This window comes from Peribacillus saganii (genome assembly GCF_003429095.1).
Lineage (GTDB): Bacteria > Bacillota > Bacilli > Bacillales > DSM-1321 > Peribacillus > Peribacillus saganii.
In genome coordinates, this window is the sequence record NZ_QVTE01000016.1 from 1 (window position 1) to 57,671 (window position 57,671).

The window sequence follows — 57,671 nt, forward strand, 5'->3', positions numbered from 1 at the left end:
TGATCAAATCGTATAAAAATGGCTCAAATTTAAATTATCAAAAACATTTAAGATCATTTTATATTCAATATTAATATCCTTAGTGAAGAAGGTAATTAACCCACCTCGCCTAAATTTGCCTTTCTTATGTTGTTCTTCATTTGCCAATGTAAGTCCCTGCTGGCTCGGAGCAATATTGTATCTTGAGGACACCTCTTCTGAAAATTTTAAAGCCGAATTGTTGCTGTAGTTCATTAATATCCGCTGCTAATGAAAACCTTCCATACTACTACAACCACCTCATATTCCTCATAAAATAATTCTTATAAACATTTACCTATCTGTTCCGAGTGAAACTCTCACGGCAACTATTGCTTACATAGCTCAATGAAAAAGTGTTTGGAGCGTTGTTAGTAGGTTCAACTGAAAAGCCCTATTGCGTACCAAAGAAATATATATGCGGAGTATTGTCTTGCGAAGAGTTTACTTAGTCTGCAAGTTGGGTAAAAGCCAATGTTAGAATTCTTTTTTTGCTTTATGATTTATATGAGAACTTACATAGACTCAAATTGTAGTTGCAGTCGTATTTAACATGTTGTCAGAAAGGAAACGGCATATGCGGCAAAAAAGTACTTAGAGGAGTATACATATTCTTAGTTTTATGCTCAGTTTATTTACTTATCAGGATTTTCTGGTATAAGAAAGGCTATATTCCCTTTCCTATATTGGATAAGATACATTAGATTGATGCGAAGAAAAAAATGCATACCTATCTCATTGAAGAAGGGTACAAAGAGAGTGAAATTGTTGCTGTCAATGTAGATTAGGATTGTAGAACAAGCCTGAAAATTAATAAAAGAAGATTCTTCCAAAATTTCTTTATACGATGCGTAGGCGATAACTAAAGGAGATGTTATCATGGAAAGAGAAAAAAACAGAGTTTAATATTTAGGAGTGATAGCATGTTCTTCAAGTATGGAGCAAACAGCAAATCAGTGAACACCGCTTATTTCGTAACTTTTGTATTCTGGGGAGTAGTCCTTTTCATCAATGCTATCTGCGAAACTTATAACAGGGAGTTTATTTCAAATTCATGGGTTATCCTTATTTCGGGACTAGCGATTTTCTTTATCACTGAATTTATAACTAACAAAAAAACTCAGGCTAACAAATAGCCTGAGACCCTCTAATTATCTCCTTGCAGAGCAAGACCAGTTATGGGTTGCGCCTATTCTTATATCTTTCAAAATAACGCCTTTACTATATCTATTGCAGGCATTCAGAACCGCCCAACCCAATGCCGGCACTGCGATAATCAACGCAGTCGCAAGAGTAGGACTTTTTCCAAACTTTTTTGCAATTGCTACAGCCAATCCCCAACCTGCACCATGTACACCAATTAACTTACCAATATCTTTAACTTGTTGATTTGTTAGTTTATAGGTTTTCACACGAATTGAAGCTGCCATAACTACATTTGATTTTGCTTGGTTGGTAGGTATGTTATTGATAGCATTGTAGTAAGTATGAAGCACACTCATTGTCTGTACAGCATCGAGTTTACCGTTTTTACTTGCTTCGGCATATATATAATAGAATTTCTTGGCTTCACTGCTAAGTTTATTAATATCTTTTTGCTTGTTCTTAGACAGGTTATCCATATTTAAGTTACTGCGATCCAATTCCTTGACGACATCGAATACTTCCTTCATATTAGCAACCTGTTCCTTACTAACTTGTACGGTTGGAGCATTGGTTCTTGTTGAAGCGAATGATGCAGATGGTGAAACACAGCTAAGAAGAGTAACCGCTGAGACGACACTGACGATTCCTTTTTTAAGATTCATACTACCAATCCTTTCTAGTAATGTATTGAACAGTTTTCATTATAGCTAGATTAGAATTGGTATAATAGCAATAACTGACAAAAATGGGAAAAATAATTCAAATCTCTTATTATAAAAATAGGGAAAATAGGAGGAATTCCTCACTCTAACGTGAAACAAGGTAAATAGGAGGGGATCAAGACGGAACAAAAAGTTACAGATATATGCAAATAAATATACATGAGGGAAGAGAACAATTTAAGCATATTATCAGAACATGAGGCAGTATAAAAAGACTACTGGATTATTATAGAATGATTAAGTTAACAAAGATGGGGGTGTTGTGGTGAACATATAATTGTTAGGGTTTTATTGGAAAAAACGGTAAACAAATTACTAGGTGTTAAAAAGAACAGCATTTCGGCAACCGCTGGCAGAAATATAGACCGATGGGGAAGAGGCACAGTGTTAGTTGTCTTTTTAGGCACTCTTTCGTTTGTTATTTCGGAAAATACCAGTGTTATGAAGGGGTAATGGCTACTATACTTTATTCTATTTTTGGGTTTTCAGTCTATCCTGGAATGGAAGTACCTGAAGAACACAAAACTAAATATTACATTACTTATTTTTCTAATGATAGGCATACTCATTAGTTATAATTCAGAGTATTTTATTCCATTATTAGGACGAAATTAGTTTGCTGCTTGGACCGCAGCAACGTTCTGTTTCATATTTAATCAGTGTTACTTGTGCTTCACTTTAGTGTAAAATACATATATCTAATTAATCAGGTGGTGAAAACATGAACGAATATAAGGTTACAGTTAAGAATGGCAGCATGGTTCTACTTTCAGAGATAATTAAAGCTGAAGATGAAAGAGAAGTCCTTGGAATTATCCTGATCAAAAGTGAATTGTTTAATCAATCATTTACTGATATAAGAATCTTAGAAAAATGATTTACTCAAAGGTTTTACCTTAGGGCCAAATTAGTTAGCTGTCGCACATTTATAGATAAATATCACGTAATTAGTGAGTATTCTCTTTAAACCCAGGTATTAACCAGGGTTTTACCTTTCATGTCGAGACTTTCATACTTCTGAACAGCTTAATTGGGGGATTGTCTACCTGAACATCAGTTTACCGATTCAATTATTCGTAAAATACTTACTTGTTTCAAGTGTACGTAGTCTTTTAGCCCATATGCAGGCAGCCACTATCTAGTAAATATCCCCTTACCTTCACAACAACTCTTTTTTATCATTATTTAGAAATATGCTTCTCCTTTAAGGTTAGAACAAATTGAATTTCGTCATGCCAATGAAGTGGTATATATCCATTAATATTATGGTTAATCGATGTTTCGTAAAATGAATTCGGTAACGCAACGGTTCGATGTTCTGTCTTTTAAACTTTATTCAACGATAAAATCTTTTATTTGCACATTAGCACCTCATTATATTTATATTTTTCATTTAATTCGGTATTATTTCAGTGATTTTTCACTTATTATGACAATAATATAATACTATTACACTATTTTTGTTTTTAAAGGTGGAGAATCAAACCGAATAGAAGAAAAGGATTATTTCATGTTATAACGGGAGCGATGTTTTTGGGGTATTGGTGGCACCGTAGCAAAAAAGCTTTTTGATCAATACGTAATTGATATAAATAAGCTTGTGACGAACAAGATTACTGATAGCTGGTTGCTTACTCTTGACCGTTCAATTTTTTGATAAAACCATTCTCAGATACTTGGTGTCTGGAATAATAGAAGGACTGCTGTTCAATTGATGATCCTTTGGGTTAATTGGTATGCTAGCGGTTCAATACAAGTATATGGCATCCATTAACTATGGGAATGCTGCTGTGGCAACGCTATTGCAATACTTAGCGCCTGTCATCATCATTATTTAGTTAGTCATACGCAAACAATCTGTTCTAACACGAAAAGATTTAATAACAGTTTTTCTTGCTTTAGTTAGTTCCTTTTTCTTATTTACCAATGGTTCCGTCTCTAAAATTATCTGTGCCAACATTTTCGATAACTTGGGGTGTTTTATCTGGAATAGCGTTAGCATTTTAAACGTTATATGCTGTTCCTTTGTTGAAGCAATTCGATTCCTTAGTCATTGTGGACTGGGCTATTATTATTGGAAGTTTTGCCTTAAGTTTCATCCATCCACCTTGGGAAATGGATTTCAAAAGCTTAACGTTAGAGGCTTATTTATACTTAGTCTTCGTTATCGTATGTGATACCATAATTTCCTTTTGGTTTTATATCAAAAGTTTACAAAATCTTTTGCCTAAAGAATCAAGCCTTTTAGGTAGCGTATAGCCACTAGCGGCTGTTGTAACAACGGTTTTTGGCTTAAAGAATCTTTGGGATTCTCCAATGGATTGGTACAGGTTGTATCATTGGAATGATCTTTGTATTGGCTTTCAATGAAAATCTTCTTCAGAGACTACCCACCTTCAAATAGTGAAAATTCCCTTTGAGTTAGATAGTAGTTTTATTTATTTGGTACCTAGTTCTTGGAGTTAACAGGGTAAATTGGTTTAAGAATACTTAATTAACAGTTGTTTTAATTCCTTAAGGGGCTTTACGTTATGATCTTGCTTTAAAAAAGGTCCGTTTTATAAAGCAAGAATTTTTGTATTTAAAAAGGAGTTTTTTATGTTCATATTAGTGGTTTTCGGAGTTTTATGTGGAATCCTTGCCAGTATACTGGGGGCAGGAAGCTCAATGATGATGACCCCTTTGCTTATATATGTATTTCCATTGGTTACAGGTGATTATTTTTCTATTCAAACTATTACATCAGCTACACTAGCACTTACCTTTTTTTCAACAGCAACAGCTTCTATGCGGTACCATGCTGCCAAACTAATACCGTACCGTTATGCACTTATACTGGCAGTAAGTGGTTCTGCTGGATCGTTTGTATCTGCGGCTTATATCTCGAAGCAAGTGAACCACTTATTCATCCTGATCTTATTTGGAGCAATCGCTGTTTTATCCTTGGTTTTTAATTTAGTGCCAATTAAAAAAAAAGGCGAGCAAGGACCTAAAAAAATATTTTTTGTGATGGGCATTGTTATTATATTTTTTTTAGGCATAACTACAGGAATTATTGGAATTGGAGGTATGGTTCTGTTTATGCCATACATGGTCTATGTATTGTGTTTTTCGGTTCGGAAGACAATAATCAGCTCAACATTTGCTGGAGCGATGATTGCCCTATTCGGAATTATTGGTAAATCTTTAATAGGGATGATGGATTGGAAAGTTTCCCTTGTTGTTGCAGTCGGTGGGATGATTGGCGGCTTTTTCGGACCCACCTTTAGCAAATTCTTTTCTGAACGTATCCTAGGTTATGGACTGAATGTGATTTTGTTTATGATCATATTTACGGTATTGATAGATATTTACAAAAATATATAAGTGTTTGTATAAAGTTAGATCAATAGAGGAATATAGTGATCTAATTAAATGCAATGCAATGCAATGCAATGCAATCGATACAATAATAACAAAAAATTACTTATTTAAAAATTCGGAAAATTTAGTATTTACAAAATATAATAAAAGATGATAAGGTTGTTTTATAAATATTATAAGTTTTGATGGTCCTACCATTATGAATAGAATTTTTATTGATTATAAAAAACGTGGTAATAAAAATAAACTTATGTTCCTCTAGTTCTCTGAAGTTATTTAATAACACCAGACTAAACACTATCACTTATGCTACCATCGGTGATTTTTACCTCACCAACTTCGCTGTATTTGATATTCCTCTTGGTGACTACTTTCCTGCTTATTATAAACAACAATTAAAGAAAAATTTAATATTTGGAGGTCATAGGGAATGACTGAAATTACTAACGGAACCCTGTTCAGTAATTAAAGTTTATAGATTTACGTTACCGCTATGATCTACCATTAATGTGGATGGTATGGCGTAACTTTAGATATAATATTAGTTTTTGGCCGACTAATTTATATGGATTACCTTATTAATTTTTAGCTTAGGCGTGGAAGAGAGGGGCTCAAAATGAATTTACTGGAGAAAAAATTCTTAAAACTTGGTGCAGAGAATGCACCTGGGCAGGAAGTACGTCAGAACACGAATGAAATTAGAATTCGCGGTGAAAAAATTTCTGGTACGCCGGTTGACTTTTCGCACGGTGATGTTGACGCATTTGAGCCAATTCCCGGATCTTTAGATGTTTTCATCGAAGGTGTTCATCTCGGCGGCAAGCAGGCCTATACCGAGTATCGCGGTAGTAAAATCATCAGGGAAGATGTAGCCCGAAAACTTGAAAATTTCACAGGCACAACGATTGATGCAGAACAGAATCTTATCATCACTCCGGGAACACAAGGGGCGCTTTTCCTGGCAATGGGTTCCACCATTGTTAGAGGAGACAAGGTTGCTATTGTAGTACCGGACTATTTTGCAAACCATAAACTGGTTGAATACTTTGACGGTGAAGTTGTTCCCATCCAGATGGACTATTTCAAAACAACCGCTGGCGCAGGTCTGGACTTAACTCAGCTGGAAGACGCCTTTAAAGCGGGTGTTAAACTCTTTTTATTCTCAAACCCGAATAATCCTACCGGTGTTATCTATTCATCGGTTGAAATTAAAGGGATTGCGAAACTTGCACAGCAATATGGAGTAACAGTCATTGCCGATGAACTGTACTCCCGTCAGATCTTCGATGGACGGACCTATACACATCTATGCGCACAGAATTTTTTAGATCCTGAAAATGTAATTACGATCATGGGACCATCGAAAACAGAGTCACTCAGCGGTTACCGGCTTGGCGTTGCATTCGGCTCCGCCAAAATTATTGATCGTATGGAAAAACTGCAGGCTATTGTGTCCCTCCGTGCAGGAGGCTATAGCCAAGCTGTCATGAAATCTTGGTTTGCCGAGCCGGAAGGATGGATGACCAAACGCATTGCACAGCACCAAGCAATTCGCAATGATTTGATTGCAAAACTGAAAGATGCTGATGGATTTAAAGTGAGAGCGACAGAGGCAGGAAGCTATCTCTTCCCGAGAATCCAAGGATTAGATGTTTCAATATTAGAATTCACGAAGATACTTCGCCTACAAGCTGATGTGATAGTAACTCCAGGTACAGAATTTGGTCCACAGTTCACCGATAGCTTCCGCATCAACTTTTCACAAGATCACAAAGCGGCAGTTGCTGCAATTGACCGTGTCATTAAAGTAGTGGAGCTGTATCGCAAATGAGCAAAAAGAGTAAAAACGATAATCCTCTTCCGCAAGGAAAATATATTCCAGCAGTTCGGTTTGAAAACCTTATCTATACAGCTGGGATGACCCCCAGGAATAATGGCGTACTGATTCAAAGCGGAAAAGTCAGTGCTGAGCAGCCGGTTGATACCTATAAAGCAGCAGTCAGGCAAGCGGTTACCAATGCACTTACTGCGGCTAGGAATACACTATTAGAACAAGAACAGCTGGCGCAGATACTTTCGCTCACTGTTTACATTAATGCTGAGGAGGGATTCCAAGCGCATTCCAGTTTAGCAGACTTTGCTTCTGAATATCTATACGAAGAATTGGGTAACGCAGGTATCGGGAGCCGGGCAGCGATAGGTGCTGCATCACTGCCAGGCAATGCACCGGTTGAGATTCAATTGATTGCTGCTGTATCTGTTTGAAAGTAGTAATTTAAAAAACAACCAAGTAGGTGAATTTTTAATATGGTTTCAAGGTTATCGCTTCGAGCTCAACAAGTGGAGGGTTCTAAAACTTTAGAGTTAACTATGAAAGCAAGGGAAATGCGTAAGCAGGGAATTGATATTTGTATTTTTGGGTCAGGTGAACCCGATTTTAATACTCCACAGCACATTTGCAAATCAGCTTATAAAGCGATAGAGCAAGGGGTCACCAAATATACTCCCGCCGGAGGAATTTCGGAGCTGCGTCACGCTATTAGTGACAAGCTATTGGAAGATAACGGACTTCAATATAAGCCAAATCAAATTATCGTGTCTTCAGGGGCGAAGCATTCTTTATCGAATATTTTCTTTGCGCTGATAAACCCTGGCGATGAAGTGATTATTCCAATACCAGCCTGGTTGAGTTATTGGGAACAGGTGAAATTAGCCGGTGGGGTTCCAGTATTTATCAAAGGTAAGGAGGATGATGATTTTAAAATTTCTCCTTATGAACTAGAGTCTGCAATTACAGCGAAAACAAAATTCCTATTATTAAATTCCCCGGTCAATCCAACTGGTTCTGTTTATACCCGAGAGGAGTTAGAAAAGCTCGCCGAGGTTTGCGTGAATCGTGATATTATGGTTGTTTCTGACGAGATCTATGAAAAGTTAGTCTACGATGGAGAAGAACACGTAAGTATTGCCAGCCTTGGTCAGGAAATCTTTGATCGGACGATTGTCGTTAATGGGTTCTCCAAGGCCTATGCGATGACAGGCTGGCGTATGGGTTATGCTGCAGCTCCTTTAGAAATTGCTAAAGCGATGGATGATATACAGAGCCAAATGACAAGTAATCCTACATCTTTTGTTCAAATTGCTTCCATTACTGCTTTGAAAGGCAGCCAAGAGCCTGTTAGAGAAATGAGAGAAGAGTACAATAGGCGAAGGATACGGATGGTAGAAATGTTACAAGAAATACCAAGAGTGGTCTGCTCGATGCCAAAAGGTGCTTTTTATGTATTCCCTAATATCCAAGGATTATTAGGAAAGAAAGCGATGGGAGAAACGATATCCAACGATGAAGTTTTAAGTAGGATGCTATTAGAACATGCGAATATATTAGTTGTACCGGGAAGCAGCTTTAAAACTGAGAACTTTATTCGTTTATCCTATGCCACTGATATGGAAACGATTGAAAAAGGCATGACACGATTTCTGGACTTTGTAACAAATCATGTTTCTTAGAATCAATAACCTTTTGCATAGCAAGATAATATCTTTCTTCTCTTATTATTTCCGAATGCTATTGTGGTGGGTTGTTATTTGGAGATTTTTAAATACCTAACAAATCGTATTTTTAATATTAAGTTTTTTTAATTCACAAGAGGTATTTAATCGAATAATAATAAGAATTTTCAAAGTATACCAAAAGATAATCTAAATTAGTTCATAAAGGATGACTGGAACAATTACAGTTACTACAAGTGCTTTGATTGCAGAAGGTGTAAAATCCGAAAATTAGCGGATTAGTTCCCTTTGAACTACCCCTTTCTTAAGAGCCACTGGCTCCTTAAAGTATTAATTTGAAAGGAATATCATTAATTTCTTTTTGAATATAAAAATTTGAAACTCTAATTTGGGGGGATAAGATGCGTAAATTAAGTGTTTTTGTATCGATATTGCTTATGTTGTCTATGGTTCTAGTAGCTTGTGGTGGTGGGAATGCTGAAAAATCTACAGCTGGTAAAAAGTCCTCTGATTCTGTCACATGGATTGTCAGCTCAGTGTATCCAGAAAGTAACCATATTGGACAAGGGATTAAGGATTTTAGTCAAAAAGTAAAAGAAGCAACAGATGGAAAAGTGAACATTGAGCTTCGTCCTGATGGAACGTTAGGTTATTCAAGTTCTGATCATTTAAAGCTTGTGCGCGACGGAACAGTTCCAATGGCCGATACACTGTTAAGTAGTGTAGCTGGAGATGAACCTCTATTAGGTATCGGGTCATTGCCTTTTCTTTATAGAGATTTTAAAGAGTATAAGGCATTGGGAGAAGTAACTCGTCCTTATTTTGATAAAGTTGCCGAAGAAAAATGGAATCAAAAAATCCTATATATTGCTCCTTGGCCACTAACAGGGTTTTGGACAAAAGAAGAAATCAAGTCATTAGAAGATTTTAAGGGGTTAAAAACCCGAACATTTGATGATTTAACTACACGTGTCTCTAATGCTGTAGGAAGTTCTCCATCACCGCTTCCTTTTAATGAAGTATATTCAGCCTTATCGACGGGTGTCATTGATTCAGTAATGACTTCTAGTACATCCGCAGTTGATAGCAAATTTTGGGAAGTATTAGATTATTATTTACCTGTCAGTGTTATGGCGGGCTCCAATGCATTAGCAATAAATTTGGATGAATTTAATTCACTGGATAAAGAAACTCAGGAAACTATGGTCCAGATAGGCAAGGAAGTCGAAGTAGATCTTTGGAATAGGGTAGCTGAACTGGGCAAAGACATGGAAGATACCGTTAATGAAAATGGGATTACCACAACTCAACCAAGTGAAGAATTAGTCATAGAATTAGAGAAGATTACAGAAGAAATTAGAAAAGAATGGTTAAGTGAAGCTCCTCCTGAAGCGAAGGAAATTATCGACAATTATTATAAAAAAATAGGTCGAAATGGGAAATAATAGATAAATAGAATTAATACAATTAAACCAAGTGAAGAAAAGGTTGAGACCTAGAGGAGATTATGGAAGAAATTAGATCTGATTGTTTAAGTGAAGCTCCTCCTGAAGCAAAGGAAATTATCGACAAATATTATTAAAAAATAGTTCGATAAAGGAAAGGCAGCCGGTAAAACGATTTTTGATGGCTGCCTTTTATTCGAATCTGATATTTGCCCTACACATTTTTTGACTGCCAAAAATACGAGGAGGGATAAAATGGAAACATTGGTCCGTATTATTGACAAAATCAATAAAGTATTTGCTTACATAGCAGGAATCCTAATGGTTTTAAGTGTATGCTTGATCATTACAGAAATTCTTGTCCGATCTGTTTTTAATAGTACGATTTATATTACTACAGAATATACCGCTTATTTTATGGCAGCGATTACTTTTTTGGGACTTGCTTTTACGTTAAAGGAAAAGGGACATATCCGAATGGTATTTATTTACAAAATATTCAAAGGAAACAAGGCTCGAGTAATCCTTGATTTATATTCCTATATAGTCGGATTATTAGTATTTCTTATTATTACGATTGCCACTTTTCAATTCTTTTGGGATTCTTTAGTTTCAGGCACGCAATCGATGCAGCTAAGCAAAACTTACTTGGCCATACCACAGTTTATCCTACCTTTAGGATCTTTCCTTGTATCACTTCAATTTATTGCTGAGATATCAAGAACCGTTTTAAAAAACCGCAACGGTGCGATAGAAAATAAAGAGGAAGATCATGAGCTTCAGGCAGCAGGACACTAAAGTAGATATTCCGTGTTTAAGGGAGGAATTTTAGTTGGAAATTACCGTTGTATCTTTGACGATATTAGGACTTTTAGTTCTTTTTTTAGGAAGCACGATTTGGGTGGGGCTCTCTTTATTGCTCGTAGCATTTGGTAGCTTGATTTTCTTTACAGATACCCCTCCATTAAATGTATTAACGAATATTCTATGGAACCAAACAAATAGTTCAACCATGATTGCTCTGCCGCTATTTATTTTTATGGGTGAGGTTCTCTTTCGAAGTAATATAAGTCAAAACCTATTTAAAGGTTTAACTCCGTGGATGTCCTTTTTACCAGGAAGATTAATCCACGTTAATATTGTAGCAAGCACTATGTTTGCGGCGGTCAGCGGTTCATCCGCTGCTACAACTGCAACTGTTGGCAAGATTACAATGCCGGAATTGCTTAAGCGCAATTATGATCGTTCTCTTAGCATTGGCAGTCTTGCAGGAGCTGGAACTTTGGGCTTCTTAATTCCTCCAAGTATGTTAATGATCGTATATGGGATATCAGCCAATGTTAGTATTGGGGCATTGTTTATTGCCGGCATAGTTCCGGGAATTATCCTTGCAATAGGATTTAGTACATATATCCTCATTCGATGCTTAATCAACCCTAAATTAGCACCAAAAGGGGAGACTTATACATGGTCAGATCGCTTAAAGGCACTTCCACTCTTACTTCCTGTCACATTTTTAATGCTACTCGTTTTAGGAAGTATATACGCGGGATGGGCAACCGCAACAGAGGCAGCAGCAGTCGGTGTCTTTGGATCGATCTTTTTGGCTTTAGTTACTCGCAGCATTACGAAAGAGGGCTTTTTGCAGGCGGTTATAGGCACTATAAAAACAAATGCCATGATCATGTTAATAGTTATGGCAGCTTCTTATATGTCTGTAGTGGTTGGATATCTGGGCCTTCCTGGAAAATTAACAGCATTTATTGGAACACTTGGTCTCTCAAAGTATGAACTGATAATTATCATGATAATTATGTATATATTGCTTGGTTGTATATTAGATGGATTTTCGATTATTTTAATGACCCTCCCATTAGCTTTACCTCTAATTAAATTGGCTGGATTTGATCCGCTTTGGTTTGGAATTTTCTTAATCCTTATGATTGAAGTTGCACAAATTACTCCTCCAGTAGGCTTCAACTTGTTCGTCCTTAACGGGCTAACGGGAGACAGTGTTTTAAAAATAGCAAAGTATAGCTTACCATCATTCATCATTATTATATTATTAGTGGTGGTCATTACTGTTTACCCCGGTATTGTCACTTGGGTTCCTAACCTATAGCAGAAAGGGACAGGAATATTATCTAACTGGCAATTATGTAAAAGGTAAAACAATTCGAACTCTGTAATCTAAGTCAATTATTAATTTCCCTTAGGATATTTTAGGGTTATTTGCTTCTTGAAGGGAGATGTAAGATATGAATTCATTTTCAAATGTACAATTTCAGCCATTAGGAGAACAGGTACTTATAGTTAACTTTAAAAATGAAATTTCATTCAATACAAATATGCAAGTTCATTCCTATGCCTTACTTATTAAAGAATCAAATATTCGTGGGGTACAACAAATTATTCCTACTCTACGCAGCTTGGCTGTTCTTTACGACCCTATAGTCATTGGTTATGATGAATTGCGTAATCAACTAAAAAGTTTAAAATCAATTGACACAAAAATAGAAAAAAACGGAGGAAGGATTATTTATATCCCCGTCATTTATGGAGGAGAAGACGGTCCAGATTTAAAAGAAGTTGCTGAAAGAACTGGTTTAAGTCAGGAGGAAGTAATTGATATTCATTCTTCCAATCACTATTTAATTTATATGCTTGGATTTACCTCTAGCTATCCCTATTGTGGAGAGATAGATCAAAGGCTATCATTGCCTAGACGTACGAGTCCGCGTATTAAAGCCGCAAAAGGAACGGTAGCCATAGCTAATGAGCAAACGATCATTATTCCTATCGAATCTCCGACAGGATGGCATATTATTGGGAGGACTCCAATTGAATCCTTTAATCCATCAATTGATCCCCCGACGATATTTCGTGCGGGGGATTATATACAGTTTGTACCAATTTCTTCTCAAGAGGCCAAGGAATGGGATTCATTAAAACAAAGAGAGTGGCGCGAAAAATGGAATTTTTAGAGATTATTAAACCTGGACTGCTAACAACCATACAGGATCTTGGAAGAAAGGATTACCAAATCTATGGTATTTCAACTTGTGGTGCAATGGATCCGTTTTCTTCGAGAATAGCCAATATATTAGTTGGTAACAACGAAGTGGAGGCTGTGCTAGAGGTAACATTGGTTGGTCCGAAAATAAAGTTTATTCATGATGGTTTAATTGCTATAACAGGAGCCGATTTATCCTCCAGACTAAATGGGGAAACGATCCCATTGTGGAAATCAATAAAGGTTTCAAAAGGAGATATTCTTGATTTTGGCCCTATTAGATACGGTTGTCGCTCATACATTGCCGTAGCTGGTGGGATTGATGTTCCACAAATAATGGGAAGCAAATCCACATTCATTCGAGGTGGATATGGTGGCCTGGATGGTAGAAAATTACAAAAGGGTGATACGATTTCCATAGATGGATCCAAATTAAATACTAGTTTGATAACTAGCAGAAAGCTTCCTCCTTCTTATATACTAAATTTTGAAGAGGATAGGAAGGTAAGAGTGATCTTAGGGCCACAACTTGAAGCATTTACTAAAGATGCTATTGAAGATTTGTTTTTAACACCTTATAAAATATCGATAGACTCTGATAGGATGGGCTATAGGCTCGAGGGAGTTCCTTTAACCCATGTGATGGGTGCTGATATTCTGTCTGACTTTATTACGGCAGGCTCGATTCAAGTACCAGGAAGTGGACAACCGATCGTATTAATGTCCGACTGTCAGGTAACGGGAGGCTATACAAAAATTGGGGTGGTTATAGGGGTTGATCTTCCATATCTAGCACAAAAAAAACCAGGAGATTATGTTCGTTTTGAGAAAATTGGAATTGCGGAGGCTCAAAGGCTTTGGAAAAAACAAGAGCAAATTTTATCTATAATGAATAAAGTCAATTATACACAGGTATAAAATGTTTTCATGGAGAATCCCAAAATAAAGGAGCTTTAAAAGGATATTTACTAAACAATGTGATTCCTTTGGGGTGGGAGCATATTAACTTCCTTGGTGTGTTAAATCAGTAGTCTCGATACTGCCGTTGGTTGACGGTGTGGAAGTTTGTAACGCATTCTCTTACCAAGCATTTACTTTGGGAATGATATTTAAGAAATGAACAAGATTATATCACAACAGGTAAATAGTTAAAGGATCGCATAATTGACTTGGAAGAAACGATAGATGCTTTGCCTGTAAAATAAACAATACTAAAAAGAGCATCCATATGAAATAAGGGTGCTCTTTTCAACTTAATATATCCTCGTTCCCGGTCCACCACTCCATTTAAGGGCTTTCCCTCTAAATACAGTTTTCCAGTTTCTTTAACGTTGTAAAGCTGCGTTTTAGTTGGTGACACCCTTTTTTCAATAAAAGGTCATTGAGTAAGTAGGACTAGGTTTTAATATTTTTCCGGATAACCAAGTTGAAGTGAAATACTTCTGGCTGCTTCTTTTGTTTTTTTACTGATTTCTTCAATTATTTCCTGCATTCTTGAATTGGGACCACTTATAGTTAATGCGGCTACTACATTTTGAGTATAGTCTTTTATAGGGTAGGAAATTCCAATTGTTTCTTGATCTTGTTCACTAAAACTAATAGAATACCCTTGTTTTTTAATATTGTTGATTTCATTATAAAGAGTTTCTTTATTTTCTATTGTATTTGGAGTCAGCTTTGTAAATTTCATTTTTTCTAATACAGCTTTCTGCAGAGCTTCCGGCATGTAGGCAAGTAATAATTTTGGACCTGAACCAATATATAATTCAGAACGTTTTCCAACTCTCGTATAAAGCCTTACTGCATGATTGCTTTCAACTTTTTCAATATATACAGCATTATCTCCATCTAATATAACAAGGTGTACAGCTTCATTTATATCTGTACAAAGTTTTCTCATCAGTGGTAAAGCGACTGTACGTAACTCCAATTGCTCCGAAACCATATTCCCTAATTCTAGTAATTTTATTCCTAAACGGTAACGAACATCTTGCTGGGTATTCTTCGTCTTTGTCAAAAAGCCAGTAACTTCTAAAGAGCTAAGAAGTCGAAATAATGTAGGTTTTGACAAATTTGATTTTTTTGCTATTTCACTAAGTGTCAATTCTTTTTTTTCTTCCAAGAAAAAATCTAATAGATTAAGTGCTTTGATTACACTTTCATTCATGAGTATCCAACCCTTCAATGCACCCACTTTTTATTAATTTAAACACAAAAAAATATTCATTTCAATTAATGAAATAATATTTCGTTTTAAAAATATTTGAATATTCAGTAATCTTGTGCAATAATTATAATTGAAATTACTTGAAATAATGTTTCATTTATTGAAACAAGGAGGAATGCATATGAAACGTATTGATTTGAATTGTGATATGGGGGAAAGTTTTGGTGCTTATAAGCTTGGAATGGATGAGGAAGTAATCAAATTAATTACGTCTGCAAATATTGCTTGTGGATTTCATGCTGGAGATCCAAATGTAATGGACCGCACAGTTAAAATGGCCAAGGAAAATAATGTTGGAATTGGGGTACATATGGGTTTTCCAGATTTGCTTGGTTTTGGCAGAAGAAATATGGATGTTTCATACCAAGAATTGGTCAACTACAATATTTATCAGATTGGGGCATTAGAAGCATTTTGCCGTAAACACGATGTGAAAATTCAACACATCAAACCGCATGGAAATATGAATAATATGGCAGATACTGATCGAGTAATCGCTGAAGCAATAGTAGATTCTGTACTAATGGTCCTTCCTGGAATCCCTATCTTTGTAAAGCCAGGTAGCGAGCTGCATAAACTATCAGAAGAAAAAAATGTTCCTTTCATTTTAGAAATATTTGCGGATCGTGCGTATAACAAAAACGGTACCCTTGTATCTCGAAAAATCCCTGGCGCTGTAATCAAAGATCCAAAGCTAGCAGCACAGAATGTTGTAAGAATGGTTGTTGATGGAAAGGTAAGGACGATAGAGGGCGATATGATTGAAATGTCAGGTGAAAGCATTTGCGTACATGGGGACACGCAGGGCTCACTTGAGATTATTCGTTACTTGAGGAGTGAACTTGAGAAAGCAGGTGTGCAAATCGTTCCAATTGGTCAGACCGCTGAAGAGGTGAGATAAATTTGGTCACAAGCATGCTAAGAAAATCCCTATCCTATATACCAATGGGAGAAAAAACGATCATTATTAAATTTGAAGATATATTGTCACCGAAAGTAAATAAGTGCGTTCGCTCTTTGTCCCAAATAATAACCGAAAGAAATATAGAGGGAATTGAAAGGCTTATTCCAGCTTTTAATAGTTTGGCTGTCTGTTATAACCCTATAATAATTAAATTTAACAAATTAGTTGAGCAGCTAAAAGAATTAGAAGACTCAATTAATGATGAAAGAGATATTAAAGGCAACAAGATATTTATACCGGTAGTCTTTGGTGGAGACTACGGGCCAGATTTAGAGGAAGTGGCGGAACGAACCAATTTAAGTTCAAGAGATGTAGTTGGAATTATACAATCAAAACCATATCTTGTCTACATGGTAGGTTTTATAGCCGGTTTCCCTTACTGTGGAGATTTGGATGAGCGTCTTATATTGCCACGTCGCTCTAATCCTAGAATAAAAATTCCGAAAGGCAGTATTGCCATTGCAAATGAACAAATAGGACTTTATACCATATCATCGCCTGGAGGATGGCATATTGTTGGTTGGTCGCCCATGGAAACTTTTAACCCTCATCACGAGCCCCCGAGTATTATTAACGCAGGAGATAACGTTCAACTTGTACAAATTAATTCAGAAGAAGCAGATTCATGGAACGAACAAAGACAAAGAGAGTGGGATCTGAAATGGAATTCGCAAAGATAGAAAAGGCGGGTGTACTGACGACTGTCCAAGATCTAGGCCGTCATTCTTATCAGGTATTTGGTGTATCAGCATGTGGGGGTATGGATACTCTGGCCTTGCGTCTTGCAAATATTTTAGTGGGAAACAACGAAGGGGATGCAGTACTAGAAGCCACTATAATAGGTCCGCATATAACATTCCTTCGAGAAGGAGTAATCGCCATCACAGGTGGGAGCTTTTCGGTGTACCTTAATGGAAAGCCAGTTCCGATGTGGAAGTCATTACTTGTAACTGAGGGAGATGAACTAACTTTTGACAGCTGTAAATATGGCTGCAGAGCGTATATTGCATTTGCTGGCGGCATTGATGTTCCGATGGTTATGGGCAGTCGCTCTACTTTTATACGAGGAAACTACGGAGGATTTGAAGGCAGGGCACTAAAGAAGGGCGACCTTATTCAGATTGGACACTCTCGCTTTGATTATAGACGTGTTTCTGGAAGGAAATTCAAGTCAGGTGATGTTCCAGATTATAAAACAGCACGGCCAGTGCGAATTGTTCTTGGTCCTCATAATAATAAGTTTACAAATGAGGCAATTCAAACCCTTGTTTCTAATCATTATAATGTCTCTAATAACTCGGATCGCATGGGATACAGGTTAGAAGGAAAGCCGCTACAGCACGTTAATAAGGCTGATATCATTTCGGAATTTATTACACCAGGTGTAATACAGGTACCGGCAAATGGTCAACCGATTGTACATATGTCAGATGCCGGTACTTCGGGAGGATACACGGTTGTAGGTGTCATAATTAGCGTTGATCTTCCATATATGGCTCAAAAAAAGCCGGGTGATCAGATCGAATTTGAAGTAATTGGGGTTGAAGAGGCACAAAAATTGTTGTCTAAACAAGAACAATTACTCTCTGAATTGCAACTGGCAAACCTGGCAATGCCATCTAGGTAGCGTAGTATTCTCGTGAAGAGATTTTGACATCAAAGTTGGCGCAATTCACATTTATCATAGCAATAAAAAGAAGGGTGAATGGTAGATATGTATATAAAATCCCAGCGTGTTGCAAATATTCCTCCATACTTATTTAGCGAGATAAATAGAAAAAAACAGGAATTAATAGAGCAAGGGGTAGATGTGATTGATCTTGGCATCGGCTGTCCAGACCTCCCTACTCCAGCGCACATTATAGAGCGCCTACTGGAGGAAATGAAGGACCCAAACAACTTTAAATACTCAGGTTATAGTGGTTGTCAAGAATTCCGAGAAGCTGTAGCAAAATTCTACAAAAAACAATTCAATGTAGATTTGGATCCAGAGACAGAAATTCTTACACTAATTGGATCTAAAGAAGGAATTGCTCATTTTATATCTGCATCCATTGATCCCGGTGATTTTGTATTACTTCCAGACCCCGGATATCCTACATATCGGACAGCAACTTTTCTAGCAAATGGTTTTCCTTACAGCATGCCGTTACTTAGAGGAAATCAGTACTTGCCGGACTTCTCAATAATTCCTTCACACATAAAAGAAAAAGCAAAAATAATGTTTTTAAATTATCCAAGTAATCCGACAGCAGCTGTTGCAGGACATGAATTTTTCCAAGAAGCTGTCGACTTTTCTCGTGAAAATCAAATTACAATTGCACACGATGCAGCATACCAAATGGTTACATTTGATGGATATCAGTCTCCGAGTATTTTACAGGCAGAGGGGGCAAGGGAAGTCGCTGTTGAATTCGGCTCTCTTTCCAAAACGTATTCAATGACAGGATGGAGAATCGGATATGCAGTTGGAAATAGGGACGCCCTGAAATCATTATCAGTTGTAAAAAGTAATGTAGACACCAGTCAATTTATTCCGATTCAAAAAGCAGCGGCCACCGCACTAACGGATGATCAAACTTGCATAGCGGAATACAATGAAATATATAAGCAACGAAGAAAATGGATGCTTAAAGCGCTTCAAGAATTGGGCATTGAAGCGGATAGTCCAAAAGGAAGCTTTTTTATTTGGGCAACGGTACCAAAAGTATTTTCATCTAGTGAATTTGTAAAAAATGTTCTAGAAAAGACAGGTGTAATCGTAACACCCGGCACAGCTTTTGGGGAATACGGAGAAGGATACTTTAGAATCTCATTGTCTGTACCAACTGAACGTTTGCAGCAAGCGATTGATCGAATTAGGTCAAAGCTGGTACTTTCTGTTTAATATGTTCTAAATTATTAAAAATAAAAAAAGTGAGGGATAAAAATAATGAAGCAGAGGCTGAACGGTGCTAACGCGATTGTAGAGTGTATGAAACTAGAGGGTGTTGAGTATGTTTTCTGTGTTCCAGGTGAAAGCTACTTACCTCTGATGGATAGCATCTATGAAACAGATTGTATGGAGTTAATTTCTAACCGCCATGAAGGCGGGGCTGCTTTTATGGCCGAAGGTTACGGTAAAGCTACTCGAAAACCGGGTGTAGTCATGGCAACGCGGGCAGTAGGCGGGGCTAACCTAGCTATTGGTGTTCATACAGCTTACCAGGATTCAACACCAATGGTTGTTTTTTTGGGGCAGGTACATAGTGAATTTCGTGGCCGGGAAGGTTTCCAAGAAGTAGACCTCGATCGATTCTTTGGACATATTGCTAAATGGACCGTAGAAATTACTGATGTTGGACGAATACCCGAACTTGTTCAGAGGGCATTTCGAATCGCAAAAAGTGGTCGGCCAGGTCCTGTTGTTATTTCCCTTCCTGAGGATGTTCTCATTGAAGAAGCAGACATGTGTTTTGGACCGGTTTCTCATGCTCCGGCTCCACGCCCTAGTGTTCAAGAAATTTCATTTGTACAGGAGCTGCTTGAACAAGCAAAACGACCTGTTATTCTAGCTGGCGGCGGTGTTATTGCGTCTAATGGTGAACAGGCTTTACTTGCGCTAGCTGAGAAGTTTAAGATTCCTGTTCTGTCATCATTTCGTCGCCATGATGTATTTCCGAATGATCATACTCTTTATACTGGGCATTGCGGGCTTGGGACATTTCCCTCTATTCTTGATACTCTTCGTATGGCGGACCTTATCCTTGCCGTCGGTACACGTCTTTCAGAAGTAACAACCCAGGATTACAGCATTATTAAACCGGAACAGACACTCATTCATATCGATATAAGCGAGGATACACTAGGTAAAGTTTTTAGTCCGCAAGTTGGAATTATTTCGGACGCTAAAGCAGCACTGGAAGAATTGCTTACTATGAAGATAGATCACAGCTGGAGTACATGGGCAAATGAACGTCATGCAGCCTATAAACATGCTGGTGATAACGTTGCTGTTGAAAAAGAACATTCAATCGACAATCGAGAAATTATACGAATGCTAGAGAGCATGCTTCCAAAAGAATCGATAATAACAAACGATGCCGGTAATTTTGCAAGTTGGCTGCATAATTTTTATTCCTTTACAAGTCCCAAAACATATATCGGCCCGACATCTGGTGCAATGGGATATGGATTGCCTTCCGCAATCGGTGCAAAACTTGCTAATCCAAAAAAAACAGTTGTTTCCTTATCAGGCGACGGCGGGTTTATGATGACAGTTCAAGAAATAGAAACTGCTGTCCGGTACAATATCCCAGTGATTGCTCTTGTATTTAATAATAGTATGTATGGAACCATTCGAATGCATCAAGAAAAAAATTACCCTGAGCGCGTGATTGGCACTAAGTTAAGTCACACAAACTTCTCTATGCTCGGCAGTGCCTTAGGAGCGAAGAATTTTCGTGTAACAACGAATGAAGAATTTAGAAATGCACTTGAACAAGCACTAAACGAGGGGGAAGTGACAATTATTGAGATCATAACTAACCCTGAGCGGATTTCTGTACAAGAAACAATTACTTCTATTCGCCAAAAAGCATTGAATCATGCCTGACATCCCTGAGCGTTGGGCAAGCAATAAAAAATCAGGAAAGTTAGGTGAATGGCGGATTTTTCAGTAATTAATAGAAAAAAGGCCTCTCTCAAATTGGTGTTTATAGACTTTGAGGAAGCTTCTCTAAAATTTTGATATTTTGATTATTTATCCATTCAACTAATTTCAAAAACAGTGTATCGGATTGCTTGCAGTATGGTTAGCAGAATTTGTCTTTCTGGATTTAAAAATAATTGAATATTCAGTTAAGGAGGGTTTGTTTAATTGGGTGATATTAAATTAAAAACTTCCATTCCTGGTCCGCGATCCACTGAACTACTGAAGCAACGTGAAGAAGCTATCGCTCGAGGAATCTCCACAGCTTTACCAATTGTGACTAAGAAAGCATCAGGTGCTCTTTTAACGGATATTGATGATAACTGCTTCATTGACATGGCTGCAGGTATAGGAAGCTTAAATGTTGGACATTCACCGGAGAAAGTAGTAGGGGCAATTAGAGAACAATTAAATAATTTCATAAACCCTATTTTCAATGTCACCATGCATGAACCATACATACGCCTAGCACAAACATTGAACAATCTGATACCTGGGGATTTTCCTAAGAAAACAGTTCTTTTTAATAGTGGAGCAGAAGCTGTTGAAAATGCCGTGAAAATTGCACGGCGATATACTGGACGTCGGGCAATCATATCCTTCGAGCGCGGATTTCATGGTAGATCATTGTTGGCCATGACATTAACAAGTAAGGTTAAAGGAATAAAAAGTGGGTTTGGGCCACTAGCTACAGATGTGTACCGATTACCATATCCATATTACTATCGTGATCAACGCACTGATAAAGAACTTTTAGAGAACTTTCAAACCTTGTTTCAATATTCTGTTGATCCTAATGATGTTGCGGCTGTGATATTGGAGCCGGTTCAAGGTGATGGGGGAATTATTGCTCCGTCTGTAGAGTTTGTTCAAGGCGTTAAAGAAATTTGCTCAAATTACGGGATTCTTCTCATTGCAGATGAGGTACAAACTGGGTTTGGCCGAACAGGTAAATGGTTTGGAATGGAACATTTTCATATTTATCCGGACATTACCGTTATTTCGAAATCAATTGCGGCTGGAATCCCCTTATCTGCGGTAACTGGAAGGTCCGAAATCGTTAATTATCCAGAGGTAACAGAACTTGGAGGAACGTTAGGCGGCAACCCTCTTGGTTGTGTAGCGGCATTAAAGGTGATTGAGATGATAGAAAATGAAAAATTATTAGAACGTGCCAACTTTATTGGAGAACAGATTAAGTCTCAATTGAATTTCCCATCGAAATTTCTTGGTGATGTTCGCGGATTGGGTGCAATGGTTGGGATGGAATTCGTCAAAGATAAAAAGAAAAAGGAACCAAATGGATCATTCGCAGCAAGAGTTTCCCGGGGCTGTCATGAAAGAGGCGTAATAACTTTTACAGCGGGTGCACATGGAAATGTCATACGTTTGCTGCCACCACTTGTAATCACTAATAATCAACTAATGGAAGCATTGGACGTTATTGTTGATGTCATTCAACTTACTGAAAAAAGTGACGTTAATTGAATCAATTGTTTAGAAATAACCCTTGGTTAAAGGAAATCAATAACGAGAAAATCGCAGGAGGTTATTTATGTCAGTCATTCGTGTTGGGATTGATATTGGAGGAACATTTACAGATATAGTGTTTATTGATGAAGAAGGAAACAGGATGTTTGGTAAAACGTTGACCACCTATCCTGATCCATCTGAAGGATTTCTCAAAGGCTTGAATGAAAATCTTTTGAAGTATGGCTTTACATATAGTGACATAAAGACCATTATCCATGGTACCACACTAGTAGTTAACGCTTTAATTGAGCGAAAAGGCGTTAAGACGGCATTTATCACAACAAACGGCTTTCGTGATCAATTAGAAATTGGTAATGAAAATCGGTATGACCTGTACGATCTTTTTATAGAAAAGCCAACGCCATTGGTACCAAGAAGCTTAAGATTTACTGTGGAGGAAAGGATTCTGGCTAATGGTGAGATTCTACAATCTTTGAAGGAAAGTGAAGCAGCGGAAATTTTTAAAGAATTGCAGGCACAAAATGTTGAAGCCGTAGCTGTATGCTTAATTCATGCATATAAAAATTCAGTTCACGAAAAGAGAATTTTGGAAATCGCACAGGAAGTGGCACCTAATATCCGAGTTTCACTATCTTCCGAGGTCTCTCCAGAGATCAGGGAATACCAAAGGGCCTCAACAACAATTGCTAATGTTTATGTACAGCCGCTTGTGGAGAATTATCTAACCAAATTGGAAAAAGAACTTAAAAATCAAGGATTTAATGGCCAATTCCATATGATGCTTTCAGGTGGGGGAACCTGTACGATTGAAACGGCTTGTCGTTTTCCTATCCGCATATTAGAGTCGGGACCAGTGGGTGGAACAATCGCTGGGGCGTATTATAGTAAGCTATGCGATATTTCCAATCTGTTGGTTTTTGATATGGGAGGAACAACAGCTAAAGCCAGTTTAGTAGACAACGGTGAACCAATTATCACAAACGAATTTGAAGTGGGGCGTGAAAACCGTTTTAAGAAGGGAAGCGGCATTCCAGTAAAAGTTCCTGTGGTGGAAATGATTGAAATCGGTGCAGGCGGCGGAAGTATCGCCCATATTAATCGATTGAATCTTTTAAAAATAGGACCGAGAAGTGCAAGTTCCGATCCCGGCCCAGCTTGTTACGGAAAAGGCGGGAAATTGCCAACCGTTACAGATGCTGATTTGGTGTTGGGTTACCTAAATCCTGACTTTTTCTTAGGCGGTGACATGCGATTAGATGCTGATGCTGCATATAAAGCAATTGAAGAACATGTCGCAAAACCACTAGGCCTGGATGTAGTGGAGGCAGCATGGGGCATCCACCATATAGTTAATGAAAATATGGCTGGTGCAGCTAGAATTCACGCCGTTGAAAAAGGTAAGGATATTCGTAATTATCCGCTGTTTGCTACAGGAGGGGCTGGCCCTGTTCATGTTTGCAACATGGCAAATATCCTTGATGTATCTACAATTATTTCCCCTGTCGGCGCGGGAGTTTGTTCTGCATTTGGATTTCTGTCTTCACCACTTGCATTTGATTTTGTTCGAAGCTATCCGGGTCAACTAGATCAATTGAATCTACAGAAAATTACAGACCTTTTAATGGAAATGGAAAAAGATGGAGAATCACTTCTTGCCCAGTCAGGTATAAGTTCCGACGACATAACAGTAATCCGCAAATGTGAAATGAGATATGTTGGTCAATCTTATGAAATAGGCGTTCCTATTCCAAATGGCCCGTTAAATGAAGATTCAATCCAAATGATTCTAAGCAATTTTAAACACCAATATAAGAAACTGTACGTAGAGGCTAGCGAAACTGTACCGATTGAAACCGTTAATTGGCGTGTAGTCGTCCAAGGGCCAACTCCTGAACTTTCATTAAACTTTAATTCTGATGGAAGTTCTATTAACCCGGAACCTAAAGGTAAACGGAAGGTTTATTTTGACCAATATTCCGACTATATACCAACCCCCGTTTACGATCGTACCAAATTGAGCCCAGGGGCCATTGTTTCCGGGCCTGCAATTATTGAAGAGCGAGAATCGACAATGGTTGTGACCCCAAACTTCTCTTTGACTGTCGATCCATTCTCTAACTTAATCTTAAATTCAAAGGGTGGTAGAGTAAATGATAAAAACGTCAAAAAAAGCCAATATGTTTGATTCCGTTCAGGTGGAAGTTTTGTGGAATCGACTTATTACCAACTTGGAAGAACAGGCTAAAACATTGATTAGAACGTCATTCTCAAACCTTCTTTCAGATGCTGAAGATTTATCCTGCGGGTTATTTGACAGCAAGGGAAATATGATTGCTCAAGCCAATACAGGTACACCCGGTCACATTAATACAATGGCACTAGGTATCCGTCATTTTTTAGAACATATCCCCTCACAGTCTTTACATCCTGGTGACGTTTTGATTAGTAACAACCCTTATGAAATTTCCGGACATCTTCTAGACGTCACAATAGTAACCCCCATATTTTACAATGATAATCTAATTGGCTATTTTGCATCCGTATGTCATGTCCCAGACATAGGAGGACGGGGTTACAGTGCTGAAGGTGAAAGTATATATGAAGAAGGTCTGTATATTCCCTATATGAAATACTATAGTGCTGGGCAGTTAAACGAAAGCCTGCAATCCATCATTGAAGCTAATGTCAGGTCACCATACGAAGTTCTAGGAGACCTGCGAGCTCAGGTTATTGCTCAAGAAGTTGCGATTAAAAACTTAATAGAAACTCTTAATGAATTTGGTTTAACAGAAATTGATGCCCTTGGTGATGAAGTTATAAAGAGATCAGAAGCAGCTATGCGGAAAGTTATTTCAGATATTCCGGACGGGGTCTACAAAAATGAAATTTATACTGATGGTGTAGGTGAGCCAATTAAAATAAAATGTTCTGTAACTATCAAAGGTGATGAAATTTCAGTAGATTTTAAGGGAACATCGCCAGCCAGTTTAAAAGGGGTTAATGTTTCTCTTTATTATACTTTGGCTTATGTGACCTACGGTTTAAAAGTAGCTATTGCCCCGGATATTCCAAATAATGAGGGAAGTTTCCGTCCATTAACTGTCACGGCTCCTAAAGGTTGTGTCCTGAATGCTGAACATCCAATGCCCACAGCCGCCCGACATATTATCGGACACTTTGCCCCCGTATGTGCTCTAGGTGCACTGCACCAAGCCATTCCAGACAAAGTAATTGCTGAAGGAGCAACTTCACTCTGGAACATACAGGTATACGGAGAAGATCTAGAAGGTAAGCCATTTTCGTATGTAACATTCAATACAGGTGGGATGGGGGCTAGTCCGATTAAAGATGGTTTGTCTGCAACAGGCTTTCCTTCAGGAGTCAGAGGAACGCCAGTTGAAATTACCGAAATCAGTTCGCCGTTAATAATTTATCATAAAGAGCTTCGTCAAGACTCTGGCGGGAGTGGAAAGTACCGGGGCGGCCTTGGACAAATTATTCGCTTCGGCGTTCGCACCAATAAGCCATGGCGTTTACCTTTCATGTTTGATGGCCTTAATTTTCCCCCACGCGGTTTATCAGGGGGGAAATCCGGAGCAAGAGCAGAGGTCCTATTCAATAATAAAACACCGTTAACATCCAAAGCACTTTATACCCTGCAGCCAGAAGATACCATAACTTTAAAGATTCCAGGTGGAGGCGGTTATGGTAACCCTGAACAACGTGATCCGGAACTAGTTCTTTTAGATGTTATCAATGGTTACATCTCACAAGAAACGGCCAAAACAGATTATGGCATTGTTATTGAATCAACCCCCAAAGGTCTACAGATAGACTGGAGTCAAACCAAAAGAAACTGCTAAAGTCTGTTGTCTAATGATAAATGAAAATGGAGTGAAATAGATGGTTAAAATTCAAGAACTGCGAGAAATAATCCAGTTAGTAAATGAATCTTCTTTTGAAGAATTTCAGTTTGAAATCGAAGAGGCGAAGATGGCAAAGATACTGATAAAAAAAGGAAATTCTTCATTATTAGCTCTTGAGACCGGAAATTCGATTGAAGAACTGCCCAGCAATCGGGTTTCCACACCTGATGAGTCCAATAAGCAAGATGAATCTTTTATATCCGAAAGTAATTTGCCCAAAAACGAAACACCAAATGTACACAAAATTGTGTCACCCATGGTAGGAACATTTTACGCAGCGCCCGAGCCAGATGCCAAAAAGTTTGTGCGGGTAGGGGATGAGGTTGAACCAAATACGGTTGTCTGCATGGTGGAAGCCATGAAATTGTATAACGAGATTGAAGCAGAAGTGAGGGGTGAGATCGTCGAAATTCTTGCTGAAAATGGACAGATGGTAGATTATGGGCAAGCTTTATTTCTGGTTAAACCGGAATAAGGGGGAATAAGAATGTTTAAAAAAGTCCTGATAGCCAATAGAGGAGAAATCGCAGTTCGTGTGATCAGAGCTTGCAGAGAAATGAATATTGCGACTGTTACCGTGTATTCGGAAGCAGATAGTGAAGCGTTGCATGTCAAAATGGCGGACGAAGCTTACTGTATTGGCCCAACTGTTTCAAAAGATAGCTATTTGAATATCGCTAATATAATCAGTGTGGCTAATCTTACCAATGCAGATGCCATACATCCTGGTTATGGATTTCTAGCAGAGAATGCCAATTTTGCACAAGTGTGTACAAGATGCGGAATTACATTTATCGGACCGGACCCTGAGGCCATTAGCAAGATGGGGGATAAAGCGATAGCCCGAGAAACAATGAAACAAGCTGGTGTCCCGACTGTTCCTGGAACAGAGGGTGTAATCGAACATGTGAATGAAGCCGTCAGGGTGGCTAAAGAAATAGGGTATCCTGTTATCGTAAAGGCTACGGCTGGTGGTGGCGGAAAAGGAATGAGAGTTGCCTATGATGAAGAAACATTAAGAAATGCCATCCGTAAGGCACAGAAGGAAGCTGAGACCGCTTTTGGGAATGGCGGTGTATACCTTGAAAAATATCTTGAAGAGCCCCGTCATGTGGAAATCCAGATTATTGCTGATAAACATGGAAATGTGGTTTATCTTGGTGAAAGAGATTGCTCGATTCAACGCCGGCACCAAAAATTGGTGGAAGAGGCACCATCACCAGCTCTTGATCAAGAGTTACGTAACAAGATGGGGGCTGCATCCATAGCGGCAGCTCGCGCGGTTAACTATTACGGTGCTGGGACTGTTGAGTTCCTCTTGGATAAACATGGCCGATACTATTTTATGGAGATGAACACCCGAATACAGGTGGAACATCCGGTGACAGAATGCGTCACGGGGATTGATTTGATCAAAGAACAAATTGCAGTCGCCGTCGGACAGCCTCTCTCTTTTAGTCAAGCTGATGTGAAAATCAACGGCTGGGCTATGGAGTGTCGGATTAACGCCGAAAATCCAGCAAAGAATTTTATGCCATCTCCTGGTACTGTGGATAAATACTTGCCCCCAGGTGGCTTTGGTGTCAGGGTGGATAGTGCAGTGTATGCAGGGTATCAAATTTCACCATTTTATGATTCGATGGTGGCAAAGGTTATTGTCTGGGGAAAAGACCGTAATGAAGTAATCCAGCGTATGAAGAGAGCTTTGGGGGAATTTGTTATTGAAGGCGTAAATACGACTATTCCTTTCCATCTCACATTATTAGAAAATGATTGTTTCCTTAAGGGGGACTTCAACACGAAGTTTTTGGAAAATTCAAACTAGATATTGATAAATGTTTTTTGAAAAAATTAAATGTAATGAGATGGAGGTAAGTATGAGAAAAATCGATTTGAATTGTGATATGGGAGAAAGTTTTGGAGTATACAAACTAGGTATCGATGAGGAAGTAATCAAACTGATCACATCAGCAAATATTGCTTGTGGATTTCATGCAGGGGATCCAAATGTAATGGATCGAACGGTGGCGATGGCCAAGGAGTATGGAGTAGGTATAGGTGTTCACATGGGCTTCCCCGATTTATTGGGATTTGGACGAAGAGAAATGGATATAAGTAGCGAAGACTTAATCAATTATTGTATTTATCAAATGGGCGCATTACAAGCATTTTGTGATAAGCACGGTGTAGAGATACAACATATAAAACCACATGGAAGCTTGGGCAATATGTGCGTTGTGAACCGTAGAGTCGCCAATGCAGTGGTAGATTCAATACGACTGGTTCTCCCGGATACAAAATTGTTTGTAATACCAAGCGGAGAAATTCATAAAGCAGCGGTTGAGAATGGGCTTTCCGTCGTACTTGAAGTTTTTGCGGACCGTGCCTATACAAAGGAAGGAAATCTAGTGTCACGTAAAATACCTGGTGCAGTAATCAAAGATTCGGCGGAAGCAGCGGAACATGTAATGCGAATGGTTGTTGAAAACAAAATAAAAACGATCGATGGAGAGCTAATTGATATAGAGGCACAAAGTGTCTGTGTTCATGGTGATACACCGGGCGCATTAGAAGTCATCCGGCAAGTAAGAGCCAAATTAGAACACGCGGGTGTAGAAATTGGTCCAGTTGGTCGTTGGCATAAAACAGAATTGAAGTTACATGATCGATAAAAGCTTTAAGGCCTTTAAATAACATGAGGAGGTTCAAGTAATGAATGGCTCAATTTTGTCTGTTGTTGCCTTTGTTGTTATTGGTATCATGCCAATTATCATTTCATTAACTCTTAATAGAAATGCAGAGGACTAATTTTTAAAGGGGGTAAAGTTTATGGAGATAAATTTTATATACCTATCGATTCTCATTATTTTATTCCTCGCAATAATAGGAGTTGGAATATGGGCAAATAGGAGGGTTAAAGGTACAGAGGATTATGCAGTTGCAGGCAGGCAGTTGGGTCTATTTTTATCTTTAGGTACATTTGTGGCAACATTTATTTCAGCTGTTTCAATCATAGGAGGAGTAGGTTACGCTTCTAATTATGGTTGGTCTTTCCTTTTATTTCAAGGAATCGGTGTTCAAGTAGGGATTATAATCTTAGTACTCTTAGCCAAAAAAGTCCATGATTCTAATTGTAAGACAATTCCTGAGTATTTATTTCATAATTACAACTCTCGCCTTTTACAAGTTTTCTCTGCATTTACCATAATTATTGCATACACCGTCACATTAGTATCCCAACTTTATGCAGTTGGGATACTAGTCAGAACTATCGTAGGAATTCCGGAATATTTAGCTGTATTAATTGTTGGGATAGTATTTCTATCTTATTCAGTAATGGGCGGTTTAACAGCAATTGCCCGTACGGATACTATCCAAGCCATTATTATAGCAATTGGTCTTAGCCTTGCGGTAATTTTTATGTTAACCAAAGTTCCATTACATGCATTTTTTGCAGGCCCGTTCAATACGCCTCTACAGGGAAACACCGCTACAATAAGCCAGTTAATTGCTTGGTCGATGGTTTGGGGATTAGGGGTTGCTGTACAGCCTTACTATTTACAAAGAATGTTTTCCAGTAAAAATAGACAGGTTGCTAGATTAATGTTTGGCTATGGAGCTATTTGTTTGCTGTTCACTTATTTGGCTATCACAATCATTGGAATTGGTGCATTTTATTTGGCTCCAGAAAATATTGGTGATCAGGCATTCCCGTATTTGGCAAAAAGCGTTTTTCCTCCAGTGTTAGGTGTCGTAGTAATGGCCGCTTTAATCGGAGGAATATTATCTACAGTAGACTCAATTTTAAATATAGTCGGTGTATATTATGTGAACGATATCCACGAAGTCGTTTCTCGGAATAAATTGACTGATCAAAAGAAACTCTTTGCTTCTCGAATAGCAACTCTCGCGTTTGGAGTTATATGCATAATAACCACTGTTGTCATGACATTTAAAAAAATATCGTTTATTGTGTTATTTGCTGCCTATGCATGGGGGATTATAGGTTCAACGTTATTTGTACCTATCGTCATCGCCGTTCTTAAAAAGAAAAAGAGCCCTGCCGCAGGTGCATTTAGTAGTATTTTTGGTTTCGTCGGAGCTGTTGCTGGAAAACTATTCAATACCTTTAAAATTACTTCTATTCATGAGATCTATTGGGGAATCGGCCTATCCATTATTGGATTCTTTTTAGGCTACTTGCTATCCAAAAAACAAGCAGGACCTGACCAAAAAATGAATAATGTCCATGCCGCTAAATAACTTCAGAAATTTAATTTTGAATCAAAATAAAAAGATTGAACCTTAGTTTTTTGAAAAACTCATGAAAAATACTATACTATACTACTCATTTTGCTTGAATTTAATATATTTTAAGAGAAAAGGAGATGTTTAACATGAATTTTGCTAATCTTAGTCCACTTGAAGCGAGGAGTTTAATCCGCGAGGATAAAATGACACGGCCTACTGCTGGGGTTGCTAGTGGATTTGTCCAGGCAAATCTAGTCATTTTAAAAAAAGATTTGGCTTTTGAATTTCTCTTATTTTGCCAGCGAAACCCGAAACCGTGTCCAATATTGGATGTTACCGAAATTGGATCTCCTATCCCAAAACTGGTCGCACCAAATGCAGATATCCGTACAGACATTGGTAAATATTGCATCTATCGAGAAGGAATCTTAGTTGGTGAAGTAAGCGATATCATCAATTATTGGGAAGAGGACATGGTAGCTTTTCTCATTGGGTGCAGTTATACATTCGAAAGTGCTCTCTTGAAGAACGGAATACCACTTCGCCATCACGAGTTGGACTCGAATGTATCTGTGTATAAAACCAATATTGCATGCATTCCTGCAGGGAGATTTGCTGGTCCAACTGTCGTAAGTATGCGGCCTGTTCCTAATAAACATCTTGTTCGGGCCGTTCAAGTCACAACCAATTTCCCAAGCACTCATGGAGCTCCAATTCATATTGGAAGCCCTGAGCACATTGGTATCAAGGATATCAATAAACCAGATTTTGGAGATATATTACCTATTCGTGAAGATGAAACACCTGTATTTTGGGCGTGTGGGGTAACACCTCAAGCTGTTGCTATGCAAATGAAACCAGAAATCATGATCACCCATTCTACCGGATATATGTTTATCACTGATGTAAATGAAGAACAATTGACCATACTATAAGGGTATATCTCGGGGTACCTTTTTAAGATAAGTATAGATCTTTGCTCAGTGGGGCATCGGAAGGAATCCTTCCAATAAGTTGAGAGTTAATAAAGTGGAACGGGAGTATTAAATTCGTGGTGGTTGTCATGATTAACTCCGATTGTACAGGGGGGAAAAATGGTAGGTCCCGCCTTTACTGTCAAATACGTACCGATTGGAGAGCATAAAGGAACCGTTGGCGATTACATCGACGATTGTAAAGCAGGCGACGTTATTGTTCTAAATAACGCCGGACGTACAACCTGCCCGGTCTGGGGGGATATCCTGACCTATGTGGCTACAGCTAAGGGAATTACGGGTACCGTTATTGACGGGGTTTGTCGTGATGTCGACGGAAGTAGGGAACTAGGATACCCCATGTTAAGTCGGTGGCATAACATGGTTACCGGAAAGGATCGAGTGATGGTCCAATCGGTAAACGAAACGGTCGCAATATCGGATATTCAGGTGCGTCCAGGAGACCTTATCGTGGGCGATGAATCGGGTGTATTGGTAATCCCTCGTAACCGGGCGGATGAGGTTTTGGCCTTCGCAAAAGAAATAGATGCTACTGAACGTCTAATATTCAATAAAGTAAAAAATGGAGTACATGGGGAGAGGCTCGCAAAAAGCACCGTTACCATGAACTACAAAGAAGCAATGAGTAAAGCTATAAAAAAGAATCCCCAGTTGTTTAATGAACAGTTGGGGATTCTTTTGCACTTATCACAGAACTAAGACAAGCTTCTAATAATTTTATGTTTTCTATAGCGCCTGCTCTTGGATATCGTGGAATTTTAACTTGTTCGTTTTGGTGGAGGATCTGTTAATTTACAAGTAGAAATTGGCCTGTATTTTTAAATATATACTGGCTATTGATAGGGCTATCCATAATTTGAACAAAAGCTGAGTTGTAACAAACATATTGTATGAGGGTCCCTTTTGCCTAACCACTGTTCATGCCACCCGAATGATCTATTTAGATAAGCAAGGGCTACTTTCCGCACACTGAATGTGATAAATCAATTAACATGTTATGTGCGGAATGCCATATAATCCTTGTTGCAGTAGATGTGTTTTCTAAGTCTCATATTCGTGGGTAAGATCATCCTTTGTACCGGTAGGGGCTGAAAGTTTTGAAAAGAATATATTTAAATTCGTTATATCTTTTTTATACAATAAGCTAATAAATAAATCCAACTGAATATCGACATGCAGTTTTGAAAAATAACCATACTTTAATAATAGATTTTTTGTATTTTGCCATAATGATAAAAGAGCGGGATTATTCATCTTCTTGCCAAGAACTTCAATCTGAAAACAAAATCCATTCCAGAAATCCTCTTCATCTTCTAATTGGGCGTTCCTATTTTTATATGTATCCGGTTCATTATTAATATGCTTAATGACTATTTTTTCTGAACAGTGTATGAATATCTCAAAGTATTGATTCAGAGTCTCGAATTCTAGACTGCTTCCTAGCTCGTGGCTTGGTATAAGAAAAGAAGGGGGAGAGGAAACAAAAGTACCTTCGCCTTGTTTGGATTCCAGGAATCTCAACAGTTCTAATACCCGTAATCCTTCCCTAATGGAAGACCTGCTGACTTCCAACATACTGCTTAACTCCCTTTCAGTAGGAATTTTTGATCCAACTGGAAGCTTCTCAGATGCAATATAATCACCTATTCTTTTTGCTACCTGTTCAAACATTCTTTGGCTTCTCTTTATCTTATATTCCAGGTCATCCATACAATACCTCCCATATGTTTTTGCCCTGCGTTTCGGGATCTTGTGATTAGCTAAATTTCAATTCGTTGCTCCAAAGCTTCTGTTCATTTTTTTGAAGGTGCTCTAACATTTCCGAGCGGGCAGCGTAAGCATCCTTTGCTTCAATAGCTTCAAGGATCTTTTGATGTTCTTTATGGGTATCTGTTATGTATTGCTGTGACAACATTACGGATTGATTTTTTGTTATTTTGATTGCTTCGAAAAATCTTGTAGAAATGGTATCAAAAATGGATGAAAATATAGAATTGCCTGATGAAATTATGATTATATAATGAAATAAATAATCTTCTTCAATTCCGATACCGCCATTTTCGTTGGCTTTAATTAAATTTAAATGTGCTTCCCGTAACTTGTTAATCTGTTCTTTTGTTGCTCTTTCTGCTGCCAATCCTGCAGCCTCCACTTCAATCACCCTCCGAAACTCTAAAATTTCCCGTAATGCTTGCTCACCCATGATGAGGCGGTTCGCAATATTTTCAACAAATACACTGCCGGTGACTTCTTTTAGTATACTGCCTACCCCAGGCCTCTTCTCAATAATACCTCTAGTAGCCAGGATATTCAGCGCTTCGCGAACAGAAGTTTTACTGACATCAAACAGATCCATAAGTTTATTTTCAGGAGGTAACTTATCTCCAGGCTTAAGATTCTCATTTTGGGTAAATTGAATGATTTGATAAACAATTTCTTCATATAGATTTTTTTTCTTAATGGATTTTAGATCCATAAATTTTATTCTCCTTTTATTAAAGCGGTTTCATCCCGATACAGTTTAAAAATTAAGAAAATTCTATATTTACAAAGATTTGCGGATGGTGTAAAGTGGAAATCAGAAAGGGATTTACTTTGGTCTGACCATTATATCACATATTAAAGAAATTTAATTGATTGGATTTATTTATTTCTTTGAAAAGTTTTCAGATTGATAATATTAAAATATTCACTTTGCCAAGTTCTATTGTGTACATATGGTTAAAAAATGGTCAGACCAAAGACACTGTATGCGCTTAATTTAGCCCTGTTAATGTACTGTAATTTCTGATTGTTTTTAAGAGAAAACGAGAAGGTGATAGGGATAGATTAAAATCTTAAGGAGAAAGTCGCCCTTGCCGTAGCTTTAAGTCAGGGCTTGGGAATGATTAAATCAATCTAATCAAGGACATGAAAGAACATAAAACATGCAAAGGAGAAAGAATAAATGAAAATACATGGACTCTGCACGATTGCGATTACTCCATTTGATAACCAGGGCAATGTGGATACTGAAAGCATTCGCAGTTTAACAGATTTTTATATAAATGCTGGTGTACAAGGGATTACGATACTGGGAATTATGGGTGAGGTAAACAAGCTTTCTGAAGGAGAACGCCAGAAAGTAACAGAAGTATTTATTGAAAGTGTAAACGGCCGGGTTCCGGTGATTGTCGGATGTTCAGCACAGGGTACGAATGTATCCATTGAACTAGCAAAGCAGGCAGAGAGGCTTGGAGCGGCTGCATTGATGATTGCTCCACCAGCTAATATTAAAAATCTGGATGTAGTGTTTGAACATTATCGAATGGTAGCAGAACAAATTTCCATACCGATTGTTGTCCAAGATGAACCTGTAACTACGAACGTCATTATGCCTCCATGGTTTATTGCTAAAATATGCACGGAGATCGAAAATGCGAAATATGTGAAGCTTGAAGAGGCTCCAACAACTATAAAAACCACAAAGATTCTCGAATTAATTAAAGGAGACATAAGCATTTTCGGAGGATTGAATGGCATGTACTTCTTTGAAGAATTAGACCGGGGCTGTTCAGGAATCATGACAGGATTTTCCTACCCGGAAATTTTGGTTGAAACGTATAACTTGTTTACCTCAGGAAAGAGGGATGAAGCGAGAAAGTATTTCTATAAATACCTGCCATTAATACGTTTTGAAGCCCAATTGGGAATGGGAGGAGTTGCGATACGCAAGGAAATTTATAAACAGCGCGGTGCAGTATCTTCAGGCCATACTCGCTTCCCAGGTGCCGGAATTGATGAAAGAACAATTGTAGAATTAAAGGAAATGATCTCCTTTCTAGATTTAAATGAGCAGGTGACGGTATGAAGTTAGTTAAGACTGTACTATCCCAACGAGCCCGGGAAATTGAATCGTCACCGACAATCGCTCTCACGATGAAGGCGAGAGAATTAAGAAAACAAGGCATCGATATATCAATTTTTGGCCAGGGTGAACCTGACTTTACAACACCTGACCACATCATTGAGTCAGCATATAGAGCTATGAAGGGAGGATACACAAAATACAGTCCTGTTCCAGGGTATCCAGAATTGAGAAAAGCAATTTCAGAAAAATTAAAAAGCGAAAATAGTGTTGATTATAGCCCGGAACAAATTGTTGTATCTTCAGGTGCAAAACACTCCATTACAAATGCAATGTACGCCATCCTTGATCCAGGTGATGAAGTGATCATTCCGGTACCGGGCTGGGTCAGCTACTGGGAGCAAGTAAAACTAACAGGAGCTAAGCCAATATTGGTAAAAACGAAAAGCGAACGTGAGTTTAAAATTACTGCTGATGAAATAAGAGCTGTTTTAACAGAAAAGACCAAGCTTTTAATATTAAACAGTCCCGGCAATCCAACAGGATCTGTTTATACAAGGGAAGAGCTAGCAAAAATTGCAGATTTATGCGTAGAGCGGGACCTGTTAGTAATGTCGGATGAAATCTATGAAAAATTAATCTATGACAACGCTGAGCATATCAGTATCGCTAGTTTAAGTGAAGAAATTCAAGCCAGAACAATCATTATTAATGGTTTTTCTAAGGCATACGCCATGACAGGCTGGAGAATGGGCTATGCTGCAGCCCCCCTTGAGATAGCAGATGCAATGAATAAAATTCAAAGCCAGACGACAAGCAATGCTACTTCATTTGTGCAAATCGCCAGTATGGAAGCCTTACAGGGGCCACAAGAGCCAATTGCTGAAATGATAGAGGAGTATGACAAGCGAAGAAAACTAATGGTGCAGCTGCTGCAGGACATCCCGGGGGTCGAGTGTTCAGCTCCCAAAGGCGCATTCTATGTGTTTCTATGCATCCAAGCTCTTATTGGATTGAAATATAATGGTGAACAAATAACAGATGATGAATGTTTGACCGGCCTGTTACTAGAGATAGCTCATATTCAGGTTGTACCAGGCAGCAGCTTTGGTATGCCGGGGTATATCAGATTTTCATACGCTACAGATATGGAAACTATCAAATCGGGGATGGGGAAATTAAAACAATTTGTTACCGATCTTCATCAACAACAAGCCATTTGATAGGTAAATAGAAAGCGGGGGATACTGATTATTACTTTAGACGCAATCAAAGAAGCCCGGGAAGCAATCCGTTCTTTTGTTATAAAGACCCCAATTTTGTCTTACGGGCTTGAAGATGCTGATAATCAAATCTTTTTAAAGGCTGAGCACCTGCAAAAAACGAATTCGTTTAAAATACGCGGAGCAACAAATAAACTTCTTAAAGAAGTTCAGAATGGAGCCATGCATGCTGTTACTGCCTCTTCTGGAAACCACGGTCAAGCAGTAGCTTATAATGCATTTCAGCTTGGGATCAAAGCCACAATTGTTACACCAACAAATGTGGTTTTACCAAAGCTCCAAGCCATTCAAAAGTTCAATGGAAAAATTGAATTATGTGGTACAACATCCGAAGAACGGATAGCGCATGCACAAAGTCTTACTCTGGAAAAGGGAACAGTCTTTGTACATCCGTATGATGATTGGGATATCATAGCAGGGCAAGGAACGATTGGACTTGAAGTTTTGGATCAGGTTTCAGGCCTGGATGCTGTTTATGTGCCAATAGGAGGTGGAGGTTTAATTTCTGGAATTGCAGCAGCTATTAAAGAATCTAATCCTAGAATTAAGGTGATTGGCGCTGAGCCTGAGCTAGCAAATGATACCTTTTTATCCTTGCAGCAGGGGACAAGGAGAAGCATTGGGGAGACAACTACGATAGCAGACGGGCTTCGAACTTCTATTCCTGGAGAGAAAACCTTTCCAATAGTTCAAAAATATGTGGATGAAGTCATATTAGTCAGTGAAAATCAAATACAAGATGCATTTACATGGTCGCTTACTAAAATGAAGCAGCTGATTGAACCTTCTTCTGCAGTTGCCGTGGCAGCTGCCTTAAGGCATCCAAAACGGAAAGAAAAGGTTTTAGCAGTAGTGTCCGGAGGCAATGTTGATCCACAATCAATCTCACAATATTTAAACCTAAGACAAATACAATTCTAAAGGGGAGTTAAGATGCGTTTATCGACTATAAAGAAGGACGGAAATGAGCAGGCTGCTGTTGTTTTTGAAGACAAACTGATACCCATTGCGATAATAAATGAGAAACTTAACAAAGACTGGCCGCAAGATCTATTTCAAATCATTTCAACTGGCCAATTGGAAGCTATCAATGATTGGTATAAGGAAAGCGGAAAAGGGGTGCTGCCTTCATTGGCAGAAGATTCGATTCCAATCGGCCAGGCAGAAATTGGCCCGCTTTATCGGCACCCAAGAAAAATCTGGGGAATTGGGTTAAATTACGTGGAGCATGCTTCCGACTTACATGAAGTGGCTCCAAACACGGAGCCGGCTAGTTTTATGAAACCTGATACTACAATTATAGGCCCAAATGACACGATTGAAATACCCCTACAGTCTGAACGAACCACTGCAGAGGCTGAATTAGGTGTTATCATTGGCAAAAGATGCAAAAACGTTTCAGAAGAAGAAGCTCCTAATATAGTAGCGGGGTATACGACAATCATAGATATGACAGCGGAAGATATCTTGGAAAAGAACCCTCGGTATTTAACGCGCTCAAAAAGTTTTGATACATTTTTCAGCTTTGGACCTCAACTAGTTACTCCTGATGAAATTGATGATGTAAATTCACTGTTTGTATCTACCCTTATTAATGGTCAACTACACCGCAAAAATATCATTTCCAACATGACTTTTAAACCAATGAATCTCGTATCTTTCCATTCGAAGGTAATGACCTTACTGCCCGGCGATATCATATCAACAGGTACTCCTGGGGCTGTTGTAATTCGAAATGGAGATATTGTTTCCTGTCAAATCGATGGATTTGATTCACTTGCAAACCCTGTGAGGGATCTGAAGGAAAAATAAATAAAGCCACTTGAAAAGCAGGGAGAAAAAAATGTTAAGAAATTAAAATTAGAAGAATCACATGCAAAATTGCAATGTGGTTCTTTTTTTATATTGTTTTTGAAATTTCTTTACTAAGCAATTTTTGGTGTAATTAAGGATACAAAGAAACTATAACGATTTGTATCGTTATCTGTCCTTTTTCACAGATCTTATATTGCGATTGCATGTGAAGAATGGATTCGATAGGTAAATAAACGGGAGCACCGTGTAAAGGTATCTTTTATCACAAGGGGCTCATCCTGTTGGATCTTTGTCTTTTATATTATTTAGCGAAAAAAATAAATGACTTGTATCTGTTGAACTTAATTCTGTGATGTTTCTTCTCTGTATTTTTGGTAGTAAAATCTCCTTGATTTTTTCTCTTACCGGTACAATTAGACCCTAAAGTATTCAAGTGTAGATCAACCATTAGCTGCCGTAGTACCACATCCTGTGCATTTAGATAAATTTTGTTGTGGAAAACATGGTACACTAAGAGCGTAAGAGACTACACTTTGTAGAGCAGTGGATCTAACGCCGATCTCTTTCTTCTTTGCAAATTTTTAAGTTTTACTTTCAGGTGGAGGGGATTCATCAAGATGAATAAACAGGAAAGCGGCTATAGATGGGGTGTATTTGGCACCGTGTTATTTGTTTATTTTTTAATTGTTAGCCAAAGAACAGCTCCGGGGCTTATTACAGATCAACTGATGAAAGATTTTCATGTTTCCGCTGCTGCCATAGGTCTTATGACTGGTATTCAATTTTTGTCCTATGCAGGATTACAAATTCCGGTTGGTCTATTGTCTGATCGTTATGGCCCCAATCGATTTCTTATTATTGGAACACTTCTTAATGGTCTGGGAAGCCTCATTTATAGTCTTGCACCGAATGAATATCTTTTGATTTTCTCCCGCTTTTTAGTTGGAATTGGAGATGCAGCCATTTTTGTGAACTTGGTATTAATTTTAAGTCAATGGTTTAAGCCACAGGAATTTATACGATTGTTAGGTCTCGTTTCCATGGTTGCTAGCCTTGGTTCGTTATCAGCTACTGTCCCTTTTTCCATGTGGATTTCATTCGCTGGCTGGAGAATTCCATTCCTTAGCATAGCTATTATTTTAATGGCCTCATCTTATCTTCTATACACCATACTTGTATTGAAACCAAAAAAGCTCTTTAAAGATGATATCAGGGAGAAGGAACCTTCCATTAATGACCGGGAAGGTGTCTGGACAATATTACGCCGCATGTTTTCTAGCCGCCAAGCCTGGGCTACGTTCCTTTGCCACTTTGGAGTGGTCGGCACCTATATCGGATTTATCGGATCGTGGGGAGTACCATATGGAATTCATGTGTTTGGATTGTCTCGTCCAGAGGCCAGTCAGCTCATTATGTATGGACTATTTGGAGCTATCATCGGTGGTCCTTTAATTAGCTGGCTTACAAGCCGTCTGGATTCTATTAAAAAAATCTATACTGTGATTCATTTCATTGTGCTGCTTAGTTGGAGTATCTTATTTTTATCCGGCGTGAAACCGCCATTTATGATGGTAGTCTTTTTGCTATTTATCATAGGTTTTGGCAATGGAGCATGCTCATTGACTTTCGCAGTGGTGAGAAAATCCTTCCCTTTACAACAAGTGGGTGTTGTTTCAGGATTTGCAAATATGGGTGGCTTTTTAAGCGCCGTTTTATTGCCGATCTTTTTCGGGAATATCCTTGATCTTTTTCCGGACCATTCATTAGATGTTGGTTATCATTACGGATTTATCATTCCTGTCCTATTTTCATTGTTGGGATTGTTCGGTGTCATCTTAATCAAAGAGAAAAAAACTGTTTTAAGCACATCTTATTCATTCAATATGGATCGAAAGTTATGAATGTACTAAGGCATTTAAAGTCGTCATTTACATAACTCAACAATGGTGTTATTTTGTGAAACTAGCCAAAACGTTCAATTGTTGTTATCTAAGTTTATTAACGGAAGACGATTTGAAACTATCTTCTTCCCTATCTTACTTGTTTAAGCATTATCCTGCTCATCTCTCAAATGAGACAGATAATACTGTATATAAAAGAAAACGAATAAACGTATCAAAGCGTGATATTAAACGTGATATAAACTTCTTTATAATTCTGTGTAATTACCAAGTTTGCTTTTTGTTTTTACAGGAGATGGTTCAGCAGTGTAAATGGTCGAAGAAGGAAAGTTTTATAATCGGAGTGCTTTAATACGATGAAAAGTAGCACCAGGGTTTTAAATATATAGTTGGTAAGGGGGATCAGCATCTGTACCCACCTTATCAATTGTCTCTTGTTAAAAGTATGGCAAACAACGACTATCCATTTAAATCCTCTCTGAATGTTCCTTCCTCTACCATTTGTTCTATATCCTTATTGGTTGCAGCTGTAATTCTTACATCAATCTCTAATGGTTTGGCTCCGCCGAGACACTGAATCACAATCTCCTGCAGTGCTTTCAAAAGTTTAACTTGAAGGTTAAGCGGCATTTCGCCAATCTCGTCCAAAAATAAAGTGCCTCCATTAGCTTCTTCCAACAACCCTTTTTTTCCTTCTTTATTAGCGCCCGTAAAGGCACCGGGTTCGTATCCAAAAAGCTCGGATTCAATAAGTGCTTCAGGTATTGCCCCGCAGTTAACATGAACAATCTGTTTTTTATTCCTGCTGCTTTTTTTGTGTATTAATGACACAATGACTCCTTTGCCAACACCAGATTTTCCTGTTACTAGTTCGGTAGAATCCACTTTTGCAATTTTACCAACCATTTTCATTATCTTCTGCATATTTGGAGAAAAAGAGATAAATTCCTCTGGGTCTTTATTTTGGGACTTCCCTAATTCTACAAGTTCCTCCTGAAAGCTCTCCAATACATGTTGCGTGCGTTCGATTTTATCGCGAAGCTGCCTGATTTCTGTTAATTCCCTTGTTGTAAAAATAATGACCTCAATATTTCCGTCAGAATCAAGAGCCGGATTGCCAATGCAATGTACTGTATGGCCGATTCAGGTTTGTTGAATCATGGAAATGCGCTCTTTCCGTTCCTTTACTATAGGAAAAAGAGAGGGAGATAATGATCCTTTGGCTAGTTCTTCAGTCGTTTTCGCTACTATTTCAGAGGCTTTCATGCCATAAAATGCTTCCCCAGCAGGATTAACCCGAAGTACTGTGCCATTTCCGTCCGTAACAAAAATTTCACCAAAACAGAAATCGATAATGGTTTCCAATTCCTGATTTAATTTTTATGTAATGATTTAGCTGATTATTTTCCATTACATTCACTCGCAACGATCTTTAGATTAATAAAGTAAGGCATTTGTATGGAAATCATAGTATAACCAGTTACAACAACAATTCATAATATTTTGAACTATGAATAATAATGTACTGATGCATTATCTATAATGCCCTAAATCATTAACCATCTATAAAATGCTAATGCCATAGTGTTTAGGTTTTTGGCATAAAAATTGCATCTTTCTTATAATAACTCATCTTATAAATGAGCGTTAAAAAGGGGGAATAGGGTTGATCATGTATAATAAGGAAACAATTACGAAGCTGAATGAATTAGATAGAAAGCATTATTTGCATCCAACATCATCGCTGAAGCAGCATCAGGAAAGCGGCCCCAAGCGGATTTTTACAGAAGGAAAGGGGATTTATCTGACTGATGTAAATGGTAATCAATATATTGATGCTCTTGCATCCCTGTGGAATGTAAATATCGGGCATGGGAGAAAAGAACTTGGTGAGGCAGCCAGTCAGCAGATGGGTAAACTTGCTTATAGCTCATCATTTAATAATCTATCCCATGAAACGGTCATTCAATTGTCAGAGAAGCTTGCAAGTATGACGCCCGGTGATTTGAACGTTTTCTTTTACACGTCGGGGGGATCCGAATCTAATGATACTGCATTTAAACTTGTACGCCATTATTGGAAAATGAAAGGACAGCCGGAGAAAAAGAAGATTATTGGATTGGAGCGAGCATACCACGGAATCACTATGGGGGCGACAAGCGCAACCGGAATTCCGCAATTTCACAATATGACTACATCCATTTCACCGGACTTTCTCCATGCTGCAGCGCATAAAACAAATTGTGAATTGGGGGACAAGAGTGATCCTGATTATTTTAGAAGTATAAGAGGCATTATTGAAAAAGAAAGTCCGGAAACAATTGCTGCGATAATAGTTGAACCGATACAAGGAGCCGGAGGGGTCATCATTTCTCCGGATGGGTATTTAGAAGCAGTCCGCAAACTTTGTGATCAATATGGAATTCTTATGATAGCTGATGAAGTAATTTGCGGGTTCGGCCGTACGGGGAAAATGTTCGGGGTAGATAATTGGAATGTTGTGCCTGATATCATGTGTATGGCAAAGGGGATTACAAGCGGCTATATTCCATTGGGTGCTGTTGCTATGACTGAGCGATTAAGGGATAATCTCGCAGCAGTATCGAATGATGTTTTATTTCATGGATTCACATATAGCGGTCATCCAACGGCTTGTGCTGTCGCATTAAAAAATATTGAAATTTTGGAAAGAGAAAATTTGGCCGACAATAGCAGACAAATGGGTCCAGAGCTATTGAAAGGGCTTAAATTTTTGGAAGATAAGCACACCATCGTGACAAAATCACGGGTAAAGGGATTGCTGGGTGCATTTGAATTATTCGAGGATAGAGAACAGGGAATTCCTTTCAATCCTGAAAAAATGGCTGCGCCAAAACTAGTTGAAGAATGCCTTTCTCGAGGTTTGATCGTTCGGGCAGTTACTTTCGGCGGAACAAACATTATTGCACTATCTCCACCGCTGATCATTACAAAGGAAGAAATCGAAAAAATTACGCTGATTCTTTCTGAAGCCATTCAAGCTGTTAAAAATAATTTGAAATTTCAAAATGCATGATGGTTAATAAATGTATTGTCTGCTAGTTCCAAGTTAGTTGAAGATAACGGTATGCCTATTCCTTAATGGGGTAGGCATGTCAATTAAATTCTGAATATTTTTACTTTTACGAATCTAAAAAAGGAATCATCCAAAAGGTAGCGAAATAGATTTTACCAAAATGATAGGAGGTAAATGAATGAGCGCACAAGGATTTATAAAGACCCTTGGAAATAGAGACGTTCTAACTCTTGCTTTTGGAGCGATGATTGGCTGGGGTTGGGTTGTAACAGTCGGACTTTGGATCACAGAAGCGGGTTCACTAGGGGCAATTTTCGCTTTTGCAATTGGAGGTTTGCTTGTTACATTCGTTGGTTTAACCTATGCAGAATTGGCGTCAGCCCTGCCATTGGCTGGGGGAGAGCATGTATATAGTTATAAGGCGATGGGCAGGGGTGCCAGTTTCATAACTACATGGGCCATTATTTTAGGTTATGTATCGGTAGTAGCTTTTGAAGCTGTTGCTTTTCCTACTGTTTTTGAGTATTTGTTCCCTAACTATGGCAGGGGCTATTTATACACAATAGCCGGTTGGGATGTTACACTCACCTGGGCTGGAGTTGGTATCATAGGATCAATCATTATTGCCTGGATTAATTATCGCGGAATTAAATTTTCGACTGCAGCTATGTTTATTCTGACATTATTAATTCTTATTGCAGGGGTATTATTGATAACAGGAAGTACGGTATCAGGAAATAGCCAGAATATGCAGCCGCTGTTTGAAACTGGAATGGCAGGAATCTTAACAGTTGTGATCATGACGCCATTTATGTTTGTTGGATTTGACGTTATTCCTCAGGCTGCGGAGGAAATTAAACTTCCGCAGAAACAAATTGGTAAGTTATTAATCGTATCGGTCATCCTTGCAATCGTTTGGTACATTTCCGTTATATTTGGTGTTTCACGGATTTTAAGTCCTTCTGAAATTGCTGAATCCAATCTTGTGGCTGCTGATGCGATGGCCAAAGCCTTCGGAGATAGTAAAATGATGGCTAATGTTCTTGTTCTTGGAGGAATTGGCGGAATTTTAACAAGCTGGATCGGATTTTATGTTGGCGGAAGCCGTGCCATTTATGCGCTTGCAAACGCGGGCATGTTGCCTAAATTTTTAGGGGAATTGCATCCAAAGTATAATACGCCTCATAAAGCAATCTTGTTAATCGCAGTATTATCTACTGCAGCGCCATTGTTAGGCCGTCCCGCATTAGTGTGGTTAGTAGATGCAGGGGGACTGGGTTTGGTTGTAGCATGGTTTATGGTTGCGCTATCCTTTGTTATTTTGCGGAAAAAAGCCCCATCCATGCACCGGCCGTTACGTCTTCCAGGTGGTACAGCGATTGGATGGATTGCAGTTTTCATGTCATTAGGAATAAGTGTGCTTTACATGCCAGGTATGCCATCAGCCCTTATTTGGCCTTATGAATGGGCAATTGTATTTTTATGGGCAATCTTAGGGTTTGCTTTTTATAAAATATCTACTGCAAAATATGGAAAAGCTTATTCAGATAAACATATGAATGATGAAATTGCCAGGGTTATAAAATATGATGATGTAAAAGATTTGGAGGAAAAGAGCAGCTAAAACAAAAAGTGGAAATCAGCTCTTAAGGGATTGGTAATAACCAGATTATTATGCTGGCGGAGGCTGTCGAGCAACTCTCGACAGCCTTTATTTTTTTCTATTCACTTTTTCCACCAATAACGAATTGTTTCTATAGTGTCAAGTCGAATAGGTTAGAATAATCGCCGGATACATTTGTTAAGTTAAAGCAGATAAGCTATTGGATTTTTTACTTCCCTTTTTATCTTCACCTATATATAATTCCATTATTTATGGACAAATTAAGCCTAATGGAGGTGAGCTATATGTCTGAGAAAGAGTATGTAAACGTAAGCCTTGGCGGAAAGTCACCAAAAGGGGTAAAAGGGATTGACCGGAATTATGAGAACAAAGAAGCAAAGAAAAACGCAAATAAAACTCCAAAAGTGGATTTATAATTTTGATAAACACTCTCTTGCAATAGAGGGTGTTTTTAGTTCAACTTGAAGAAAAATTGTTTGAAAATTGTAACGCAGCAATAAACAATAATGTGGGTAATTGTAGCGGTATAGATTCAGCTGCCGTCCTTAACTGAATATGCGTTTGCAAAATTCGATATAATATAAAACTAGTTCTTATTCCACTATTCTATTTCATATGTATTTGTTTCTCTTTCCCAAACGATTTTAGTATCAACCGTTTCAATTTCAGGCATTAACTTTTTCCTTCATAATACTTCCATATTAAACAGCTTCTAAACTTTCCCGTTAGTATTTGGAATTTCTTTAAGGTGGCCAATATTTCTAAATACAACTTATTTTTATTAGGGGAAAGTATGAAGAGTCATTGCTTTGTCAACCTTGATGTATTCAACAGACTCTATTCAATTCCACAAGAACAAATGATGATCACTTCTTTGAAGGAGGCAAACTACTACTCTTAATATATGATTTTCTAGAATAGCGGTTTTTGCCAATAGTTCTGGAATGGGTGAACAATATTTCCGCTCATTTCCCTGCTGCACTATAATCTACCATCACAAAAGAACTATTATTAATTTCTTTTAAATTTAATTAAATCTCACCACTTACTCCCTAAAATAAAAAAGCGCTATGTGCGCTTCTTGAAATTTCAAATTATTGAATTTGACGATAAAGTCCAATGACCTTGCCAAGTATGGAGACATTTCGAAGAATAATAGGATCCATGGTTGAATTCTCTGGCTGAAGGCGGAAAAAATCCTTCTCCTTAAAGAATCTCTTTACAGTGGCTTCGTCTTCTTCTGTCATTGCTACTACTATTTCACCGTTATTGGCGGTCTGCTGCTGGCGGACTATGACAAAGTCCCCGTCTAGAATGCCTGCTTCAATCATACTGTCCCCCATAATCTCGAGCATGAACACATGTTCGTCTTGTGGAGCCAAGTGCTCTGGAAGAGGAAAGTATTCTTCAATGTTCTCAACCGCTGTAATAGGCAGTCCTGCGGTAACTTTTCCGAGTAGCGGAACGCTGACGACATTGCTTCTTGGAATCGTACTCGCCTCATCCAGATCCAGCACCTCAATTGCACGAGGTTTTGTTGGATCTCTTCTTATTAACCCCTTGCTTTCAAGCCGCGCTAGATGTCCATGGACAGTAGAACTGGAAGCAAGCCCTACAGCCTCGCCGATCTCTCTCACAGAAGGCGGATAACCTTTCTTTCTGACTTCTTCTTTTATAAAACCAAGTATATCTTGCTGTCTCTTGGACAATTTAGTCAATTTTCAAGCACCCCAATCTCCGATATCTTACTTTTAGTATAGCATGGAAAAACAAGGGATACAAACATAAGTTCGAATTTTTATTGACACAAAACAAATGTTCGGTTTATAATATCGGTATACTAAACGAACAAATATTCGGTCGTTTAAAAAGGAGATTTGAACATGCGAAAATTATGTAGAAGTCATTCAAATACTTTGGTGTTAATTTGCCTTTCTTTACTTTTCTCGTTTTTTTTAACAATCGATTTTTCAAAAGAAGATAAAGAACACTTTCAGATGGTGAAGGTATCTCCCGGGGATACTTTATGGGATATCGCAGGTCAATATGAAACCGCATCTTTAACACGAGACGAAATAATTAAATGGATAGAAAAACATAATCAAGTAGAAGGCGGACTAATTCGCCAAGGGCAGGAGTTACGAGTACCGGTAATAAACGATAATCAGACCGGGGACCTTGCCGGAGACTTTTAAAAGGGATTGATATAATGAAAGCTGTTATTTACTGCAGGGTGAGCACCGAAAAAGAATCTCAGGAATCTTCGCTCGAGCGGCAGGAAGCTGAGCTTATAGAGCTCGCAGAAAGGCTTGAGCTTGATATAGCAGGCATAATAAAAGAACAGGCGAGCGGATTTGAACTGGATAGAGACGGTATCTTTCAACTGCTTGAACTAATCCGGGAAAAGGATGCGGACGCCGTTCTGGTTCAGGATGAAACGAGACTGGGAAGAGGGAATGCTAAAATAGCTCTGTTTCATGTCATACTAAAAGAGAATGCAAAAATCTTTTCGCTCGCACATGAAGGCGAGCTGGAACTTTCAGATTCCGATTCAATGGTCCTGCAAATAGTAGGAGTTGTTGAGGAATACCATAGGAAATTACATAATATTAAAATTAAGCGAGGAATGCTTAGGGCAATTGACAAAGGGTATCAGCCCGTTAAAAATTTAAAAAACCGCGGCAATCCAGGTGGACGTGAGCGCAAAGAAATACCGATAGAGGAAATTGTCCGTCTGAGGGGAAATGGATTAACCTTCGCAGAAATCGCTGCAACCTTAAGAGGATTTGGTTATGATATATCCAAAGCTACTGTTAATAGACGGTATCTTGAGTTTGCAATGAAAGAAAATCGCAAGTCATAGAACTTGTTTTTTTCGTTATTTTTATATAATATGGCAATATGAAAAATCCAAAAGGAGCGATTGCCATGCTTTCAAAGGAAAAGATCGCCCGCATTAATGAGCTCTCTCGCAAATCTAAAGACACTGGATTAACGAAAGAAGAGGCGAAGGAACAAACAAAATTAAGAAGTGAGTATTTGCAGACATTTAGACAATCTATGTCTAATACGCTTGAAAATGTCACAATTATTGACCCGGAAGGAAATGACGTCACTCCGGAAAAAATAAAACAACTTAAGCGGAATAAAAAGAATTTGCATTAATTTTTATGCACAGGAAGAGAGTACACTTGAATGTATTCTCTTTTTTTGTTTATCCTAAGGAAGATTTAGGTCGCTGCCTTATCAAAATATTTATTATGTCAACATTTTGAATCGTAGTATTTATTTTAGTTGTCAATATAGTTTAAGAACTATAATATAAAAAAGGAAAGGCTATCTCAGGAAAGGATGTTGTGCATGTTAAATAAGATTGATGATCTTTCAATTGCAACAATTAGAACACTATCAATAGACGCGATAGAAAAGGCGAATTCCGGTCATCCCGGTTTGCCAATGGGTGCTGCGCCAATGGCATATACCCTTTGGACAAGGTTTATGAACCATAATCCTCAAAACCCTGATTGGTTTAACAGGGACCGTTTTGTTTTATCAGCGGGGCATGGGTCTATGCTGCTTTACAGCCTACTTCACTTATCAGGTTACGGAGTTGGGATGGAAGATATTAAAAACTTCCGCCAATGGGGCAGCAAAACCCCTGGGCATCCTGAATTCGGGCATACTCCGGGTGTAGATGCAACTACCGGACCTCTTGGACAAGGAATTGCAATGGCAGTTGGTATGGCAATGGCAGAACGCCATTTAGCTGCAACATACAATACTGATAAATTTAATGTAGTCGACCATTTTACATACAGCATTTGTGGTGATGGAGATTTACAGGAGGGTGTTTCTGCTGAAGCGGCTTCCCTTGCAGGTCATCTTCAGCTTGGCAAGCTGATCGTTCTATATGATTCAAATGATATTACCCTTGACGGAGAGCTTAACAAATCATTCAGTGAAAGCGTAGCTGACCGCTTTAAAGCATACGGCTGGAATTATATCAGAGTCGAAGATGGTAATGATATTGCCGAAGTAGCAAATGCTATTGAAAAAGCAAAATCTGACACCTCTAGGCCAACTCTTATTGAAGTGAAAACTATTATTGGATATGGCTCTCCGAACCGTTCAGGAACATCTTCCGTTCATGGGGCTCCACTCGGTGAAGATGAAATGAAACTGACCAAGGAGTTTTATAACTGGACATTTGAGCAGGATTTCCATGTTCCAGAGGAAGTTTATGCCTATTTTAAAGAAACAGTTGCAGAATCCGGCAGCAAGAAAGAAGAAGAGTGGACAAGATTATTCAATCAGTACAAAGAAGCCAATCCAACACTTGGTGAGCAGCTGGAGGCTGCAATCAAAGGCCAGCTTCCTGAGGGTTGGGATAAGGACATCCCAGTTTATGAAGAAGGGAAAAGTGTTGCCTCCCGCGCTTCAAGCGGAGAAGTCCTCAATGCAATCGCTAAAAATCTTCCATCCTTCTTTGGTGGATCTGCTGACCTAGCTGGATCAAATAAAACCGATATTAAAGGTGCTGGTGATTTTCTCCCAGGAGAATACAGCGGACGAAATATCTGGTTTGGAGTCCGTGAATTTGCAATGGGAGCAGCCCTTAACGGAATGGCTCTGCATGGAGGTCTAAAGGTATTTGCCGGAACTTTCTTCGTATTTTCGGATTACCTGCGTCCAGCGATACGCCTGGCAGCCCTTATGAATTTGCCTGTTACCTATGTCTTCACACATGATAGCATTGCTGTTGGTGAAGATGGTCCAACCCATGAGCCAATTGAGCAGCTTCCTGCCCTAAGAGCAATGCCAAATCTTAGTGTGATTCGCCCTGCTGACGGCAATGAAACTGCGGCTGCATGGAAGGTCGCTATGGAATCCAAGGATCGTCCAACTGCGTTGGTACTAACACGCCAGAACCTACCTACCCTGGCATCTACAGCTGAAAAAGCGTATGAAGGGGTATCAAAAGGAGCTTATATTGTTTCAGCTTCAGGAAAAGAACAGGCAGATGCACTGCTGCTTGCTAGTGGCTCAGAGGTTGGCCTCGCGGTTGAAGCACAGAAAGCACTCTCCGCTGAAGGCATTGATGTTTCTGTTATCAGCATGCCAGCCTGGGATCGTTTTGAAGAACAGTCAAAGGAATATAAGCAGAGCGTTATTTCTCCGGCAGTCAAAAAACGCCTGGCTATCGAGATGGCGGCTCCTCTTGGGTGGGACCGTTACACTGGTGACGAAGGAGATATTCTAGCCATCAATACCTTCGGCGCTTCTGCACCTGGTGAAAAGATCATGCAAGAATACGGCTTTACCGTTCAAAATGTTGTTTCGCGCGTAAAAGCTTTACTTAATAATTAGGCATCCAATCAATCGGAGCTGACTGCTTGTCTCCCCTTATGAGGAACAAGCGGTAAGCCCGTTTTTTTTATATAGAGGTTCAAGGGATCATAGCCAAAAATTCTCCATTTAGGATGACATAAGCTGTAAATTTACAGTTTCTTTAAAAAGGGGTATAGTAAAAGAAAGATAACTATCAGAAAATTTCTAATTCGACAAAAAAAGAAAATATTTTTTTCAAAAACCAACATATCTTTCCGGTTTTCGTCTATATAATAATAGAAAAGCTTGGCAAGGAGGCGGTTATATGCGAAACTATCTTATTTACCTAATAGAAGAAGAATTTGCCCGCCATTATTACGGCAGAGAAAAAATATTCTTTAATCTGTTTTTTGAGCATACTCTTGCATACGGACCAAAAAAAGATATTTTGCAAAAGCAAATTGACTTTGTGACTAAGCCTATACCTACCTTGCATATCCAGAAATTGTTTGAACAGCTCTCCGTTGGCAGAAAGGATTTTTCATTCCAAAAAGGGGTATATTATATAGAAAAGAAAAATGGCAGAAGCAAAGCAACTCTAACCCTGCATCAAAAACATATGGCCCTAAAGGCAGAAGGCAATTTTGAAGCAGAGACATCCTTTTTTGAAAACATTCGAAAATGCGAGCCTTGCTTTTTGGCACTGGATCTTGAAAATCGGCGATATGGCTGGCTGAAGCCTATCAAAGAAAGAAAATTTGTGTAAACAGAGGAAATCATGCGGTGTATATTGTATAATATCCCTTGGTCTAGTACACTGTATGATAGACAACACGAAGGAGGAAGTAATATGTGGGAAATCATTCTAGCTAGTATTCTGGCTCTCGTTGTCGGAATTGCGCTAGGGTTTTTCATTGCTCGCCGTTATATGATGAGCTACCTGAAGAAAAATCCGCCAATTAATGAACAAATGCTGAAAATGATGATGATGCAGATGGGTATGAAACCATCGCAAAAGAAAATCAATCAAATGATGAGCCAGATGCAGAAAGCACAAAAATAATTTAAGTGCTGATAAGCTTGATATATAGGTCTTTTTCATAGGATTCAATCATTTGATGAAAGCGAAATTGTACTTTTGAAAATTACTTAGAGTGAATTTTTCTACGTATTTTCAATCTATTTTGCTTAATTTTTCTTTTTCTTAAAAAATGCTATCTTTTCTGATGAAAAATTCAGACGAGGTGGCATTTTTTTATGGAGTTAGAAGATGTTCTTGAAGAGTATTTGTACCATTGTATGGCTAAAGGTTATTCAAATAAGACAATGATCAATAAAAGGCAAGAATACAAGCAGATAAAACAATTCCTTAAAGAAAAGCGTGGAATATCGGAACTAGAAAGTATTACTACTTACGATTTAAAGGCTTACATAAGGGAAAAGCAGAAAGCAGGATTACAACCACAAAGCATTGTTTCCATGTGGAAAATGGTTGCTGCATTCTTTAATTGGTGTGAAAGAGAAGGCTATCTCAAAGAGAGTATTATTAAAAAGGTCGACATTCCAAAGGTTCCAAAGAAAGTGTTGAAGGGTTTCACTGTTAAGGACGTTCAAGAAATGATTGATGCATTTTCCTTTAGGAACTATATTGAGACACGTAATAAAGCTATTATCGCAATGTTAGCGGATTGTGGTCTAAGAGCAATGGAAATCAGAGGGTTACAGTCCGTAAATGTGAAGGATACTACTATTTTAGTAAATGGAAAAGGTAATAAAGAACGGATTGTTTTTATTAGTCCGGCATTGAAACGGATCTTAATAAAGTATGAGCGAATCAAAAAGCAGTATTTTAAAGAAAAAATCATTCAAAATAATTATTTTTTAACCTATACAGGAACCGGAATATCACATGTAGGATTGGATAATGTCATAAAAGAGGCTGGAAAGAGGGCAAGTATCACCGGGAAGAGGGTTAGTCCACATAGCTTTCGTCATTTCTTTTCAGTCCAAAGCCTTACTGCAGGCATTGATGTGTATAGTCTTTCGAGGCTTCTCGGACACGGTGATATATCCGTTACACAGAGGTACTTGCAATCCTTGAGTGATGATCAATTGTTAGAAAAAGCAATATCATCAAGCCCATTAATGAATATAAGTAGATAAAAAAAGCTCATCCAATTAATGACAATTATTAATAAGAAAGAACTAAAAATAAAATTAAAAGACGCACCCACGCCAATGGGTACGCCTAGCTAAAAAATATCCGATAAATAAATTTTAGCAAAAAAATTGACTTGTGACAAGTCTATTTGTCATGCAATTTTTTTGGGCAAGCGTCTCTCAAGGGAGAGATAATTTTGAAATCAGGGAATATAGAGACATTTGCACATTACTCACATTTTAATAATGTGCGTTTATTTAATAATGCACTTGAACAATGGTTATTAGATATTCATCAAAACAAATTACTAACAAAGTCTGAAATTATTGCGCTAAAGCAGCTATCTAAATTTGCATGTAAATATCCAGGTGTTTCAAATGTGAAGATTGGAACGCTTCTTTCAGCCTGTTTTGAAAAAGGAAAGGAAATTAGCAGATCCACTTTCGAGCGTATGTTGAGGAAAGCAAAAGCTATCGGTCTAATTAATGTGATTAATACCATGAAAAACGGTAGAAAGGGTCATAACGTTTATGTTTTCTTGCCTTATTCCCCAGTTACTGATTCTCTATCTAATCAGTCTGAAGTATTGAAAGATGAGAAAATTGAAGTATTAAAAGAAACTGTTAATCCTTCTGAATCTAACAACAAAAATAATAATAAACGTACTATAGCGCTTGATTACGAATTTGTATCTGATCGAGTTCCACAAGAATTTGTATCGCTAACCAAATATATCTTCAATGACTTCAAAGTGATCGAGAAACTATGGTCAAAAGTAAGCATAGCAGCCTATAAGCATTGCTATGAGAATGACCCAACACTTATCCTTGATATCGGTTTAAGTAGCCTAAAACAGCTTATAAGAGCCCTAAAAGTAAAGCAAGTACGGGATAAGTATGCCTATTTTTATGGGACTCTTATCAAGAAATTCCAGGATCAATACTTTAAGGAATTATTTATACTTGGCGAATCTAGACAATAAAAAAGACGGATCATTTTCCGTCTTCCTTTCCATGTTCAATTGCTAAAATATCATTAAAATCATTTATTTCTAAAGTTTCCATTACTTTAAGTAAGTTTGATAATTGAATCCGGTCATACTTGTTATTGATTAAATGACTTACTGTAGCTTCACGTAATCCTGAATCTTCAGCAAACTCTTTTTGATTTTTGTTCCTGTTTTTAAGGTGTTTATCTAGTGTAACAATAATCCTTTTCCCCATGTACCAACGACTCCCAATGTCTCATTTTCTTTATTGTATCATTAAAAATAGTGTAATTTAAGTATTGACTATAATTACGGATTACTGTAATGTGTAATTATAGAAGTGAGACAAGCTGAAAGGAGGGACAAGCTCTGAAACAGGTTAAATTCTTCTTGGATTTAGGATATAAACATTTCACATTGCCAGCATTGCTACTCGATGAAAAGGAAGAAGAACTGTTTGTAATTTATATTAATGAAGATTTTGTTTGGTTAGCCAAGGTTGAATTGTTAAAAGAAAACATTTATAAAACTGAAGAAGTTACAAGGGGTTTAGGTGAAAGTAATGGGCATAGCAATACAGACTTCGAGTTTCTTCAAAAGGTTGTTGACCACATGAAAAATATGTCTGTGCTCGATTATGTGAAGAATAATCAGTACGAATTTGATTTTGAACACTTTAATGTTACAGAAGGTATTCAATAACAAAAAGGCTCTCTGGATGGGGAGCCTCAAAAAATAAAAACTAAGTCACAATATGTGACAGGGGGAGCTACATAAAATGGAGAAATTTATTAACGGACAAGTATTGGTGGATCTTTTCACATTATCTAAGATGGGGAACCAAGAGTTCAAGGATCAATTTGAAACATTTATCACTGCAGAGTTAGCACTTGTTATGCCAGATGGAAGCAAAAGGGTATTTGAAATAGGGGAAATCCTAAAGGCAGAATTTCAGTCATTTGATGAACACGGTATTGAAATTATCGAAGATGCTGATCAAGTTCTTTAATTCGGAGGCTAATATGAGAATCATAGCTAGGCATTGGTTGAGTTTATCGGATGAAGAGAAAAGTCGTATGTTGATGTGGATTACAAAACATAAATAATGATAATAGTGATGTCTAGCTGCTAATAAAAGTTAGCAGTTTTTCTTGTCGGAAATTGACGAAACTATTATCACTAAAAAACCTTGCCAGATTTCAATAAATCAATATAATGGAGAGTGAAAAGGAGGGAAATGCAAAATGGGCATAACCATATTCGGTATACCTTAGTTTGTTGTGATTCAGTTGATTGTTCTTTGATAATTCAATATGCACCATTGCTTAATTCATAGTATATAGATTACGTTGTGAAAAATCAACAACAAATTTAAAGAAATTGATTTTTTTAATGAGATCCACATATGGAACTACCTACAAAGTGTCGGTATGTAAAGTGTACGATGTCGTACTATTCGTAATCAAATACTGATTTTATAGGAATATTTTAGGGAGGTGAAATCATGGACTCAACTTTAACACGTAACCAATTCTTTTACTGTTACAACAAACACGTATCTGATTTCCTAACAAGTCAGGGGGTAAATTACATCCATATCGCAATGGAGCCAAAGAGTCAGAAGCTATACTCTTTGTACCACATCACAGATCAGTTGCAGGAATCGCTTAAATTATATAAGTTAAACAAATAATCTAATACAAACAAATTCAAATGAAATAATCGGAGGTATGTCAATGAATGATAGTGATAAAAAATCCTTATTTGTAAAAATCCCAACTGGAATAGTAAGGAATGAGGTTCATTGTTTATCAAATGATGAATTTGTAATGTATGCTCGACTTTGCTTCTTGTACTTTCTAGGATATCAGGATAAAGAAATTGAAATTGATCATAAAAAATTAATGCGTTTTCTTAAAATCAATGATACACGGACATTTAAAAAAAGGTTAAACAGCTTATATAAAATAGGTTTAATCCTAAATCAAGTTAATACTTTACCAACAAAAGGAACTATGACCTTAATATTTAACGAAGAAATATACAATAACGATGACCATTTTACGAAAATGTCTACAAGAATCTTTGACTACTGGAGAAATGATCAAATTGACGAATACGCTTTTAGGCAGGTTTTTTATTATAAAAGTCATATCAACATGAATGATAAAGAAAGGGATAGAAGTTATTGTTTTGTCGGTTATGAATTCTTGGCGAAACGGTTAAAAATTTCAAAATCAAAAGTTGAAGAAGCAAACAAGCAGTTAAAAAAGGCTAAGCTAATTAAAATTAAGAAGCATAATCTTAGCCACAACGGAGAATACAACGATAATGATGAATTAGTTTTTAACAGGTATAACAACCATTATTACGTGGCAAATGAGCTTCATTAACTTGCTAAATCATCTAAGTACTATTTATGCAGAGATAAAAATGAACGTGCAGAGGTAAAGTACTCTTAATGCAGCACTGAGGGTACAGTATATAGAAAGCAATTTAAAATAAAATATACATAATAAGATACAGTATTTTAATTCGCAAAACGAGTTTGCTCATTGAGGAAAATTTTCACCTTCCATCAATTGTTTTGTTTCTGTGTATTAGTATGTCTATTTCCAATACGAAACATCAAATTTGGTCAAGTGATAAATGTTCGTGATTTGGTGGTTTCTATGAAAAACAAATAATCTAATGTTAAGAATGGAGAAGATAAATTATATGACAAATAACAAATCAAATGTTTCCCTGGTAGATAGTTTCGTTGCAGGTCGATTCAGACAGAAGGATTACATTACACCTGATAAATATCATTACTTAATGGAAAAGTGGATTACAGATGAAATGAAAGATATCTATAAGCAACTTGATAAGAGTTTGGATTTACAGGAAAGAAATCAACTATTACACGCATTAATTAACCGCAGTCCATACATAAACGAATTTTTACAAACTAAGTATTATTGTGATCAACAAGTGAAACGTACAGTTTTACCTCAATCAGAAAATGCAGTATTTTCATCTCAATTAGGTCATATGGCTAACTTTTTACTTGATAAGTATGATGAAGTTAACGGTAAGTGGAAGGAATATACCACTTTAACTGCTTATGGTCATGAGAAGGGTAGCAAGCGTAATCTGGAAATAAGCTACGAAGATCCATCGGGCGATGAACAATTTGTAAAAGAAAAAGGTGTGGTATACGTTAATACTCTTCATGATGCTATGGGGCAGACTGGAACAAATTATCGGCTGAGTGAGGAAAAGAAACGTGAAATTAGAAAACAGTATTTAATTGCAAATTTGGATAAGTACCCTGAGCTTAAAGAGGCATATGTTAATTGGCTGGAATTTGGAAAGGCATATGGTTTCTCTGATGATTATTCCAAAGAGCAGCAAAAGCAAATACAACTTAAGCACATAGAAACGTTAAAGGGTAGTAATCATCCTTTATCATCCTCCAAGCGGTTGTATAAGCTAAGAGAAATGTATAATCACGTGGGGTATGAATTGTCGGTTATGATGAAGCAATTAGGCGATTCGATTGAAACCAAGACTTATAGTAATCCGGTCGATACAAATAATGCTGTCATTGAATTGGCAAAGGAATTAAGTTTATCTGATCCTAACCATGTGAGGGCATTATTGAGTTATCAAAGTGCAACTGGTTATGAACGTAGGTTAGAGGATTTCCCGTTGTTTAAGATGCTTTCTGATAAGCATATAGGGGATATAGACAGTCCGTTATATGAGGTAATACATAAGTTTATTAAAGTAGTAACAGAGGCTGATTTAAGCCTAATGGAACGTGAGATAGTTCACCTGATAATGAATGATACTCAAATACATAACAATCCAGCAATGGATAGAATGATTAATCCATATAAAAACATAGCGTTATACAT

At 37.9% G+C, this 57,671-nt stretch carries 52 protein-coding genes and 2 pseudogenes (1 of these 54 running past the window's edge); 45 read left to right on the plus strand and 9 right to left on the minus strand.

Translation table 11 applies throughout. The annotated features are described in order from the left end of the window. Positions 1 to 1,169: 1,169 nt before the first annotated feature. Positions 1,170 to 1,826 (minus strand): hypothetical protein, encoded by a 657-nt coding sequence (locus D0469_RS06665; protein ID WP_117325861.1) that lies wholly within the window; start codon positions 1,824 to 1,826, stop codon positions 1,170 to 1,172. Between the two features lie 781 nt (positions 1,827 to 2,607). Between D0469_RS06665 and D0469_RS21000 the strand changes: the two genes are divergently transcribed. Further along, positions 2,608 to 2,763 (plus strand): hypothetical protein, encoded by a 156-nt coding sequence (locus tag D0469_RS21000; RefSeq protein ID WP_158553374.1) that lies wholly within the window; start codon positions 2,608 to 2,610, stop codon positions 2,761 to 2,763. A gap of 325 nt (positions 2,764 to 3,088) precedes the next feature. Here the strand turns inward: D0469_RS21000 and D0469_RS22100 are convergent. Then, a pseudogene (locus D0469_RS22100) lies at positions 3,089 to 3,208 on the minus strand (AraC family transcriptional regulator); the annotation flags it as partial. Positions 3,209 to 3,365: 157 nt separating this feature from the next. Here D0469_RS22100 and D0469_RS06670 point away from each other — a divergent pair. The 10 genes and pseudogenes from D0469_RS06670 (at position 3,366) to D0469_RS06715 (ending at position 14,138) form a co-directional block, all read left to right on the plus strand. Then, positions 3,366 to 4,290, plus strand: a pseudogene (locus D0469_RS06670) (DMT family transporter). A 194-nt stretch (positions 4,291 to 4,484) separates the two neighbouring features. Then, a complete protein-coding gene (locus tag D0469_RS06675; protein ID WP_117325862.1) occupies positions 4,485 to 5,252 on the plus strand; it encodes a sulfite exporter TauE/SafE family protein in 768 nt (255 codons plus the stop codon). Between the two features lie 613 nt (positions 5,253 to 5,865). After that, a complete protein-coding gene (locus tag D0469_RS06680; protein ID WP_117325863.1) occupies positions 5,866 to 7,080 on the plus strand; it encodes a pyridoxal phosphate-dependent aminotransferase in 1,215 nt (404 codons plus the stop codon). Next, positions 7,077 to 7,514, plus strand: a complete 438-nt coding sequence (locus D0469_RS06685; RefSeq protein WP_117325864.1) for a RidA family protein — start codon at positions 7,077 to 7,079, stop codon at positions 7,512 to 7,514. Before D0469_RS06680 ends, D0469_RS06685 begins: the two co-directional genes overlap by 4 nt. 42 nt (positions 7,515 to 7,556) lie before the next feature. Then, positions 7,557 to 8,759, plus strand: coding sequence for a pyridoxal phosphate-dependent aminotransferase (locus D0469_RS06690; RefSeq protein WP_117325865.1), 1,203 nt, complete (start codon positions 7,557 to 7,559; stop codon positions 8,757 to 8,759). Between the two features lie 404 nt (positions 8,760 to 9,163). Further along, complete coding sequence (locus D0469_RS06695; protein WP_117325866.1) at positions 9,164 to 10,207, plus strand: TRAP transporter substrate-binding protein; 1,044 nt, start codon at positions 9,164 to 9,166, stop codon at positions 10,205 to 10,207. A gap of 255 nt (positions 10,208 to 10,462) precedes the next feature. Beyond that, positions 10,463 to 11,005, plus strand: coding sequence for a TRAP transporter small permease subunit (locus tag D0469_RS06700; RefSeq protein WP_117325867.1), 543 nt, complete (start codon positions 10,463 to 10,465; stop codon positions 11,003 to 11,005). Between the two features lie 34 nt (positions 11,006 to 11,039). After that, complete coding sequence (locus tag D0469_RS06705) at positions 11,040 to 12,329, plus strand: TRAP transporter large permease (protein WP_117325868.1); 1,290 nt, start codon at positions 11,040 to 11,042, stop codon at positions 12,327 to 12,329. 136 nt (positions 12,330 to 12,465) lie between these two features. Further along, positions 12,466 to 13,191: a 5-oxoprolinase subunit PxpB gene (pxpB, locus tag D0469_RS06710; protein ID WP_117325869.1), complete on the plus strand. Its 726-nt coding sequence runs from the start codon at positions 12,466 to 12,468 to the stop codon at positions 13,189 to 13,191. Continuing rightward, positions 13,143 to 14,138: a 5-oxoprolinase subunit C family protein gene (locus D0469_RS06715; protein WP_233522971.1), complete on the plus strand. Its 996-nt coding sequence runs from the start codon at positions 13,143 to 13,145 to the stop codon at positions 14,136 to 14,138. Before pxpB (D0469_RS06710) ends, D0469_RS06715 begins: the two co-directional genes overlap by 49 nt. A 484-nt stretch (positions 14,139 to 14,622) precedes the next feature. Here D0469_RS06715 and D0469_RS06720 read toward each other — a convergent pair whose 3' ends face one another. Then, positions 14,623 to 15,387: an IclR family transcriptional regulator gene (locus D0469_RS06720; RefSeq protein WP_117325871.1), complete on the minus strand. Its 765-nt coding sequence runs from the start codon at positions 15,385 to 15,387 to the stop codon at positions 14,623 to 14,625. 181 nt (positions 15,388 to 15,568) lie between these two features. Here D0469_RS06720 and D0469_RS06725 point away from each other — a divergent pair, with 181 nt between their 5' ends. The 14 genes from D0469_RS06725 to D0469_RS06790 all read left to right on the plus strand — a co-directional run bounded on the left by D0469_RS06725 (position 15,569) and on the right by D0469_RS06790 (position 32,466). Next, positions 15,569 to 16,348 carry a LamB/YcsF family protein gene (locus D0469_RS06725; protein ID WP_117325872.1) on the plus strand — a complete coding sequence of 260 codons (780 nt, stop codon included), beginning with the start codon at positions 15,569 to 15,571 and terminating at the stop codon, positions 16,346 to 16,348. 2 nt (positions 16,349 to 16,350) lie between these two features. Next, a complete protein-coding gene (gene pxpB, locus D0469_RS06730) occupies positions 16,351 to 17,091 on the plus strand; it encodes a 5-oxoprolinase subunit PxpB (protein ID WP_117325873.1) in 741 nt (246 codons plus the stop codon). Next, complete coding sequence (locus tag D0469_RS06735; protein WP_233522972.1) at positions 17,037 to 18,038, plus strand: 5-oxoprolinase subunit C family protein; 1,002 nt, start codon at positions 17,037 to 17,039, stop codon at positions 18,036 to 18,038. Before pxpB (D0469_RS06730) ends, D0469_RS06735 begins: the two co-directional genes overlap by 55 nt. A gap of 87 nt (positions 18,039 to 18,125) precedes the next feature. Beyond that, entirely contained in the window at positions 18,126 to 19,298 is a 1,173-nt protein-coding gene (locus D0469_RS06740; protein WP_117326027.1) for an LL-diaminopimelate aminotransferase, read from the plus strand. Between the two features lie 45 nt (positions 19,299 to 19,343). Then, entirely contained in the window at positions 19,344 to 21,005 is a 1,662-nt protein-coding gene (locus tag D0469_RS06745) for a thiamine pyrophosphate-dependent enzyme (protein WP_117325875.1), read from the plus strand. A gap of 264 nt (positions 21,006 to 21,269) precedes the next feature. Continuing rightward, positions 21,270 to 22,589 carry a 4-aminobutyrate--2-oxoglutarate transaminase gene (gene gabT / locus D0469_RS06750; protein WP_117325876.1) on the plus strand — a complete coding sequence of 440 codons (1,320 nt, stop codon included), beginning with the start codon at positions 21,270 to 21,272 and terminating at the stop codon, positions 22,587 to 22,589. Positions 22,590 to 22,656: 67 nt separating this feature from the next. Continuing rightward, a complete protein-coding gene (locus D0469_RS06755) occupies positions 22,657 to 24,780 on the plus strand; it encodes a hydantoinase/oxoprolinase family protein (protein ID WP_117325877.1) in 2,124 nt (707 codons plus the stop codon). After that, on the plus strand, positions 24,746 to 26,458 hold the full coding sequence (locus D0469_RS06760) for a hydantoinase B/oxoprolinase family protein (protein ID WP_117325878.1): 1,713 nt from the start codon (positions 24,746 to 24,748) through the stop codon (positions 26,456 to 26,458). Before D0469_RS06755 ends, D0469_RS06760 begins: the two co-directional genes overlap by 35 nt. Positions 26,459 to 26,498: 40 nt before the next feature. Beyond that, on the plus strand, positions 26,499 to 26,996 hold the full coding sequence (gene accB / locus D0469_RS06765) for an acetyl-CoA carboxylase biotin carboxyl carrier protein (protein WP_117325879.1): 498 nt from the start codon (positions 26,499 to 26,501) through the stop codon (positions 26,994 to 26,996). A 12-nt stretch (positions 26,997 to 27,008) separates the two neighbouring features. Continuing rightward, a complete protein-coding gene (gene accC / locus D0469_RS06770; RefSeq protein WP_117325880.1) occupies positions 27,009 to 28,346 on the plus strand; it encodes an acetyl-CoA carboxylase biotin carboxylase subunit in 1,338 nt (445 codons plus the stop codon). 52 nt (positions 28,347 to 28,398) lie between these two features. Continuing rightward, positions 28,399 to 29,193: a LamB/YcsF family protein gene (locus D0469_RS06775; RefSeq protein WP_117325881.1), complete on the plus strand. Its 795-nt coding sequence runs from the start codon at positions 28,399 to 28,401 to the stop codon at positions 29,191 to 29,193. A gap of 157 nt (positions 29,194 to 29,350) precedes the next feature. Next, positions 29,351 to 30,784, plus strand: a complete 1,434-nt coding sequence (locus D0469_RS06780) for a sodium:solute symporter family protein (protein ID WP_117325882.1) — start codon at positions 29,351 to 29,353, stop codon at positions 30,782 to 30,784. A 134-nt stretch (positions 30,785 to 30,918) separates the two neighbouring features. Then, positions 30,919 to 31,707 (plus strand): putative hydro-lyase, encoded by a 789-nt coding sequence (locus tag D0469_RS06785; RefSeq protein WP_407675733.1) that lies wholly within the window; start codon positions 30,919 to 30,921, stop codon positions 31,705 to 31,707. Positions 31,708 to 31,848: 141 nt separating this feature from the next. Further along, positions 31,849 to 32,466, plus strand: a complete 618-nt coding sequence (locus tag D0469_RS06790; RefSeq protein WP_267897293.1) for an RraA family protein — start codon at positions 31,849 to 31,851, stop codon at positions 32,464 to 32,466. Between the two features lie 342 nt (positions 32,467 to 32,808). Here the strand turns inward: D0469_RS06790 and D0469_RS06795 are convergent, their stop codons facing one another. Both D0469_RS06795 and D0469_RS06800 read right to left on the minus strand, forming a co-directional pair. Then, the gene (locus D0469_RS06795) at positions 32,809 to 33,477 is read right to left on the minus strand and encodes a FadR/GntR family transcriptional regulator (protein ID WP_117325885.1); all 669 of its coding nucleotides are present in this window, start codon (positions 33,475 to 33,477) and stop codon (positions 32,809 to 32,811) included. 46 nt (positions 33,478 to 33,523) lie between these two features. Beyond that, positions 33,524 to 34,243 (minus strand): FadR/GntR family transcriptional regulator, encoded by a 720-nt coding sequence (locus tag D0469_RS06800; protein ID WP_117325886.1) that lies wholly within the window; start codon positions 34,241 to 34,243, stop codon positions 33,524 to 33,526. A gap of 471 nt (positions 34,244 to 34,714) precedes the next feature. On the opposite strand from D0469_RS06800, the gene D0469_RS06805 reads away from it, so the two are divergent. The 5 genes from D0469_RS06805 to D0469_RS06825 all read left to right on the plus strand — a co-directional run bounded on the left by D0469_RS06805 (position 34,715) and on the right by D0469_RS06825 (position 40,613). Continuing rightward, positions 34,715 to 35,617: a dihydrodipicolinate synthase family protein gene (locus tag D0469_RS06805; RefSeq protein WP_117325887.1), complete on the plus strand. Its 903-nt coding sequence runs from the start codon at positions 34,715 to 34,717 to the stop codon at positions 35,615 to 35,617. Beyond that, a complete protein-coding gene (locus D0469_RS06810) occupies positions 35,614 to 36,837 on the plus strand; it encodes a pyridoxal phosphate-dependent aminotransferase (protein ID WP_117325888.1) in 1,224 nt (407 codons plus the stop codon). Before D0469_RS06805 ends, D0469_RS06810 begins: the two co-directional genes overlap by 4 nt. An 81-nt stretch (positions 36,838 to 36,918) precedes the next feature. Next, a complete protein-coding gene (locus D0469_RS06815; RefSeq protein ID WP_325048933.1) occupies positions 36,919 to 37,818 on the plus strand; it encodes a threonine ammonia-lyase in 900 nt (299 codons plus the stop codon). Positions 37,819 to 37,830: 12 nt separating this feature from the next. Then, positions 37,831 to 38,709: a fumarylacetoacetate hydrolase family protein gene (locus tag D0469_RS06820; RefSeq protein WP_117325890.1), complete on the plus strand. Its 879-nt coding sequence runs from the start codon at positions 37,831 to 37,833 to the stop codon at positions 38,707 to 38,709. A gap of 620 nt (positions 38,710 to 39,329) precedes the next feature. Then, positions 39,330 to 40,613, plus strand: a complete 1,284-nt coding sequence (locus tag D0469_RS06825; RefSeq protein WP_117325891.1) for an MFS transporter — start codon at positions 39,330 to 39,332, stop codon at positions 40,611 to 40,613. Between the two features lie 459 nt (positions 40,614 to 41,072). Here the strand turns inward: D0469_RS06825 and D0469_RS06830 are convergent, their stop codons facing one another. After that, complete coding sequence (locus D0469_RS06830; protein ID WP_117325892.1) at positions 41,073 to 41,621, minus strand: sigma 54-interacting transcriptional regulator; 549 nt, start codon at positions 41,619 to 41,621, stop codon at positions 41,073 to 41,075. Between the two features lie 135 nt (positions 41,622 to 41,756). Next, positions 41,757 to 41,978 (minus strand): PAS domain S-box protein, encoded by a 222-nt coding sequence (locus D0469_RS06835; RefSeq protein ID WP_117325893.1) that lies wholly within the window; start codon positions 41,976 to 41,978, stop codon positions 41,757 to 41,759. A 307-nt stretch (positions 41,979 to 42,285) separates the two neighbouring features. Here D0469_RS06835 and D0469_RS06840 point away from each other — a divergent pair, with 307 nt between their 5' ends. From D0469_RS06840 to D0469_RS21855, 3 genes are all read left to right on the plus strand, one after another. Beyond that, on the plus strand, positions 42,286 to 43,668 hold the full coding sequence (locus tag D0469_RS06840; RefSeq protein WP_117326028.1) for an aminotransferase family protein: 1,383 nt from the start codon (positions 42,286 to 42,288) through the stop codon (positions 43,666 to 43,668). Between the two features lie 178 nt (positions 43,669 to 43,846). Further along, positions 43,847 to 45,292, plus strand: coding sequence for an APC family permease (locus tag D0469_RS06845; RefSeq protein WP_117325894.1), 1,446 nt, complete (start codon positions 43,847 to 43,849; stop codon positions 45,290 to 45,292). Positions 45,293 to 45,576: 284 nt separating this feature from the next. Beyond that, positions 45,577 to 45,708 (plus strand): hypothetical protein, encoded by a 132-nt coding sequence (locus tag D0469_RS21855; RefSeq protein ID WP_267897290.1) that lies wholly within the window; start codon positions 45,577 to 45,579, stop codon positions 45,706 to 45,708. 678 nt (positions 45,709 to 46,386) lie between these two features. Here the strand turns inward: D0469_RS21855 and lexA are convergent. After that, on the minus strand, positions 46,387 to 47,010 hold the full coding sequence (gene lexA, locus D0469_RS06850; protein WP_117325895.1) for a transcriptional repressor LexA: 624 nt from the start codon (positions 47,008 to 47,010) through the stop codon (positions 46,387 to 46,389). A 165-nt stretch (positions 47,011 to 47,175) separates the two neighbouring features. Between lexA and yneA the strand changes: the two genes are divergently transcribed. From yneA to D0469_RS06890, 8 genes are all read left to right on the plus strand, one after another. Beyond that, a complete protein-coding gene (gene yneA / locus D0469_RS06855; RefSeq protein ID WP_117325896.1) occupies positions 47,176 to 47,487 on the plus strand; it encodes a cell division suppressor protein YneA in 312 nt (103 codons plus the stop codon). Between the two features lie 14 nt (positions 47,488 to 47,501). Continuing rightward, positions 47,502 to 48,155: a YneB family resolvase-like protein gene (locus D0469_RS06860; protein ID WP_117325897.1), complete on the plus strand. Its 654-nt coding sequence runs from the start codon at positions 47,502 to 47,504 to the stop codon at positions 48,153 to 48,155. Between the two features lie 65 nt (positions 48,156 to 48,220). Then, complete coding sequence (locus D0469_RS06865) at positions 48,221 to 48,457, plus strand: DUF896 domain-containing protein (protein WP_117325898.1); 237 nt, start codon at positions 48,221 to 48,223, stop codon at positions 48,455 to 48,457. A 195-nt stretch (positions 48,458 to 48,652) separates the two neighbouring features. Continuing rightward, positions 48,653 to 50,659 carry a transketolase gene (gene tkt, locus D0469_RS06870; protein WP_117325899.1) on the plus strand — a complete coding sequence of 669 codons (2,007 nt, stop codon included), beginning with the start codon at positions 48,653 to 48,655 and terminating at the stop codon, positions 50,657 to 50,659. Positions 50,660 to 50,945: 286 nt separating this feature from the next. Beyond that, a complete protein-coding gene (gene sirA / locus D0469_RS06875) occupies positions 50,946 to 51,386 on the plus strand; it encodes a sporulation inhibitor of replication protein SirA (RefSeq protein ID WP_117325900.1) in 441 nt (146 codons plus the stop codon). An 84-nt stretch (positions 51,387 to 51,470) separates the two neighbouring features. Continuing rightward, on the plus strand, positions 51,471 to 51,683 hold the full coding sequence (locus tag D0469_RS06880) for a YneF family protein (RefSeq protein ID WP_101594075.1): 213 nt from the start codon (positions 51,471 to 51,473) through the stop codon (positions 51,681 to 51,683). A gap of 194 nt (positions 51,684 to 51,877) precedes the next feature. Next, a complete protein-coding gene (locus tag D0469_RS06885) occupies positions 51,878 to 52,783 on the plus strand; it encodes a tyrosine-type recombinase/integrase (protein WP_117325901.1) in 906 nt (301 codons plus the stop codon). A gap of 194 nt (positions 52,784 to 52,977) precedes the next feature. Next, positions 52,978 to 53,763, plus strand: coding sequence for a hypothetical protein (locus D0469_RS06890; RefSeq protein WP_117325902.1), 786 nt, complete (start codon positions 52,978 to 52,980; stop codon positions 53,761 to 53,763). 10 nt (positions 53,764 to 53,773) lie between these two features. Here the strand turns inward: D0469_RS06890 and D0469_RS06895 are convergent, their stop codons facing one another. Then, complete coding sequence (locus D0469_RS06895) at positions 53,774 to 54,004, minus strand: helix-turn-helix domain-containing protein (RefSeq protein WP_117325903.1); 231 nt, start codon at positions 54,002 to 54,004, stop codon at positions 53,774 to 53,776. A gap of 155 nt (positions 54,005 to 54,159) precedes the next feature. On the opposite strand from D0469_RS06895, the gene D0469_RS06900 reads away from it, so the two are divergent. From D0469_RS06900 to D0469_RS06920, 4 genes are all read left to right on the plus strand, one after another. Then, complete coding sequence (locus D0469_RS06900; RefSeq protein ID WP_117325904.1) at positions 54,160 to 54,471, plus strand: hypothetical protein; 312 nt, start codon at positions 54,160 to 54,162, stop codon at positions 54,469 to 54,471. 76 nt (positions 54,472 to 54,547) lie between these two features. Then, positions 54,548 to 54,778, plus strand: a complete 231-nt coding sequence (locus tag D0469_RS06905) for a hypothetical protein (protein ID WP_117325905.1) — start codon at positions 54,548 to 54,550, stop codon at positions 54,776 to 54,778. A 727-nt stretch (positions 54,779 to 55,505) separates the two neighbouring features. Continuing rightward, positions 55,506 to 56,162 (plus strand): hypothetical protein, encoded by a 657-nt coding sequence (locus D0469_RS06915; RefSeq protein WP_117325907.1) that lies wholly within the window; start codon positions 55,506 to 55,508, stop codon positions 56,160 to 56,162. Between the two features lie 325 nt (positions 56,163 to 56,487). Beyond that, positions 56,488 to 57,671, plus strand: the 5' portion of a protein-coding gene (locus D0469_RS06920) for a hypothetical protein (RefSeq protein ID WP_117325908.1). 247 nt of this gene lie beyond the right edge of the window; the window shows 1,184 of its 1,431 coding nt (coding positions 1-1,184); the start codon lies at positions 56,488 to 56,490; its stop codon lies off the right edge, out of view.

Bases quoted from the DNA above. Each gene is read 5' to 3' on its own strand.
- D0469_RS06665 (WP_117325861.1), bottom strand. From the start codon at position 1,826: ATGAATCTTAAAAAAGGAATCGTCAGTGTCGTCTCAGCGGTTACTCTT.
- D0469_RS21000 (WP_158553374.1), top strand. From the start codon at position 2,608: ATGAACGAATATAAGGTTACAGTTAAGAATGGCAGCATGGTTCTACTT.
- D0469_RS06675 (WP_117325862.1), top strand. From the start codon at position 4,485: ATGTTCATATTAGTGGTTTTCGGAGTTTTATGTGGAATCCTTGCCAGT.
- D0469_RS06680 (WP_117325863.1), top strand. From the start codon at position 5,866: ATGAATTTACTGGAGAAAAAATTCTTAAAACTTGGTGCAGAGAATGCA.
- D0469_RS06685 (WP_117325864.1), top strand. From the start codon at position 7,077: ATGAGCAAAAAGAGTAAAAACGATAATCCTCTTCCGCAAGGAAAATAT.
- D0469_RS06690 (WP_117325865.1), top strand. From the start codon at position 7,557: ATGGTTTCAAGGTTATCGCTTCGAGCTCAACAAGTGGAGGGTTCTAAA.
- D0469_RS06695 (WP_117325866.1), top strand. From the start codon at position 9,164: ATGCGTAAATTAAGTGTTTTTGTATCGATATTGCTTATGTTGTCTATG.
- D0469_RS06700 (WP_117325867.1), top strand. From the start codon at position 10,463: ATGGAAACATTGGTCCGTATTATTGACAAAATCAATAAAGTATTTGCT.
- pxpB (WP_117325869.1), top strand. From the start codon at position 12,466: ATGAATTCATTTTCAAATGTACAATTTCAGCCATTAGGAGAACAGGTA.
- D0469_RS06715 (WP_233522971.1), top strand. From the start codon at position 13,143: ATGGGATTCATTAAAACAAAGAGAGTGGCGCGAAAAATGGAATTTTTA.
- D0469_RS06720 (WP_117325871.1), bottom strand. From the start codon at position 15,387: ATGAATGAAAGTGTAATCAAAGCACTTAATCTATTAGATTTTTTCTTG.
- D0469_RS06725 (WP_117325872.1), top strand. From the start codon at position 15,569: ATGAAACGTATTGATTTGAATTGTGATATGGGGGAAAGTTTTGGTGCT.
- D0469_RS06735 (WP_233522972.1), top strand. From the start codon at position 17,037: ATGGAACGAACAAAGACAAAGAGAGTGGGATCTGAAATGGAATTCGCA.
- D0469_RS06740 (WP_117326027.1), top strand. From the start codon at position 18,126: ATGTATATAAAATCCCAGCGTGTTGCAAATATTCCTCCATACTTATTT.
- D0469_RS06745 (WP_117325875.1), top strand. From the start codon at position 19,344: ATGAAGCAGAGGCTGAACGGTGCTAACGCGATTGTAGAGTGTATGAAA.
- D0469_RS06755 (WP_117325877.1), top strand. From the start codon at position 22,657: ATGTCAGTCATTCGTGTTGGGATTGATATTGGAGGAACATTTACAGAT.
- D0469_RS06760 (WP_117325878.1), top strand. From the start codon at position 24,746: ATGATAAAAACGTCAAAAAAAGCCAATATGTTTGATTCCGTTCAGGTG.
- accB (WP_117325879.1), top strand. From the start codon at position 26,499: ATGGTTAAAATTCAAGAACTGCGAGAAATAATCCAGTTAGTAAATGAA.
- accC (WP_117325880.1), top strand. From the start codon at position 27,009: ATGTTTAAAAAAGTCCTGATAGCCAATAGAGGAGAAATCGCAGTTCGT.
- D0469_RS06775 (WP_117325881.1), top strand. From the start codon at position 28,399: ATGAGAAAAATCGATTTGAATTGTGATATGGGAGAAAGTTTTGGAGTA.
- D0469_RS06780 (WP_117325882.1), top strand. From the start codon at position 29,351: ATGGAGATAAATTTTATATACCTATCGATTCTCATTATTTTATTCCTC.
- D0469_RS06785 (WP_407675733.1), top strand. From the start codon at position 30,919: ATGAATTTTGCTAATCTTAGTCCACTTGAAGCGAGGAGTTTAATCCGC.
- D0469_RS06795 (WP_117325885.1), bottom strand. From the start codon at position 33,477: ATGGATGACCTGGAATATAAGATAAAGAGAAGCCAAAGAATGTTTGAA.
- D0469_RS06800 (WP_117325886.1), bottom strand. From the start codon at position 34,243: ATGGATCTAAAATCCATTAAGAAAAAAAATCTATATGAAGAAATTGTT.
- D0469_RS06805 (WP_117325887.1), top strand. From the start codon at position 34,715: ATGAAAATACATGGACTCTGCACGATTGCGATTACTCCATTTGATAAC.
- D0469_RS06810 (WP_117325888.1), top strand. From the start codon at position 35,614: ATGAAGTTAGTTAAGACTGTACTATCCCAACGAGCCCGGGAAATTGAA.
- D0469_RS06820 (WP_117325890.1), top strand. From the start codon at position 37,831: ATGCGTTTATCGACTATAAAGAAGGACGGAAATGAGCAGGCTGCTGTT.
- D0469_RS06825 (WP_117325891.1), top strand. From the start codon at position 39,330: ATGAATAAACAGGAAAGCGGCTATAGATGGGGTGTATTTGGCACCGTG.
- D0469_RS06840 (WP_117326028.1), top strand. From the start codon at position 42,286: ATGTATAATAAGGAAACAATTACGAAGCTGAATGAATTAGATAGAAAG.
- D0469_RS06845 (WP_117325894.1), top strand. From the start codon at position 43,847: ATGAGCGCACAAGGATTTATAAAGACCCTTGGAAATAGAGACGTTCTA.
- D0469_RS21855 (WP_267897290.1), top strand. From the start codon at position 45,577: ATGTCTGAGAAAGAGTATGTAAACGTAAGCCTTGGCGGAAAGTCACCA.
- yneA (WP_117325896.1), top strand. From the start codon at position 47,176: ATGCGAAAATTATGTAGAAGTCATTCAAATACTTTGGTGTTAATTTGC.
- D0469_RS06860 (WP_117325897.1), top strand. From the start codon at position 47,502: ATGAAAGCTGTTATTTACTGCAGGGTGAGCACCGAAAAAGAATCTCAG.
- D0469_RS06865 (WP_117325898.1), top strand. From the start codon at position 48,221: ATGCTTTCAAAGGAAAAGATCGCCCGCATTAATGAGCTCTCTCGCAAA.
- tkt (WP_117325899.1), top strand. From the start codon at position 48,653: ATGTTAAATAAGATTGATGATCTTTCAATTGCAACAATTAGAACACTA.
- sirA (WP_117325900.1), top strand. From the start codon at position 50,946: ATGCGAAACTATCTTATTTACCTAATAGAAGAAGAATTTGCCCGCCAT.
- D0469_RS06880 (WP_101594075.1), top strand. From the start codon at position 51,471: ATGTGGGAAATCATTCTAGCTAGTATTCTGGCTCTCGTTGTCGGAATT.
- D0469_RS06885 (WP_117325901.1), top strand. From the start codon at position 51,878: ATGGAGTTAGAAGATGTTCTTGAAGAGTATTTGTACCATTGTATGGCT.
- D0469_RS06895 (WP_117325903.1), bottom strand. From the start codon at position 54,004: ATGGGGAAAAGGATTATTGTTACACTAGATAAACACCTTAAAAACAGG.
- D0469_RS06905 (WP_117325905.1), top strand. From the start codon at position 54,548: ATGGAGAAATTTATTAACGGACAAGTATTGGTGGATCTTTTCACATTA.
- D0469_RS06915 (WP_117325907.1), top strand. From the start codon at position 55,506: ATGAATGATAGTGATAAAAAATCCTTATTTGTAAAAATCCCAACTGGA.